The 54231-nt window shown below is 71.1% G+C and carries 59 protein-coding genes (1 of these 59 only partly in view); 31 read left to right on the top strand and 28 right to left on the bottom strand.

The window, feature by feature from the left end; genetic code table 11:
• Nucleotides 1-606, top strand: the 3' portion of a protein-coding gene (locus tag ACFYZS_RS33930; protein ID WP_389021240.1) for a zinc-binding dehydrogenase. The gene continues 375 nt to the left of window position 1, outside the view; only the last 606 of its 981 coding nucleotides appear in the window; its start codon lies off the left edge, out of view; it ends in the stop codon at nt 604-606.
• A 67-nt stretch (nt 607-673) separates the two neighbouring features.
• Here ACFYZS_RS33930 and ACFYZS_RS33925 read toward each other — a convergent pair whose 3' ends face one another.
• The gene (locus ACFYZS_RS33925; protein WP_389021237.1) at nt 674-883 is read right to left on the bottom strand and encodes a heavy-metal-associated domain-containing protein; all 210 of its coding nucleotides are present in this window, start codon (nt 881-883) and stop codon (nt 674-676) included.
• Between the two features lie 257 nt (nt 884-1140).
• Between ACFYZS_RS33925 and ACFYZS_RS33920 the strand changes: the two genes are divergently transcribed.
• On the top strand, nt 1141-1356 hold the full coding sequence (locus ACFYZS_RS33920) for a hypothetical protein (RefSeq protein WP_389021234.1): 216 nt from the start codon (nt 1141-1143) through the stop codon (nt 1354-1356).
• Nucleotides 1357-1384: 28 nt separating this feature from the next.
• Here the strand turns inward: ACFYZS_RS33920 and ACFYZS_RS33915 are convergent, their stop codons facing one another.
• The 7 genes from ACFYZS_RS33915 to ACFYZS_RS33885 all read right to left on the bottom strand — a co-directional run bounded on the left by ACFYZS_RS33915 (nt 1385) and on the right by ACFYZS_RS33885 (nt 8293).
• Complete coding sequence (locus ACFYZS_RS33915) at nt 1385-1912, bottom strand: copper chaperone PCu(A)C (protein ID WP_389021231.1); 528 nt, start codon at nt 1910-1912, stop codon at nt 1385-1387.
• Nucleotides 1909-4140, bottom strand: a complete 2232-nt coding sequence (locus ACFYZS_RS33910; RefSeq protein WP_389021499.1) for a heavy metal translocating P-type ATPase — start codon at nt 4138-4140, stop codon at nt 1909-1911. The genes ACFYZS_RS33915 and ACFYZS_RS33910 overlap by 4 nt, the downstream gene beginning before the upstream one ends.
• Nucleotides 4141-4193: 53 nt before the next feature.
• Complete coding sequence (locus tag ACFYZS_RS33905) at nt 4194-4451, bottom strand: hypothetical protein (protein WP_389021228.1); 258 nt, start codon at nt 4449-4451, stop codon at nt 4194-4196.
• A 214-nt stretch (nt 4452-4665) separates the two neighbouring features.
• The gene (locus ACFYZS_RS33900) at nt 4666-4881 is read right to left on the bottom strand and encodes a DUF6243 family protein (protein ID WP_389021225.1); all 216 of its coding nucleotides are present in this window, start codon (nt 4879-4881) and stop codon (nt 4666-4668) included.
• 207 nt (nt 4882-5088) lie between these two features.
• A complete protein-coding gene (locus tag ACFYZS_RS33895; RefSeq protein ID WP_389021496.1) occupies nt 5089-5925 on the bottom strand; it encodes a hypothetical protein in 837 nt (278 codons plus the stop codon).
• 5 nt (nt 5926-5930) lie between these two features.
• On the bottom strand, nt 5931-7856 hold the full coding sequence (locus tag ACFYZS_RS33890; protein ID WP_389021222.1) for a GMC family oxidoreductase: 1926 nt from the start codon (nt 7854-7856) through the stop codon (nt 5931-5933).
• Nucleotides 7853-8293 carry a hypothetical protein gene (locus tag ACFYZS_RS33885; RefSeq protein ID WP_389021219.1) on the bottom strand — a complete coding sequence of 147 codons (441 nt, stop codon included), beginning with the start codon at nt 8291-8293 and terminating at the stop codon, nt 7853-7855. Before ACFYZS_RS33885 ends, ACFYZS_RS33890 begins: the two co-directional genes overlap by 4 nt.
• A gap of 919 nt (nt 8294-9212) precedes the next feature.
• Between ACFYZS_RS33885 and ACFYZS_RS33880 the strand changes: the two genes are divergently transcribed.
• The gene (locus ACFYZS_RS33880) at nt 9213-9614 is read left to right on the top strand and encodes a hypothetical protein (RefSeq protein ID WP_389021217.1); all 402 of its coding nucleotides are present in this window, start codon (nt 9213-9215) and stop codon (nt 9612-9614) included.
• A 47-nt stretch (nt 9615-9661) separates the two neighbouring features.
• Here the strand turns inward: ACFYZS_RS33880 and ACFYZS_RS33875 are convergent, their stop codons facing one another.
• On the bottom strand, nt 9662-10117 hold the full coding sequence (locus ACFYZS_RS33875; protein WP_389021214.1) for a VOC family protein: 456 nt from the start codon (nt 10115-10117) through the stop codon (nt 9662-9664).
• 559 nt (nt 10118-10676) lie between these two features.
• Between ACFYZS_RS33875 and ACFYZS_RS33870 the strand changes: the two genes are divergently transcribed.
• Nucleotides 10677-10907 carry a hypothetical protein gene (locus tag ACFYZS_RS33870; protein ID WP_389021211.1) on the top strand — a complete coding sequence of 77 codons (231 nt, stop codon included), beginning with the start codon at nt 10677-10679 and terminating at the stop codon, nt 10905-10907.
• Between the two features lie 399 nt (nt 10908-11306).
• Here ACFYZS_RS33870 and ACFYZS_RS33865 read toward each other — a convergent pair whose 3' ends face one another.
• Nucleotides 11307-11744, bottom strand: coding sequence for a VOC family protein (locus ACFYZS_RS33865; protein WP_389021208.1), 438 nt, complete (start codon nt 11742-11744; stop codon nt 11307-11309).
• Between the two features lie 333 nt (nt 11745-12077).
• Between ACFYZS_RS33865 and ACFYZS_RS33860 the strand changes: the two genes are divergently transcribed.
• A complete protein-coding gene (locus ACFYZS_RS33860) occupies nt 12078-12455 on the top strand; it encodes a hypothetical protein (protein ID WP_389021205.1) in 378 nt (125 codons plus the stop codon).
• Complete coding sequence (locus ACFYZS_RS33855; protein ID WP_389021203.1) at nt 12452-12805, top strand: PRC-barrel domain-containing protein; 354 nt, start codon at nt 12452-12454, stop codon at nt 12803-12805. Before ACFYZS_RS33860 ends, ACFYZS_RS33855 begins: the two co-directional genes overlap by 4 nt.
• Before the next feature lie 105 nt (nt 12806-12910).
• Here ACFYZS_RS33855 and ACFYZS_RS33850 read toward each other — a convergent pair whose 3' ends face one another.
• From ACFYZS_RS33850 to ACFYZS_RS33835, 4 genes are all read right to left on the bottom strand, one after another.
• Nucleotides 12911-13207, bottom strand: coding sequence for a DUF2188 domain-containing protein (locus ACFYZS_RS33850; protein WP_389021200.1), 297 nt, complete (start codon nt 13205-13207; stop codon nt 12911-12913).
• 223 nt (nt 13208-13430) lie between these two features.
• Nucleotides 13431-13808, bottom strand: a complete 378-nt coding sequence (locus ACFYZS_RS33845) for a ribosomal protein L7/L12 (RefSeq protein WP_389021493.1) — start codon at nt 13806-13808, stop codon at nt 13431-13433.
• Nucleotides 13809-13942: 134 nt separating this feature from the next.
• Complete coding sequence (locus ACFYZS_RS33840; RefSeq protein WP_389021198.1) at nt 13943-14200, bottom strand: ferritin-like domain-containing protein; 258 nt, start codon at nt 14198-14200, stop codon at nt 13943-13945.
• A gap of 134 nt (nt 14201-14334) precedes the next feature.
• Nucleotides 14335-15465 (bottom strand): NADH:flavin oxidoreductase, encoded by a 1131-nt coding sequence (locus ACFYZS_RS33835; RefSeq protein WP_389021491.1) that lies wholly within the window; start codon nt 15463-15465, stop codon nt 14335-14337.
• A gap of 221 nt (nt 15466-15686) precedes the next feature.
• Here ACFYZS_RS33835 and ACFYZS_RS33830 point away from each other — a divergent pair, with 221 nt between their 5' ends.
• The 4 genes from ACFYZS_RS33830 (at nt 15687) to ACFYZS_RS33815 (ending at nt 17737) form a co-directional block, all read left to right on the top strand.
• A complete protein-coding gene (locus tag ACFYZS_RS33830; RefSeq protein WP_389021488.1) occupies nt 15687-16160 on the top strand; it encodes a MarR family winged helix-turn-helix transcriptional regulator in 474 nt (157 codons plus the stop codon).
• Nucleotides 16161-16370: 210 nt separating this feature from the next.
• Nucleotides 16371-16826, top strand: coding sequence for an NUDIX domain-containing protein (locus ACFYZS_RS33825; protein ID WP_389021195.1), 456 nt, complete (start codon nt 16371-16373; stop codon nt 16824-16826).
• Nucleotides 16827-16912: 86 nt separating this feature from the next.
• Complete coding sequence (locus ACFYZS_RS33820; protein WP_389021193.1) at nt 16913-17146, top strand: hypothetical protein; 234 nt, start codon at nt 16913-16915, stop codon at nt 17144-17146.
• Nucleotides 17147-17173: 27 nt separating this feature from the next.
• A complete protein-coding gene (locus tag ACFYZS_RS33815) occupies nt 17174-17737 on the top strand; it encodes a hypothetical protein (protein WP_389021190.1) in 564 nt (187 codons plus the stop codon).
• 91 nt (nt 17738-17828) lie between these two features.
• Here the strand turns inward: ACFYZS_RS33815 and ACFYZS_RS33810 are convergent, their stop codons facing one another.
• A complete protein-coding gene (locus tag ACFYZS_RS33810; protein ID WP_389021188.1) occupies nt 17829-19022 on the bottom strand; it encodes a PP2C family protein-serine/threonine phosphatase in 1194 nt (397 codons plus the stop codon).
• Nucleotides 19019-20626, bottom strand: coding sequence for an ATP-binding protein (locus ACFYZS_RS33805; RefSeq protein ID WP_389021185.1), 1608 nt, complete (start codon nt 20624-20626; stop codon nt 19019-19021). Before ACFYZS_RS33805 ends, ACFYZS_RS33810 begins: the two co-directional genes overlap by 4 nt.
• A 115-nt stretch (nt 20627-20741) precedes the next feature.
• Here ACFYZS_RS33805 and ACFYZS_RS33800 point away from each other — a divergent pair, with 115 nt between their 5' ends.
• From ACFYZS_RS33800 to ACFYZS_RS33770, 7 genes are all read left to right on the top strand, one after another.
• Complete coding sequence (locus ACFYZS_RS33800) at nt 20742-21578, top strand: response regulator (RefSeq protein ID WP_389021182.1); 837 nt, start codon at nt 20742-20744, stop codon at nt 21576-21578.
• A 90-nt stretch (nt 21579-21668) separates the two neighbouring features.
• A complete protein-coding gene (locus ACFYZS_RS33795) occupies nt 21669-21899 on the top strand; it encodes a DUF5133 domain-containing protein (protein ID WP_389021179.1) in 231 nt (76 codons plus the stop codon).
• A 93-nt stretch (nt 21900-21992) separates the two neighbouring features.
• Nucleotides 21993-22790 carry a hypothetical protein gene (locus tag ACFYZS_RS33790; protein ID WP_389021176.1) on the top strand — a complete coding sequence of 266 codons (798 nt, stop codon included), beginning with the start codon at nt 21993-21995 and terminating at the stop codon, nt 22788-22790.
• Between the two features lie 158 nt (nt 22791-22948).
• Complete coding sequence (locus tag ACFYZS_RS33785; RefSeq protein ID WP_389021173.1) at nt 22949-23263, top strand: hypothetical protein; 315 nt, start codon at nt 22949-22951, stop codon at nt 23261-23263.
• Between the two features lie 247 nt (nt 23264-23510).
• A complete protein-coding gene (locus ACFYZS_RS33780; RefSeq protein ID WP_389021171.1) occupies nt 23511-24182 on the top strand; it encodes a 2Fe-2S iron-sulfur cluster-binding protein in 672 nt (223 codons plus the stop codon).
• Entirely contained in the window at nt 24179-25189 is a 1011-nt protein-coding gene (locus ACFYZS_RS33775) for an FAD binding domain-containing protein (RefSeq protein ID WP_389021168.1), read from the top strand. The genes ACFYZS_RS33780 and ACFYZS_RS33775 overlap by 4 nt, the downstream gene beginning before the upstream one ends.
• Before the next feature lie 37 nt (nt 25190-25226).
• Nucleotides 25227-27380: a xanthine dehydrogenase family protein molybdopterin-binding subunit gene (locus ACFYZS_RS33770; RefSeq protein ID WP_389021165.1), complete on the top strand. Its 2154-nt coding sequence runs from the start codon at nt 25227-25229 to the stop codon at nt 27378-27380.
• 117 nt (nt 27381-27497) lie between these two features.
• On the opposite strand, the gene ACFYZS_RS33765 is transcribed toward ACFYZS_RS33770, so the two are convergent.
• Nucleotides 27498-28577: a LacI family DNA-binding transcriptional regulator gene (locus tag ACFYZS_RS33765; protein WP_389021162.1), complete on the bottom strand. Its 1080-nt coding sequence runs from the start codon at nt 28575-28577 to the stop codon at nt 27498-27500.
• 403 nt (nt 28578-28980) lie between these two features.
• Between ACFYZS_RS33765 and ACFYZS_RS33760 the strand changes: the two genes are divergently transcribed.
• The 4 genes from ACFYZS_RS33760 (at nt 28981) to ACFYZS_RS33745 (ending at nt 33988) form a co-directional block, all read left to right on the top strand.
• Nucleotides 28981-30330, top strand: coding sequence for an ABC transporter substrate-binding protein (locus ACFYZS_RS33760; protein WP_389021159.1), 1350 nt, complete (start codon nt 28981-28983; stop codon nt 30328-30330).
• Nucleotides 30331-30473: 143 nt separating this feature from the next.
• Nucleotides 30474-31493: a carbohydrate ABC transporter permease gene (locus tag ACFYZS_RS33755; RefSeq protein ID WP_389021156.1), complete on the top strand. Its 1020-nt coding sequence runs from the start codon at nt 30474-30476 to the stop codon at nt 31491-31493.
• A 4-nt stretch (nt 31494-31497) separates the two neighbouring features.
• The gene (locus ACFYZS_RS33750) at nt 31498-32391 is read left to right on the top strand and encodes a carbohydrate ABC transporter permease (protein WP_389021154.1); all 894 of its coding nucleotides are present in this window, start codon (nt 31498-31500) and stop codon (nt 32389-32391) included.
• A 139-nt stretch (nt 32392-32530) separates the two neighbouring features.
• The gene (locus tag ACFYZS_RS33745) at nt 32531-33988 is read left to right on the top strand and encodes a GH1 family beta-glucosidase (protein WP_389021151.1); all 1458 of its coding nucleotides are present in this window, start codon (nt 32531-32533) and stop codon (nt 33986-33988) included.
• A gap of 61 nt (nt 33989-34049) precedes the next feature.
• Here ACFYZS_RS33745 and ACFYZS_RS33740 read toward each other — a convergent pair whose 3' ends face one another.
• A complete protein-coding gene (locus tag ACFYZS_RS33740; protein ID WP_389021486.1) occupies nt 34050-34568 on the bottom strand; it encodes a cupin domain-containing protein in 519 nt (172 codons plus the stop codon).
• 124 nt (nt 34569-34692) lie between these two features.
• Here ACFYZS_RS33740 and ACFYZS_RS33735 point away from each other — a divergent pair, with 124 nt between their 5' ends.
• Nucleotides 34693-35259: a TetR/AcrR family transcriptional regulator gene (locus tag ACFYZS_RS33735; protein WP_389021148.1), complete on the top strand. Its 567-nt coding sequence runs from the start codon at nt 34693-34695 to the stop codon at nt 35257-35259.
• 63 nt (nt 35260-35322) lie between these two features.
• Here the strand turns inward: ACFYZS_RS33735 and ACFYZS_RS33730 are convergent, their stop codons facing one another.
• Nucleotides 35323-36183 carry an MBL fold metallo-hydrolase gene (locus ACFYZS_RS33730; protein WP_389021145.1) on the bottom strand — a complete coding sequence of 287 codons (861 nt, stop codon included), beginning with the start codon at nt 36181-36183 and terminating at the stop codon, nt 35323-35325.
• A gap of 335 nt (nt 36184-36518) precedes the next feature.
• On the opposite strand from ACFYZS_RS33730, the gene ACFYZS_RS33725 reads away from it, so the two are divergent.
• Nucleotides 36519-37556, top strand: coding sequence for an alcohol dehydrogenase catalytic domain-containing protein (locus tag ACFYZS_RS33725; RefSeq protein ID WP_389021142.1), 1038 nt, complete (start codon nt 36519-36521; stop codon nt 37554-37556).
• Between the two features lie 598 nt (nt 37557-38154).
• Here the strand turns inward: ACFYZS_RS33725 and ACFYZS_RS33720 are convergent.
• The gene (locus ACFYZS_RS33720) at nt 38155-38991 is read right to left on the bottom strand and encodes a hypothetical protein (protein ID WP_389021140.1); all 837 of its coding nucleotides are present in this window, start codon (nt 38989-38991) and stop codon (nt 38155-38157) included.
• 231 nt (nt 38992-39222) lie between these two features.
• Entirely contained in the window at nt 39223-41706 is a 2484-nt protein-coding gene (locus ACFYZS_RS33715; protein ID WP_389021137.1) for a helix-turn-helix domain-containing protein, read from the bottom strand.
• A gap of 162 nt (nt 41707-41868) precedes the next feature.
• On the opposite strand from ACFYZS_RS33715, the gene ACFYZS_RS33710 reads away from it, so the two are divergent.
• The 3 genes from ACFYZS_RS33710 to ACFYZS_RS33700 all read left to right on the top strand — a co-directional run bounded on the left by ACFYZS_RS33710 (nt 41869) and on the right by ACFYZS_RS33700 (nt 43517).
• Nucleotides 41869-42096 carry a hypothetical protein gene (locus ACFYZS_RS33710; RefSeq protein ID WP_389021134.1) on the top strand — a complete coding sequence of 76 codons (228 nt, stop codon included), beginning with the start codon at nt 41869-41871 and terminating at the stop codon, nt 42094-42096.
• A gap of 193 nt (nt 42097-42289) precedes the next feature.
• Nucleotides 42290-42628 (top strand): hypothetical protein, encoded by a 339-nt coding sequence (locus ACFYZS_RS33705; protein ID WP_389021131.1) that lies wholly within the window; start codon nt 42290-42292, stop codon nt 42626-42628.
• A 124-nt stretch (nt 42629-42752) separates the two neighbouring features.
• Nucleotides 42753-43517 (top strand): SAM-dependent methyltransferase, encoded by a 765-nt coding sequence (locus ACFYZS_RS33700; protein ID WP_389021128.1) that lies wholly within the window; start codon nt 42753-42755, stop codon nt 43515-43517.
• Nucleotides 43518-43620: 103 nt separating this feature from the next.
• Here the strand turns inward: ACFYZS_RS33700 and ACFYZS_RS33695 are convergent, their stop codons facing one another.
• A complete protein-coding gene (locus ACFYZS_RS33695) occupies nt 43621-43971 on the bottom strand; it encodes a VOC family protein (protein ID WP_389021125.1) in 351 nt (116 codons plus the stop codon).
• Nucleotides 43972-44155: 184 nt separating this feature from the next.
• Between ACFYZS_RS33695 and ACFYZS_RS33690 the strand changes: the two genes are divergently transcribed.
• A complete protein-coding gene (locus tag ACFYZS_RS33690) occupies nt 44156-44551 on the top strand; it encodes an Imm1 family immunity protein (RefSeq protein WP_389021122.1) in 396 nt (131 codons plus the stop codon).
• A gap of 49 nt (nt 44552-44600) precedes the next feature.
• On the opposite strand, the gene ACFYZS_RS33685 is transcribed toward ACFYZS_RS33690, so the two are convergent.
• Both ACFYZS_RS33685 and ACFYZS_RS33680 read right to left on the bottom strand, forming a co-directional pair.
• Nucleotides 44601-45050: a hypothetical protein gene (locus ACFYZS_RS33685; RefSeq protein WP_389021518.1), complete on the bottom strand. Its 450-nt coding sequence runs from the start codon at nt 45048-45050 to the stop codon at nt 44601-44603.
• Between the two features lie 92 nt (nt 45051-45142).
• Nucleotides 45143-45673, bottom strand: a complete 531-nt coding sequence (locus ACFYZS_RS33680; protein WP_389021515.1) for a hypothetical protein — start codon at nt 45671-45673, stop codon at nt 45143-45145.
• On the opposite strand from ACFYZS_RS33680, the gene ACFYZS_RS33675 reads away from it, so the two are divergent.
• Nucleotides 45623-45925 (top strand): winged helix-turn-helix transcriptional regulator, encoded by a 303-nt coding sequence (locus tag ACFYZS_RS33675; RefSeq protein WP_389021119.1) that lies wholly within the window; start codon nt 45623-45625, stop codon nt 45923-45925. The two genes, ACFYZS_RS33680 and ACFYZS_RS33675, sit on opposite strands and share 51 nt — an antisense overlap.
• Nucleotides 45926-46211: 286 nt before the next feature.
• On the opposite strand, the gene ACFYZS_RS33670 is transcribed toward ACFYZS_RS33675, so the two are convergent.
• On the bottom strand, nt 46212-47048 hold the full coding sequence (locus ACFYZS_RS33670) for an undecaprenyl-diphosphate phosphatase (protein WP_229334112.1): 837 nt from the start codon (nt 47046-47048) through the stop codon (nt 46212-46214).
• A gap of 614 nt (nt 47049-47662) precedes the next feature.
• Between ACFYZS_RS33670 and ACFYZS_RS33665 the strand changes: the two genes are divergently transcribed.
• Complete coding sequence (locus ACFYZS_RS33665; RefSeq protein ID WP_389021116.1) at nt 47663-48277, top strand: hypothetical protein; 615 nt, start codon at nt 47663-47665, stop codon at nt 48275-48277.
• Between the two features lie 26 nt (nt 48278-48303).
• On the opposite strand, the gene ACFYZS_RS33660 is transcribed toward ACFYZS_RS33665, so the two are convergent.
• The 3 genes from ACFYZS_RS33660 to ACFYZS_RS33650 all read right to left on the bottom strand — a co-directional run bounded on the left by ACFYZS_RS33660 (nt 48304) and on the right by ACFYZS_RS33650 (nt 49611).
• Entirely contained in the window at nt 48304-48654 is a 351-nt protein-coding gene (locus tag ACFYZS_RS33660; RefSeq protein WP_389021113.1) for a hypothetical protein, read from the bottom strand.
• Nucleotides 48655-48718: 64 nt separating this feature from the next.
• Nucleotides 48719-49138 (bottom strand): SRPBCC family protein, encoded by a 420-nt coding sequence (locus ACFYZS_RS33655; RefSeq protein ID WP_389021110.1) that lies wholly within the window; start codon nt 49136-49138, stop codon nt 48719-48721.
• A gap of 11 nt (nt 49139-49149) precedes the next feature.
• The gene (locus ACFYZS_RS33650; RefSeq protein ID WP_389021107.1) at nt 49150-49611 is read right to left on the bottom strand and encodes a MarR family winged helix-turn-helix transcriptional regulator; all 462 of its coding nucleotides are present in this window, start codon (nt 49609-49611) and stop codon (nt 49150-49152) included.
• A gap of 526 nt (nt 49612-50137) precedes the next feature.
• Between ACFYZS_RS33650 and ACFYZS_RS33645 the strand changes: the two genes are divergently transcribed.
• Together ACFYZS_RS33645 and ACFYZS_RS33640 are read left to right on the top strand one after the other, a co-directional pair.
• Nucleotides 50138-51805, top strand: coding sequence for a M4 family metallopeptidase (locus ACFYZS_RS33645; protein WP_389021104.1), 1668 nt, complete (start codon nt 50138-50140; stop codon nt 51803-51805).
• Nucleotides 51806-52018: 213 nt separating this feature from the next.
• Nucleotides 52019-54097 (top strand): SpoIIE family protein phosphatase, encoded by a 2079-nt coding sequence (locus tag ACFYZS_RS33640; RefSeq protein WP_389021101.1) that lies wholly within the window; start codon nt 52019-52021, stop codon nt 54095-54097.
• Nucleotides 54098-54231: the final 134 nt, after the last annotated feature.

The following is a 54231-nucleotide window of genomic DNA, read 5'->3' as shown; positions in this document are numbered from 1 at the left end:
GCGACGGCGTGGAGCGGCCTGTTCGGCAATCTGGAGCTGCGGTCGGGCGAGACCGTCCTGGTGAGGGGAGCGACCTCCTCGCTCGGCCAGGCCGCCGTCAACCTGGCGGTGGACCACGGCGCGACCGTCCTCGCCACGACGAGGGACCCGCTGCGGGCGCCCTTGTTGAAGGAGCTCGGCGCCGCCGACGTGCTCATCGACGACGGCGCGCTCGCCACGCAGGTCGCGGAGCGGGAGATCGGCGTCGACGCAGTGTTCGACGTCGTCGGCAACAGCGTCCTGCGCGACTCGCTGGCCCTGGTCCGGCCGCGCGGCCGGGTCTGCCAGCTCGGCTTCCTGGGCGGATTCGAGCCCGTACGCGACTTCGACCCGATCGCCGACCTCCCCAGCGGAGTCCGGCTCAGCTTCTTCGGCAGCGCCTTCGTCCTGGGCACCCCCGCGTTCCCGCTCACCGGCGTACCGCTGGAGGAGATGTACGCAAAGGTCCAGGCCGGTGTCCTGCGGGCCCGTCCCTCCCGGGTCTTCCGGTTCGAGGAGATCGTCGAAGCCCATCGGGCCATGGAGGCCGGAGAAGCCCTCGGGAAGATGGTCGTCACCGTCGGCTGAACCCCGGATGCGGTGTGCGAAGTGCGGGTCCGACGTCTGCCGGGTGACGACCTCTTCTCCGCTGAGGTCAGGGAGCGTCGGTCAGGCCGTAGCCCGCCTCGACGATCGCCTCACGGATCAGACCGTCGTCGAGCGATGCGCCGCCGACCGTGACGGCGTTCGCCCCGAGATCCACGACGACGCGACTCACCCCCGGCACCGCGGACACCCCCTTCGTGATGTGGTCGGCACAGTGGCCACACGACATGCCGGTCACCTGGTACTTCTGCTCCGTCATTGCGTCACTTCCTGGTGCGGATGGCGATGGGCCGGACACCATGGTCCGGCGAGCTCTCTCACGTAGTCGGACGGAAACCCCTTCTGGTTTCCGTCACTTCATGACCAGTGGAAGCAGCGGAAGCACGAGCGACTCGCCCCGTGCTTCCGCCGCGCTTCGAGCGGGAGCTTGCAGCCGACACCGAACGGGCATTCCCCTGTTGTCCGGGACGCAGAAGCCGTTCTGCGGGCGGACGCGTACGGAGAGAGGCGCGCGCAATGACCGACATCAGTTCCCTGCAGCCCGTGGCGACGTTCTGCGGCAAGTGCGACTGCGGATGCCCGCAGCTGTTCATCGACGAAGCGGCCCCTGCCGACCGCCGGGTCGTGATCACCGACGACTTCGGCCGGCAGGTCCGGATGAGCGCCGATCAGTTCGGCTCCCTCATCGCGGACGCCAAGGCCGGCAAGCTGGACTCCGTCGCGGCCGCGTGAGCCGCGGGTGCCGGCCGGGCAGCCCCGTTCAGCTGCCGGGCCGCACCACGAACGCCACCGCGTCCACGGGTCCGCTGCGCCGGAAGTGCAGGACGAAGGGGACGGCGTCCCCCTCCTTCCATCGGGTCTTCACCGTCGCCATCACGTCCACGGAGCTCGGCGTCATGGTCAGGCGGCCGCCCGCCGGGATGTCCAGGGACGTGACCATGCCCATCGCGTCGGCGCCCTCGCCCACCCGCTGGTGCCGACCGAGCATCACCTCCTCGAGAGCCGGCGAGGTCACGGCCACCAGTTGGTCGTCCGCTCCGCCCGTGTTGGCGATCGTGAAGAAGGCGGCCGTGCGCTCCTTGTCGGCGTAGGGCAGGAAGACCAGCCCTACGCCGACCTCGATGCGGGCCGGACTGCCGGCCGCACCCGCCTTGGTCCACGCCGTCAGGCCGACGAGCGCCGTCAGGCAGGCCACGACGGGAACGAGCGCGGCGAGCAGCCCGTCGCGCAGGCGTCGGCGGTCGGGCCGCCGGCCTTCGGAGGTCGTCCGGCCGGGGGAGGCGGTCATCGGCGGGAGCCCTTTCGGATGGAGGTTGCGGAGCGCTTGGGTGAGGGCTGCCAGGTACGCAGGCGCAGGCTGTTGGCCACGACAAGGAGCGAGCTCGCGGACATCGCCGCCGCCGCGACCATCGGGTTCAGCCACCCCACGGCCGCCAGTGGAACGGTCACCAGGTTGTAGCCGAACGCCCAGACCAGGTTGAGCCGGATCGTCGCCAGCGTGCGCCGGGCCAGGCGGACGGCGTCGGCGACCGCCTCGATGTCGCCCCGTACCAGCGTCACGTCAGCGGCGCCGATGGCCACATCCGTCCCGCTTCCCATCGCAATGCCGAGGTCGGCCTCCGCCAGCGCCGCCGCATCGTTGACACCGTCCCCGATCACCGCCACACGACGGCCCTGCCCCTTCAACTCCCGCACCAGCGCGGCCTTCTCCTGCGGTGTGCAGCGGGCGTGAACCGCGGTGATGCCGAGCTCCGCGGCGACGGCCCGAGCCGTGGCCTCGCGGTCGCCGGTGGCCAGGACCGGTTCCAGGCCCAGCCGCCGCAGTCGGTCGACGGCCCGGAAACTGCCGGGCCGCAGGACGTCGCCCAGCGCGATGAGGGCTTCGTCGGCCCCGTCCACCCGGACCAGGACCGGCGTGAGCGCGGCGGCCTCCGCCTCGGCGAGCGCCCGCGCCAGCGGGTCGGGCAGGTCGTCGCCAGGGACACGTACTTCCACCCGGTGGCCTTCCACCTCACCCGCGACGCCGCGTCCGGGGGTCGCCAGGAAGCCGACCACCTCGGGCAGCGGGCCCTCGCGGACCAGTCGCCGCGCGTACGAGACGAGCGTGCGGCCCAGCGGGTGCTCGGATCCCTGCTCCACCGCCCCGGCCAGCCGGACCGCCGCGTCCCGGCCGACGCCACCCTCGACCGCCGTGACCCGTACGACCGACATGTGTCCGGTGGTGAGGGTGCCGGTCTTGTCCAGAACGATCACGTCGACGTGGCGGAGGGCCTCCAGCGCCTGCGGCCCGCTGACCAGGACGCCGAGTTGGGTACCCCGGCCGGTCGCGGCCAGGAGAGCCGTGGGGGTCGCCAGACCCAGGGCGCAGGGGCAGGCGACGACGAGGATCGCCACGCACGCGGTGACGGCCGCCTGCGGGTCGGCCCCGGCGCCGAGCCAGAAGCCGAGGACCGTGACCCCGAGGGTGAGCACGACCGGTACGAACACGCCCGCCACCCTGTCCGCCAGGCGCTGGGCGCGGGCCTTCCCCGCCTGGGCCTCGGTGACCATACGGGTGATCCTGGCGAGCTGGGTGTCCGCGCCCACCGCGGTGGCGCGTACGAGCAGCAGCCCGCCCGCGTTGACGGCGGCGCCGACCACCGCTCGGCCCGGGCCCACCTCGACCGGATCGCTCTCCCCGGTCACCAGAGAGAGGTCCAGGGCCGAACTCCCCGAGACCACCACGCCGTCGGCGGCGACCCGTTCGCCGGGCCGCACGACGAACTCCTGCCCCAGCCGCAGCTGTTCGATCGGCACCCGGCGTTCCCCGCCGGCTTCCCGCACGGTCACGTCCTTGGCGGCCAGGCCCGCCAGAGCGCGCAGGGCCTCACCGGTGCCGCGTCGGGCGCGTGCCTCCAGGAAGCGGCCGGTCAGGACGAAGAGCGGGACGCCGACCGCCGCCTCCAGATAGACGTGTGCGACGTCGCCTCCCGCCGAGGGGAGCAGGGTGAACGGCATCCGCATGCCCGGATCGCCGGCCCCGCCGAGGAACAGGGCGTACAGGGACCAGAGGAACGAGGCGAGGACGCCGAGGGAGACGAGGGTGTCCATCGTGGCCGCCGAGTGCCGCAGACCGCGGGCCGCCCTCAGGTGGAACGGCCAGGCGCTCCAGACCACCACCGGGGCGGAGAGCACGAGGCACAGCCACTGCCAGTTGCGGAACTGGAGCGCGGGCACCATCGACAGGACGAGGACCGGCAGGCAGAGCAGCGCGGTGATCAGCAGCCGCTCGCGGTCCTCGCGGGCGTGGTCGTCCTCCGCGGGCCCGGTCGGAGGGGCTGTGGGCGGTGCTTCGGGCGGGGATGCGGGTTCGGCCTGGTAGCCGGCGCGCACGACCGCTGCCAGGAGCTCGTCGATGGTGACCTCCGGCGGGTGGCTCACTCTGGCCCTGCCGGTGGCCAGGTTCACCGAGGCCGTCACCCCGTTGAGTCCGGCCAGACGCTTCTCCACCCGGTTCACGCAGGCCGCACAGGTCATGCCGCTGACGAGGAGGTCCGTGGTCAGCGGGGTGACGCCCGCCACCTCGGCCGTCACCGCCCACTCCCTGAGTGCACGCCGCCCGTGCCGCCGGGATCGCCATTCCCGTGCGGGCCGGGATTGCCCGGATGGCCCGGATCGGTCCGGGAGGAGTGCATGCCGGGCGCGACGGGACCGGCCGCCGCCCCGACTCCGTACGCGAGGGCGAACATCGCCAGGAGCAGCACGACGAACGCGGCCAATGCCGGGGGAGGCGCCCACCGCCCCACCGCCGCCGGCACCCGAACTGCAGAGGGCTCTTCTTCGGTCATCGACTTTCCCTGATCCGAGGTCTCGCTCACGAATTGCGGCTCCATGAGCTCAGGGAAGGCAGTCGTGTGGGGCCGGCGCGGAGTTCCCGAGGTCCGGAAGAGGGCCTGGACGGGCCTGGGCGTGTCCGTGACCCCGGTACGGCAGCAGGGCCCGGACCGTGTGTCGCGGTCCGGGCCCTGCTCCTGCGCGGTGCCGCCTTGCGGCGGCGGTGCCTCAGCTCTGGGCGGAGTCGTCGCCCGTCTGCCCGGCGCCCTCGGCGGCGCCTGCCTTCTCGCGCATCTTGCGCACCAGCTCCGCCTTCTGGTCGGCCGCACCCCGGCGGTCGAGGTTGCGGTGGGGACCGTTGTTCTGGCGTTCGGCGCGGGACAGCCTCTTGCGCTGGCCGCCCCCCTGGCCCACGGGGTTGTTGATGTTCTTGCTCACGGTCACGGGATCTCCCGGTAATGATGTGAAGTGATCTACGGATTCATCGGTGGGGGACGGGCGGCGACGTCGAAGGACGTCAGCAGGGGCCCATCACGCCCTCACTCGTAGATCGGCCTCTGGAAGAACATGACAAAGACGTTACCCGCTTCCGTGGCCCCCGCAGACCAACCCTCTCGCCGCCCCGGCTGCGAGGAGTGGGTCGCACCCGGATCAGTGCCGCAGGTAGTAGGGGCGGTTGTGGGCGGCGACCGGGGGCGACTGGTAGGTCCAGACTCCCGTCGGGGCCGCGCCGGCGAGCAGCAGCGTCAGGTCCTGGCCGACATCGGTGGTGGGATCGAGGACGGCCAGGTCGGCCCGGTCCGCCGTGATGCCGGCGGGGGCGTACCAGAGGTAGGGCTGGTAGACGTTCATGGGGCCGGCCAGCGGGCGGCCGGCGTCGTCGGTGCCGTAGCCCGTGATCGGGGTGTTGTTCACGGGGGTACCCGTGAGGCCCGTGAGATCGGCGGTGAGGGTGAAGAGGCTGGTGGGGTGGCGTTCGATGTCGCCCTCGGGTGTGATGCCGGCGGCCTTGCAGGCCACGTGCCAGCTGTTCCCGGCGGGTCCGTTGAGCGAGGGCATGGCTGCCTCGAACCATCCGGGGTGCTTGGGTTCGGCGTAGAGCCTGCGGCCGGCGTCGATGGCGAGCGGGTTGTCGCACAGCACGTGGATGCGGGCGATGCCGAGGAGTTTGGTCTGGTCGTAGCCCTGGGCGTACTGCTCGTACGACAGGTCGGGCAGGCGGTCGGCGGCGTCCGCGGGGAACGCGATGATGTTCACCTCGACCTCCTGCGTGATCCCCGCGCCGAACTGGTATTGGGCGAAGTACAGCTGGAAGTTCACCGACAGCAGCGCCCGTCCGCCGAACTCCGCGACCCTCAGGGCGGGATGGTGCTTGGCGAGGACGTCCCGGGCAGGGGCGGGATCGACCAGGAAGTCCACGCCGAGGTTGTGGAGGGCGCCGTAGTGGAAGGGGAGTTGGTACGGGGCCGGTACGGGCGGCAGGGGCATCGGGCTCACGCGGCGTCTCCGGTGGTGGTCGTGGCGGGTGCGGTGCGGCGGTGCAGGGCGACGGGACGGTCTCGCTCGGCCAGTTCGCCCTCGACGCGTTCGGCGCTGCGCAGGACGAGCGCGGCCATCGTCAGCGTGGGGTTGGAGGTGGCGACCGAGGGCAGGCTGCCGCAGCCGATCGCGTACAGCCCCGGGTGGTCCCAGCAGTGCTGCCACGCGTCGACGACCGAGTTCGTGGGCGAGTCGCCCATGATGTGCGTTCCGGCGCCGTGCCCCGCCCCGCGGAAGGCGTAGGAGCGGCCGTGGTGGACGAAATGGCCCGGCTGTCCGGGGCCGGGTGCGTAGTCGCTGTGGTCCTCCGCGCCCAGCAGCGCGAAGATCTGGTCGGATACCTCTTTCGCCGCCGCGATGCCGTCCCTGACGTGCGGGGAGAGGTTGTAGGTGGCGACGGGGCGCGGCAGGCCGAGCGCGTCGCGGTGACGGGGATCGAGGGTGATGCGGTTGGCCGGATCCGCACCCTGTTCCATCTCGAACTGCAGGGCGAACTGCCTGCCGACCCGTTCCCTTACGGATGCTCGCAGCGCGGCGCCGCGCAAGCCGTGCCCCCGTCGCCCGGCGGACCCCAGGAGCGCTGCGAGGTCCGCCTCCGGGCCTCCCGTGGCCCAGACCCAGCCCCAGTTGCCGATCTCGACGCGGAACGGCGCCCGTCGACGGCGGGCCCGGCCGAAGCGGAAGCCCTCGAGGCCCGAGGTGGAGCCGGGGCCCCGGTACGGGCCCGCCTGCTCCGGCATGAGTCCCCAGGCGAGCAGCACGGGGTGGTCCATCAGGTTCCGGCCGACCTGTCCACTGCGGTTCGCGAGCCCGGAGAGCAGCAGCAGCTTGGCGTTCTCCACGGCGTGGGCGGCCAGGACGACGACGTCCGCGCAGACGCGGTGCCGGGTGACCCCGTCCACGTTGCCGTTGCCGTCACTGTCCCGGTCCCGGTCCTGGTACGAGAGGTACTCGACACCCGTGGCGCGGCCGGTGCCGTCCACGAGCACCCGGCTCACGACCGCCCGGTCGACGAGCCTCACCGTGGGACTCCAGCGCGCCTGGGTCTTCAGCGGTGTGTACTTGGCCTGGGAGGGGCAGACCGGGATGCAACTGGCATGGCCGGCACAGCGGTTGTGCGGGTCGGACCGCCCTTCGGCGCCCACGGGGACGTACCCGGCACCGCCGTCGTACGAAGGGTTCGGAACCCCGTTGCGGGCATGCGGAGTGCCTACGACCCGCAGCTCCACCGGCTCCTCGGCGCCCGGGTCCTTCACGTACCGGCCGTCCAGCCGCCCCGCCATCAGCCGGTCCAAGTGGCTGGGCGGCAGCGCGCGCATGGGGAAGACGTAGCCGTCGGGCAGGGGCAGCCCGACGTGGGCGCGCTGCTCGTCGGCGTCGGCCGCGACGCCGATCTCCCGCTCGGCGGCCCGGTAGTACGGCTCCAGGTCGGAGTAGCCGATCGGCCAGGCGCGGCCGTAGTCGAAGAGGTCGGTACGGAAGTCCTCCGGGTGCATCCGCGGAGTCAGCCCGGTCCACACGTTGCCGGTGCCGCCGTTCGTGCGCACGTACCCGCTGGCGTAGGGGAGTTCGCCCCGCTGGATCAGATAGCCGTCGGACCGGTACCCCCCGCCCGCCGTGCCGGTCAGGTCGGTGACCTCGGGCCGGGGCGCGGCCGGAGGCGCGGGGTAGGGAGATCCCGGGACCTTGGCCGAGGCGGCGAGGTAGGTGTCCAGCGCGCGCCGATGGCCCTGCGCGGCGTTGACCGCCCCTACCCCCGCCTCCAGGACCAGCACGCGCCGACCGCGCTCACCGAGGCGGTGCGCCATCAGCGTCCCGGCGAAGCCGCCCCCCACGACGATCACGTCGTACTCCCGCTCCTGCGGGGGCCCCGGGCTCACTGTGCGGCTCCGGCCCCTGCGGGGACGTCGCCGGGAGCCTCGGCCCAGCTGCCGAAGCCGCTGGACCCCGCGCCCGGAGGCTTCCCGCCGAAGGCGCGCCAGACGAGCCCCGCCGCGTAGGCGCGGGCGGACACGGTGAAGGGTGCCGTGCCGTCGAGACCGGGCCAACTGCCCGTATACCAGAGGCGGATGACGGCGTCGTCGAGCTCTGCGCGGCCCTCTGCCGACCCACGACCCCCAGCTGCTTGGTCTGGGAGACCTTCCCCTTCGAGGAAGAACCTGTAGCGATCGGCCCCGACCTGTTCCCGTACGACGGCCCGGTACTCCTCCGACATTCCCGTGCCTCGCAGCTCCTCCTCGCTGAAGCCGGTCAGAGCCGCGGACCTCGCGATGAATTCATCGCCCCCGTCCACGGTCTCCGTGGCGTGCGACACCATGACGTTCCCCCCTGTGCGTGGTTCCGAGCGCCGGTTGCCGGACGAGTACAGGTGCGCGGCAACGACGATCACGATCCGTTCCCCACCGCCGGTCCCCCCATGCCCTGGCATCGGCGCAGGCGGGGACGGTCGGCGTGATCCGGCCACGCGCGTGGGCGGACCACCCGCGGGCGGAGTCGTTCAGGAACCACGCCCACGGCGCGGCGGACGGCGGTACGGTGACGGGAGGCCTATGGTGGGCACGGCGGCGAGGTCGACACCGGGGATGGGGGCGCAGAAGGCTGTCTGTCGCTCACGCGGCAGGATCCTCCGCTCTCGGGGTCGGTACTCCGAGAACCGATGAGTGAGCGTGGGAACAAACGTGAACCGTTGCCCGTTCAACTGAATGTGGGTGCGGGAAGGGATGAAGTCCCCGGGCCCAACCATCCGCCTGTGGGGAAGATCGTTCGGCTGAAGCCCCGCAGTGCCCACCGCCGTGAGGCGACCACCCTTCCCGCACCTCACCCCTGATCGCCCTGGCCGGCCTTCCCCCCCCGGCCTGCTGGGGCCGCCCCGACCTGTTCCCACCCCCCCCGGGACAGGTCGGGGCCCTTTCGTATGCGGCGCAGCGGCGCCGGCGCGAGCCCGAAGGCGGCGGGCATGGAGCCCGCCCCGCAAGCGCCGGTCGCGGCCACGCGGGTGACCTCCGCCCGGCCCGCGGCCCTGCAGCGCCGCGGGGCATGCGCGCCGGGCGAAAATGCGTGGGCCGGTTCCCCTGTTCTTCGTGGCTGTCGGGCGCCCGTGCTCCTGTCATCGACCGGCGGTCACCAGCGATCGGGCAGCGTATGAACGCGTCCGTTCGTCCGCCAGGAGCATGGTGCCGGCACGCTCGCTTGCCACCGGACTGCCCGGTCCCTGACCGCATCGTGAGGAGACCCCTGTGACCGGCCCGACCGCCTTTTCGGAGAGCTCGCTTGATGCCCTGCACCGTCTGAGGGAGAGGCGAGAGATCAACACCGTGAGCCTGCGCCACGCGGACGTGCCGGGTGTCCTGGTGCCCGATGTCGAGGGAAACCTGACCCACGAGGAGCTGGTGGGGGCCCTGCCCGCGGACGACCCGCGGTTGATCGTCCACGAGCTGGCCTTCGCCAGTCCCGAGGGCACGCGCCGGAACGTGCAGCTGTTGATCTTCTGGATGCCGCCGGACGCCGGTGAGCAGGAGGAGACGTACACGGCGGCGTATGCGGCCCTGAAGGAGCTCCTCGCCGATGTTCATGTCCACGTCACGGCCAGGCAGGCGGACCATCTGGAGTACCGACGACTCGTCGCCCTGGCCGGCTGAAGACGCTCAGGTGCCCCCCGGACGCCGGCGCTGCCTCGCAACGACCCTCAGACGACGTCGAATTCGTTGCCCTCGGGGTCCTGCATGGCGGTGGCGTAGAACCCCGTGTCCGGCTCGTCCTTGATCCGCAGCACGGTGGCACCGGCTTTGACCAGCCGTTCCACCGTGGCCTTGACCCGCTGTGTGCGGACGTCCAGTGGGACGTCACGGCCCCCGCCGGCCTTCAGGTCGAAGTGCCAGCGGTTCTTGGCGACCTTCGGCTCCGGAACCTGCTGGAACCACACCCTCGGTCCGCGACCTGCGGGATCGATGATCGACTCCGGGACATCCCCGGCACCGGCCGGCAGCTCTGCCTCGGGCACCCCCATCGCCGTCCAGTAAGCACGCCACGTGGCGTAGCCGCCCGGCGCAGGCTCAGGCACGTAGCCCAGGGCCTCCGCCCAGAAAGCCACCATTCTCTGCGGATCGGAGCAGTCGATCGTCAGCTGCACTGTCATTTCCATGCCCGGAGCATCCCAGGCAGGTCTGACAGCCGATCCGCTGTGGCGACAGGCCCTCGCGGCCGTGGGCCCCGGGGGGGCTGCGGCGGTTGCCGCCGGCTGCCGTGTCGCGCGGCGGGGCGACGAGGGTGCGTGCCGGGCTGCTGCCGTCGGGTCCGTTGCCCGGGGGCGGCGGTATGAGCGCCGTCGTCGGGGGTTCGCCGGGCGGTCTCGGGTTCCCGGCGGCGAGGGGCCGGGAACCCGGGGCGTCCGGGTTCCGTACGGATCCGGGCGGCAGTCCGTCGTGCGAGCGGGCCTGCCGTATGACGCCGGGGGGAATGGCGGCATGCGGCGGGGCCCGCTCCGGAAGCGCCCCCGCCGCCGGGGGCAGCTTCCTGTATCCACGCGTCTAACCGGACTGCCTCCTCCCAAACGCCTTCCCTTGCAGGAGTTCTGAGAAGACGTCAAGGGTGACGGCGGCCGCCCTGCTCTCGCGACACGCGACCGGCGCCACTCCGTCGCCGTTCGGCGCACCGGAGCAGCCCCGGATGCCGTACCGCACGGCCCGCCGCACTCTGGTTGCATGACGGACCAGACGGAGATCGTTGTCCACCCCGTGTCGCCGCAAGGCGGTCGCAAGGTGACCGTGCACGCGCTCGGCGTGGACGCGGACCTTGGCCGGGCCTTCACTCCCGCAGACGTGTCGGAATTCCTGCGCCGGGCGGGTCTGGAGGATGTGGACCTGTCCGAGGACGGGCCGGTCCGGTGGGAGGGGGGCGGCCCCGAGGTGTGGGGCCAACGCCACACGGCCTGACCCGGCCGGAGGATTTCCATGGCGGTCGTGCGGGAGGCCGTCCTCGCCCGCGTCCGTGCTGGATGTCGGCGGCGGCCCGGGAGTGCATGCGCGCTGGCTCACCGACCGCGGCTACCGGGTTCTTGTCGTCGACTAGGTGGAGCGGCACGTACGACAGGCCCGCGAACAGGGTCTGGCGGCGGTCGTGGGGGACGCGCGGCATCTCGACCACGCGGACGGTTCGATCGACGCTGGACTCACCCACTGCCGCTCTGGACATCGCGACGACCGGGCTGCGCGTCCGCCGGAACGGCCCCGCCACGTACCGCCGCGCGCCGCCCAAGGGCTTTGCCTCGGCGGCGTCGGAGACCCTCGTCCCGGTCGTGAACCGTCCGTCTGCTCATTGACCCCGATCAGCCGTCAGTTCTTCTTCAGTTCCTCGGCGAGCATCACGAGGATGCCGCTGGGGCCGCGGAGGTACGTGAGCTTGTACACGTCCTCGTAGGTCGCCACGCCACGCAGGGGATGGCATCCGTGCTTCGCGGCCGTCTCAAGGGCTTTGTCGATGTCGTCGACCGAAAAGGCGACGCGATGCATGCCGATCTCGTTGGGGCGAGTGGGCTCCGACTCGATCGCTTCGGGGTGGATGTACTCGAAGAGCTCAAGGCGGCCGTGGCCGTCCGGCGTCTGGAGCATCGCAATCTTGGCGTGATTGCCATCAAGGCCGACGGCGGTGTCGGTCCACTCGCCACTGACCGTGTCACGGCCGACGACCGTGAGGCCGAGATCGGTGAAAAAGGAGATCGCCGCTTCGATGTCGCGGACGGCGATGCCGACGTTCTCGAGTTTGATGGCCATGCGTCGCATGCTACCGAGCCCGGCAGATCGCGTGCGGGGGTGCGGCCTCCGTCGCAGCCCTGATGGCCAAGGCCGCACCCCTTGCCACTGTCTACCCCAATGGCGCGGCCCCATGTGTGTTCCGCGTGCGTTTTAGCACGTCAGGTGCTGTGGTCACCTGGGAGCGGCCGAGCCGTCCGCGCGGCGGCACCCGCCCGAGGCCCAGCCGGCGGCAGGGAGACCTGCGCCGTGCGGGTGCCGTCCCCCCTCGGCTCCAGGGGGTGCGCGGCGGGTTCCGGCCGGCCGGGCCCCGCAGGCGCGGACCTCTCGTCGTACCCGGGTGAGGTATCCCTCGTGGGTTCACTCGGTACATACGCGCTGATTTTCGTGTATTTCTTGACGCGCGTCGGCCAGGCGCCGGACGATGTTGGTGGAGAGCAGTGGCAGCCCCAGAACGTGTGGGGAGCAGTGATGACCATGACCATGAACACCGACCGGCCGAGCGCCCGGGTGAAGATGACCGGCACGCGTGAGGACCCGCGCCCGAAGCTGCTCCTTGATCAGGGCGCCGAGGTGGACGAACACGGCCGCCGGCCAGGAGTCCCGTCCCGGACCGGCACGGGCAGTGGCCCGCCCGCCGACCCGGACCGCGTCGACCGCGCCCGTAGGGAGGGCAAAGACCGGAAGGCGGCGGGTGAGGAGCCTGCTCTTGAGGAAAGGGGTCTGTTGTGACCGAGTTCGACATCTGGGTATACCGTCCGGGCACGGGCCATGAGCCCGGCACCGACATCGTCGGCTACAAGGTCGAGGCCACGGACGGCAGCATCGGCAAGATCAGCAAGCACTCCGAGGACGTCGGGGCCTCCCACGTCGTCGTGGACACCGGGGTGTGGATCTTCGGCAAGCACGTATTGCTGCCCGCCGGGACGATCAAGATGATCGACACGGTGGAGGAGAAGGTCTACGTCGACCGGACCAAGGACCAGATCAAGGACGCCCCCGAGTTCGACGAGTCCAAGTACGACGGCGAGCCGACCTACCTGGAGCAGTTCGGCCGCTACTACGGCCAGCCCCACATGTAGCCGGGCAATGCGTGGCGCGGTCCCGCGCCACGTGGCGCGGCCACGCGGCGGCGCCGCCACGAAACAGCGCCCGGGCCGCACGCCACCCGTGCGGGGCCCGTTCGACTAGAAGACGCCTCCGGGTTCTCCTGCCCTGCGGCCGCGCTCGGCGGGGGGTACCGCGAGGATGTCTCCGTAGGTGTATGCGGTGCGGATGTGCCCGTCGCGCGCGTGGACCATGATCTGCGCGGGCGTGTGCTCCTTGGCGTGGCGGCGCGCGGAGTCGATGGCCTCCTGCTGAGTGCGGTGCGGCTCGTGGAGCCGCCGACGTCCTTCCCTGCCCTCGACCTGCCACTTCACTCCCGCGGCCGCCGCCCGCTCGCCGGAGGGTGAGACGTGGTAGACGGTCCGTTTCGCTGCCATGATCCTTCTCCTCGCCTGTCGGGCTTCCACCCGCACGGCTTCTGCCCGCCCCGGCGGCCCCAAACCCGCCCCGTCCGGCAGCGTCCGGCGCGCGCCGGGCCGGCTCGGGGCCGCGGCGCGGGGAAGGGCCTGCGCGGCGTCGGTGAGCATCACGCATCAAGGGATGATCCGGCGGGCTGAAGGAAGCACCCAGCCCTGTCTCTCAGACCGAGCTGGGCCCAGCTCAGATTGCAGCGGGTGAGCCACTCGCCCAGCAGACCTCAAGGGGCCATGGTTCGGTGCACTGCGCTGAGTTGACGGGGAAGGCCCCCCGTCTGATGGGGCGGCCGCAGCAATCGCAGAGCAGCATGGTGCGGGCACCCGCGTCGTCAAGGATCCCCGCCGCCTCATCCGGGGCATCGAGCCGGGCGGCCGCCGTGATCTCTACGGGTGCGCCGGCGATGAGAAGTCTGCTGTTCCAGAGACTGAGGCCGGTGATCGTCCGTATCGCATGGACTGCCTCCATTTTCCGGTCTCCTGCTTCTGTCAGCAGCACACGGAATCCTGGCTCTTCCACGTACCCCTCCCGGCCGTCCCACGAGCTGTCCGGCAAGTGAACCATCACCACAACTGCTGAGCGTCGTGGGCGGGCGGACGATTCGTGCAGCACGCCGTCGCCGGTCCCGCATCGCATCAGTGGTCACCAATCGGACAGGCATGTGCGATCAATCGATCAGCCTGCCGAAGAGGCGCGCGCTAGCAGTTCTCGCTGATCACGTCCTCCAGCTCCGACAGCGACGCGCGCTCCTCCTCGATCTTCTTCCTGAGCACTTCCAGCGTCTGCTTCAAGGCGCTGATCTGGCTCTGGTCCGGATTCGCCTGCGCTTCCAGCTCGGTGATCCTGTTCGCGACCTCGGACGCGTGCTCCTGGGTCTTGGCGATGCTCGCCTTGAGCTCCTTCGCCAGGCGCTTCATCAGCTGGCAGCCACTCTCCCCGGCCATCGGTGGGTTCACGTCGCCACTCCTTCGTCGCCGCGCCCCGCCGCCGGGGCGTCCAGGCGGCCAGTATCGAAGCCCCTGTCCGCCCGCACCCGGCGGAGTAGGCCGTACGGACGCCGGACGCCCTGTGGCGGGGGCGCCGCCGCCCGCTACCGGCTGAGCGACTTGAGCGCCGCCGCGTCGTACGGCTGCAGCTCGTCGAAGCGGTTGCCGAGGACCTTCGCCGCCCACTGCGGGTCCTGGAGCAGTGCCCGGCCGACGGCGACCATGTCGAACTCGTCGCGTTCCATGCGGTCCAGGAGGTTGTCGATGTCCCCGAGGGCCGCACCCTCGCCGGCGAAGGCGCGGATGAAGTCGCCGTCGAGGCCGACCGAGCCGACGGTGATGGTCGGGCGGCCGGTGAGCTTCTTGGTCCAGCCCGCAAGGTTCAGGTCCGAGCCCTCGAACTCCGGGAGCCAGTAGCGCCGGGTGGAGGCGTGGAAGGCGTCGACGCCCGCCGCCGCCAGCGGGGCCAGGATCGCCTCCAGCTCCTCCGGGGTCTGCGCGAGCCGGGCGTCGTAGGCCTCCTGCTTCCACTGCGAGTAGCGGAAGATCACCGGGAAGTCGGCCGCGACGCGCTCGCGGACCGCGGCCACGACCTCCGCCGCGAACTTCGTACGGGCCACGGCGTCGCCGCCGTAGCCGTCGGTGCGGCGGTTGGTCCGCTCCCACAGGAACTGGTCGAGCAGGTAGCCGTGGGCGCCGTGCAGTTCGACGCCGTCGAAGCCGATCCGCTCCGCCTCCGCGGCGGCGTCGGCGAAGGCGCCGATGACGTCGTCGAGGTCGGCGCGGGTCATGGCCTTGCCGGTCCCCTCGGTGCCGTCGACGCGGATGCCGGAGGGGCCGACGGCGGGGGCGTCGGCGTACGGTGCCTCGCCCTGCTTGCGCACCATGCCTATGTGCCACAGCTGGGGAACGATCGTGCCGCCCGCCTCGTGCACGGCCGCGGCGACCTTCGCCCAGCCCGCCAGCTGGTCCTCGCCGTGGAACCGCGGCACCCGGTCGCTCTGCCCGGCGGAGTCGTGGCCGACGTAGGTGCCCTCGGTGACGATCAGGCCCACACCCGCGGCGGCGCGGCTGGCGTAGTAAGCCTGCACGTCCTCGCCGGGTACGCCGCCGGGGGAGAACATCCGCGTCATCGGCGCCATCGCGATGCGGTTGGGGACGGTCAGTCCGTTCAGCTCGACGGGCCGGGACAGGATCTCGGCCGCGCGGGAGGCGGTGGACGTGGTGACGGTCATGTGCGGGTCCTCCGGGTTGAGGCTGTGGCTCGTCGGGGTGACGACGAGAAGTGCATAGTACACATGCTGTGTATCATGCACATTACTGCCCGGTCGTGGTGCGGTGCCGTCCGCAGCCCGAGCCGTGCGGGGGTCCGGCGGCCCCGGGGTCACCGGTCCGCGATAATGGAGCGTCGGAAGGAGCGGGAGGCGCAGTGCTGGAGAAACTGGAGCGGGAGCTGATGCTGCTCTCGCGGCACCAGGTGCTGGCCCGGCGCGAGCGCGACCCCGAACGCCTGGAGCGTTCGGCGTACCTGCTGCTCTGCCGGATCGACACACAAGGCCCCATGTCCATCGGGCAGTTGGCGGAGGCCTTCGGGCTCGATACCTCGACCGTGAACCGTCAGACGGCCGCGCTGCTGCGCTGCGGTCTGGCCGAGCGCGTCGCGGACCCGGACGGCGGCATGGCCCGCAAGCTGCGCATCACCGACGAGGGCGGGCGCCGGCTCGCCGAAGACCGTGAGGTCAACCGTTCCTGCCTGGCCCGGGTGGTGGCCGGCTGGTCCCCCGAGGAAGTGCGGGAGCTGGAGGACGTACTGGTCCGGCTCAACCGCAGTGCCGAGGCCCTCGAAGGACGGTACTGGCCGCGCGCGGAGGAGGGCGACACCCGCTCCGCGTGCCTGCCGCCGGTCCCGCGCGAGTCCCCGGCCTCGTAGAGGCCGTAGAGCTCGTGGAACCCGTGGGAACGGCCACGGCTCGCCCTGTGGCTCCTTCCCGGACTACGGCCCGTGCCGGGGCGGCCGTGTGTACGTGCGTACGTGCCGGATCATGGACGTGTGCTTGCGCGTTCGGGCTGCGGTCCGTGAGGCGGGCATCCCGGCAGAGATCTCTTCTGCCGGAGAGGTTTCTTCTCCGAGGAGTCATTCATGACCGCATCCGTCGGCCGCGCGAGTGTCACTGCGTCCGCCGCCGCCATCGTCCGGGACGAACAGGGCAGGGTGCTCATCGTCAACCCGGTCTACAAGGAGCGGTGGAACCTGCCGGGCGGCCACATCGAGGAGGGCGAACTCCCCGCCGCCGCCGCGCGCCGTGAGGTCCGTGAGGAAATCGGCCTGGACGTCGAGATCGGGGACCTCCTCGTGACCGCCTGGGTGACCAGGGCGGAAGGCTCGCACGTCTTCTACGTCTTCGACGGCCCCGAGTTGAGCCCGGAGCAGCGACAGGCCATCACGCTCCAGGAGTCGGAGATCGGTGAGATCCGTTTCTGCATGCCCGAGGACATCTCGCCCAGCATGATTCCGCCCTTCGCCCTCGCCATATGGCGCAAGGCCCTCGCGGCCCGTGAGGACGAGCGCGCCTCCTACCTCGAACTCGCCCTGTAGGCGGTGCCCCCACGCATGGTCCGTTCTGCGCCTCGGCCTTGATGGCCGCGCGCTCCAAGCACGAAGGTCTCGAAGAGGAAGGGAAGATGGCCGCAATCGTCTATTTTCGGAAGGTGGCGGAGACCGAAGAGGTCGTGGAGTACGCGTTCGGTGACGCCCCCGACGACTTCGACCGGCGCCTGACCGTGGACAAGGCGTCCTGCACTTCGACCGTCCAGGACGCGCGGATTGACCACACGTTCCTGAAAGCATCACGGAAGCTCTACGCCCTGCACGAGGAGCGGGGCGGGTGGCCGGAGCGGGGGATGAGCGTGAGCTGATCGGGGGATTCCGGTAGCGTCCGTTCCATGATCGTCCTTGATGCCCTCGCCCGGCTCTGCCCGCCGCCTGCCGATGCGCCTCCCGCGGTGGACTGGGCGAAGGCCGAGCGAGTCCTGGGTACGGCCCTGCCCGCCGACTACAAGGAGCTCGTCGAGACGTACGGCGACGGCGTCTTCGACGAAACGGTCTGGCTGCTCGTCCCCGACTCCGCCTACAGCGACTGCGACCTGCACGCGCAGACCGCGGAGAGGGACGAGATCCTGGCCGACCTGTGGGAGTTCGAAGCGAAGCCCGCAGCCTTGCTGGAGACCGGGGCGCGGGTCCTGCCGTGGGCCTTCGAGGAGGGGACGGGGGCGTTCCTGTACTGGCTGGTGCGGCCCGGGCAGCATCCCGACGAGTGGACCGTGCTCTACAACGAGGGGCGCGGCCCGCTCTGGGAGCACCACGACACGGGATGCTCCGCGTTCCTGCTGGCAGTGCTCACGCGAACGGCGGAAACGGACTACTTCGGCCACCTCTACGAAGTGCTGAAGCCGACGGAGCACCGCTTCGAGACGGCCGACCAGACCCTCGGAGCGTCTACTCCGTGATCAACCTGTCTCCTCCACGCGGTTCATGTCCGTGTTCGATGTCAAGCGCCTCGAACACCTCGAATGCCTCGATCGCCCGGCAGCACCGCACCTACCGGTAACCCCAGCCGAGACGGAGTACCGCGAGGTCGTCTGTGTGTCTTCCGGCGTTGAGCGCTCTGGTCTGGCGGATGAGGCTGTCCAGGTGCGCCGCGGGGTCGTGGGACGGCGTGGTGTTGATCAGCGGCAGAAGCCCCTCGATGCCGAGCCGGCCGCCGGCGTCACCGTTGTGCCCTTCCGTGAGCCCGTCGGTGTAGAGGGTGAGCGCTCCGGCGTCCGGGAGGGGGACGACCGTGGCGGGCCAGTCGCCGTGGCCGGGGACTATGCCGAGCGCGATGCCGTGCTCGGCGGGCACCTCCAGGGTCTCCTCCGAGGTGGTGAGAAGGGGTTCGTGGTGGCCCGCCAGGTAGAGGGTGGCCGTGGAGGCCTTCTGGTCGAGGGTGAGCAGGGTGCAGGTGGCGAAGAGGGGCTGGGTGCCGCGCTCCGCCACCAGCAGTCGTTCCATGAGGTGCAGCAGTTCGGTGCCGTGGTGGCCGGCCAGGACGAGCGAGCGCCAGGCGATGCGCAGGCAGACGCCGAGGGCGGCGGCGTCGGGACCGTGTCCGCTGACGTCACCGACGACGGCGTGCAGCAGGCCTTCGTCGCCCTCGACGACGTCCAGGAAGTCGCCTCCGAGCAGGGCTCGTTCCGCGCCGGGAAGGTAGCGGGTGGTCACCGTGACGGTGGAGGTCTCGAGGAGGGGACGGGGCAGCAGTCCGCGTTCCAGACGGGCGTTCTCCTCCGCACGCTGCCGGGCCGATCGGGCTTCGGCCGCCGCGCGTTCGGCGTGGCTCCGGTAGACGGCGTAGCGGACCGTGCGGCGCAGCAGGTCGGCCTCGACCTTGCCCTTGACCAGGTAGTCCTGGGCGCCGGCGGCCATCGCCTCGGAGCCGGCCTGCTTCTCCGACAGGCCGGTCAGCACGATCACCGCGGTGTGCGGGGCCATGGTGCGGACGGTGGTGACCGCATCGGTGCCCGACACGTCGGGCAGGTGGAGGTCGAGGAGGATGCAGTCGACGGCACGGGCCGCGAGTTCCGAGCGGGCTTCGGCCAGCGAGGTGCTCGTGGTGAGCTCGAAGCGCAGCTCGGTGTCGTAAAGGAGTTCCTCGACGAGCAGGGCGTCGGCTGCGTCGTCCTCTATGAGGAGGATGCGGTAGACCGGTTCGTTCGTGGCGATGTCGCCGATGTGGGGAATGGTCGCGGTCATGGCGCCTGCTCCGGGGTGGCCCGGGTCGCTTCCGCGATGGTCGAAGACGACGGGACCGGGGGAGGGTCGGAGGCGAGGGTGAAGCTGATGCGTGTCCCGTCCCGGTATTCCGGGTCGACGGCGATGGTGCCGCCGTGGAACTCGACGATCTTCTTGCACATCGCCAGGCCGATTCCGCTTCCGGGATAGACGTCCTTGGTGTGGAGCCGCTGGAAGATCACGAATACCTTCTCGGCGTACTCGGGAGCGATGCCGATCCCGTTGTCGGTCACCGTGAACCGCCACAGCTCCCCGTCCCGGACAGCGGTGACACGGATCTCCGGTGCCCGGTCGGGGCGGCGGAACTTGACCGCGTTGCCGATCAGGTTCTGCCAGAGCATGCCCATCTGTGTGGGATCGGCGACGATGGCCGGCAGCGGATCGTGCGTGATCGACGCGCCCGCCTCCTCGATGCCGACGCTCAGTGCGGCCAGGGTCCGCTCCAACACCGTGTCGAGGTCGATCTTTTCGGGATCGTGGTGGACACGGCCCACCCGGGAGAAGTCGAGAAGGTCGTTGATGAGGGTCTGCATACGGTTGGCGCCGTCGACCGCGATGCCGATGTACTGGTCCGCCTTCGCGTCGAGCTGGCCTCCGTAGCGCCGCTGGAGAAGCTGCGTGAAGCTGGAGACCTTGCGCAGCGGCTCCTGCAGGTCGTGGGAGGCGACGTAGGCGAACTGCTCCAGCTCGGCGTTGGACCGCTGCAGGTCGGCGGTCTGCACGTCCAGGCGCCGCCGGGCTTCCTCGCTGAAGGCCAGCTCACGCACCAGCTGACGGCGCATGAAGTCGATCTCGCCGCTGAGGCGCCGCAGGTCCGCCGGACCGGCCGAGGTGATGGGATGGCCGAAGTCGCCGCCGGCGACGGTGCGGGCGTCCGCCCCGAGCTGCTCCAGCGGCCGGGTGATGCCGCGGCGCAGTCCTTCGAACACCAGGCCGGTCATGAGGGCGATCACGGCCGCGATCGCCGCGAACAGCCCGTTCCGCAGCCTCATGGTGGCGGCGAGGTCGGCCCGGGTCCGGGCCCGCTCCGCGCGCAACCGCTCCTGCTGGCCGGCCATGGCCTGGCGCAGGGTGTCGAACGCGGCCTTGGCCTCGGCCGCGCGTTCGGTGGCCAGGGGCGAAGGCGCCCCGGGCGGTGAGGCGGCGACGGGGCGGGCGATCCTCTCCTGCCACCGGGAGAGCGCGTCCTGGACGGTCTTCAGGTCGCCGAGCGCGCGGGCGTCGCCGTCCAGGAGTTGGGCGAGCTGTGCGGCGTACGTGTCCTGATCCTTGAGGCCCCGCTGGTAGGGCTCCAGGAACTCCGGGGTCCCGGTGAGGCCGTAGCCGCGGATGCCCGTCTCCTGGTTGAGGAGGGCCGATTCCAGGCGGAACGCGGTGGACAGTGCGGGAGACCGTACGTCCACGAGCTCGTCGCTGATCGTCGCCGTACGCGCCAGCACCCACGCCCCGGTCACACCGAGCACGGCCAGAACCGCCAGCGACACGGCGACCCCGACACGGAGCCACCGCCGGGTCGTCCACGCGGAGACCCTCCGCGCACGCGCAGGCCTCGTCTTGCCGGTCATGTTCCGAATCCCCTCCCGAGACGGCCGTCTTGAACAGAAGGCGCAGCGCACACTGTAGAGGGCATCGGACAACAGTTGTTGTCGCTCGTCGGGTCGGGGGCCTAGGGTGCGGGGTATGCCCGGCAAGAACTTCCACCTCCGGACCACCCCGAAGGAGACGGCCGCCGTCGCCGATGCGGCTGTCGCCGACCTCGCCCGGCGCCTGGCGCTCCGGCTGCAGAAGGACCTGTCCAACCCGACGGCGGAAGAGCGCGCGCAGGCCCTGGCCCTCCTGCATGTACTGGACCACCTTCACGAGGCCGCTGAACGGCTGCAGCGCGTGGCGGCCGCGGATGCAGCGCGCGCCGGAGCCGGATACCCCCAGATCGGCCGCGCATGCGGCATGACCCGACAGGGCGCCCGCCGCCGCTGGCCGGGGCTCTTCGACCACACGAGCCACGCCGGCCATGCCGGCCATGCCGGCCATGCCGACGACACCAGCCACACCAACCGCACCGACGAAGCAACCACGGAGCAATTGACGATGAACGCCCCCGCCCGCCCGTTCGACGTCCTGCTCGTGGAAGACGACATCGCCGACGCCATGCTCATCGAGGAGGCACTCTCCGAGCGCGGGGCCCGCAACCTCGTCCAGGCCACCGACGGTGTCGCCGCCCTCGAGCACCTGCGCAACCCCGACAGTCCGCGCCCCGACCTCATCGTGCTCGACCTGAACATGCCCCGCATGAACGGCCGCGAACTGCTCCGCATCCTGAAGAGCGACGCCGACTTGCAGACCATCCCCGTCGTCGTCCTCACCACGTCCTCCGCCCCCGACGACGTCGCAGGCGCCTACACCAGCCACGCCAACGCCTACGTGACGAAGCCGGTCAATCTGGACGAGTTCGAGCAGGCCGTCCAGAGCATCGACTCCTTCTACCTGGACACCGCGACGCGCCCGCCCCGCGCCTGAGACAACCGGGGGAAGGGCGGCCGGGGTTGGACGGTGATCGACGGGGTATGCGACGGCCACCTGATCGAACCCCGGCGAAAGGCGACCCCCATGTTGATGGCTCACCCGGCCGTGCTGCCCGGCCTCGTCGACCGCTACTGGGCGCTGTCCGTACTCGATGCCGCTGAAGGCGACTCCCCGGTCCGCAAGGAGATCGCGGACGTCGAGCGGGCCCTGTGCGTGTCCACCGGCACGACGGACGTGCACGCCGCATTGATAGCCGCCCGACACCACCTGCCGGGCACGGGCCCGCTGGACGACTCCGTACTCGCCGCCGGCTGACCGGTTCAGCCGCAAGCCGCGCACGCGGGAACGTACTCACGCCGCGGACGGGCCCCTTGCGGTGTCGGTGGTCGCGGCAGGGATCATGGACGGGTGCGCGAAGAATCGAACCCGGTGTCAGGGCTGTGGCCACTCGTTTCGTCCGATGCCACCGACTGGCTGCTGGAACTGTGCGGCGACGGTGTCACGGGGTTCATGCCGCCGGCGATGCCCGACTCGGTCTGGGTGCTCAACGCCATGTACGAGCACGAGCGGGGCCCGACCGGAGTGTCGTACCACGAGTACCGCCAGGCCCGTCTGGCGGACGGGAGCGTCCGCCCCGACGCCTTCGCGGGTATCGACCTCGAAGTGGGCATCGCCACGGGAGGGGGCCTGGGCCGCGCGCAGCACCCCGGCCGCGGCTGGAGGCGGTTGCGCTGGGCGGAACTCGCCCGACGCACCGGCGATCCCGTCGTGCCCGATGGGCTGTTGCCCTCTCTCCGCTGTTTTCCCTCTGCCAAAAGGGAGGGCAGCTGGCCACTGGGCATCGTCCCGCCCACCGAGGGCAGCCTGGACCGTGACACCTGGAACAGGCTGATCTCGGTCCTCACCGAACACGGCCCCGCCGGCCCGGACACGCCCTGCCTGGCCTACTACAACCCGCTGATGCTCGCGGCCGTCGACTTCGACAACCTCCATGTGCGGGCCGGCCGCCTCGGGGACGCCGGGCTCCTCTACGACAATCCCGAAGCCGGCTTCAGCCCCTCCAACCTCTGGGCGCAGGACCGCTCATGGGTCCTGTGCACCGACTACGACCTCTGGGGCACGAAGCTCGCCGGCCCGCCGGCCCTCGTCGAAGCGCTGCTGAACGACCCCGAGATCGAGGCCGTACGACTGCCCTGGGCGCCCTGAACCGCAGGTGGAGCAGGGAGCTGTCCCGGCCGCAGTCCGGTCCGCGTACAGCTCCTGGTCGTGGGGGCGGGTGTCGAGGCGATGGCGGGGTATGCGCGCCATGGCGACCCCGGACCGCGTCGACATCCAGGCCCAAACCCAAGGAGAAGACCGCCGCCATGAAACAGCAGACCACTGAAAAGGCCTCCCTGATCGCCGACCGGATCCGCGAGAAGGCGGGACAGGCCGCTCAGCTCGTGAGGGACAAGACCCCCGACCCCGTCCTGGACAAGACCGCCCACGCCGCGGCGCAGGTGTGGGACAGCGCCGCCCGCGTCGGCCACTACGCGGCGGGCAAGGCCCCCGACCCGCTGCTGGAGAAGGCCGGCCGGGCCGCGACGGTCGCAGGCAGGAACCGCACGCCGCTCCTGCTCGCCGGCGCCGTGGTCATCGCGCTCGCGCTGGTGCGCCGCAGCCGCGGACATCGCCGATGAAGACCTCCGAGGCCGCCTACAAGGGCGCAGGCTGAACCGTCTCTGCCCGCTGGCCGTCCGACCCGGACGCGACCGGCACGAACGTCGAAAGCGTGCGGGTGCCGCGCGAGGACCGACAGCGGCGACGACACCGTAGGCCGTACGGGGGAGGTCGGCGGGGGCGTGCGGCGCGCTCGGGCGTGCGAGGGGCCAGGCTGGGCAGCCGAAGGGACATTCCCTCCCCGAACGGACGTCAAGGGAGCTCGTCGTGGCCCACGCAACCGACCCGCCCGCCCGCCGGCCCGCTCCCGACGGCAGCCCCGGACCGGCGCCGCTCACGCCGGACGACGCGCTCGCCGGGGCCGCCGCCCGCTCCCACGTGAGCCTCCGCGTCAACGGGGTCCACCACGACCTCGACCTGGACCACCGGGTCACGCTGCTCGACGCCCTGCGCGAGCACCTGGACCTGACCGGCGCCAAGAAGGGCTGCGACCACGGGCAGTGCGGTGCCTGCACCGTCCTGGTGGACGGCCGGCGCGCCAACAGCTGCCTGCTCCTCACCGTGGCCCTCGACGGCTGCGACGTCACCACCGTCGAGGGCCTGGCGGGCCCCGACGGCGCCCTGCACCCGCTCCAGCGCGCCTTCATGGAGCACGACGCCTTCCAGTGCGGCTACTGCACCCCCGGCCAGCTCTGCTCCGCGGTCGGCGCGCTCCGCGAAGCCGCCGCAGGCCACCCCTCGCACGCCACCGCCACCGCCACCGCCACCGCCGCGGCCCCGCCCGCGGTCGGCCCCGCCGTGCTGACCGCCGAGGAGATCAGGGAACGGCTCAGCGGGAACCTCTGCCGCTGCGGCGCCTACACGGCGATCGTCCGAGCCGTCGCCGACGCGGGAGCCGATGCCGCGGCCACCGCGACCGGCGCGGAGGTGACCGCGTGAAGCCCTTCGCCTACGTACGCGCCACCAGCCTCCAGGCGGCGGCCGACGCCTACGCCGCCCACCCCGGCTCCCGCTACCTCGCCGGCGGCACCAACCTCGTGGACCTGATGAAACTCGGCGTCGAGACCCCCGGCACCCTCATCGACGTCTCCCGCCTGCCGCTGGACGAGATCCGCGAGCTCCCCGACGGCGGCCTGCGCGTCGGCGCCACGGTCCGCAACAGCGAACTCGCCGCCGCCCCCGTGGTGCGCACCCGCTACCCGCTCCTCAGCCGGGCGCTGCTCTCCGGTGCCTCCGGCCAGCTGCGCAATGTCGCCACCACCGGTGGCAACCTGCTCCAGCGCACCCGCTGCGGCCATTTCCAGGACCTCTCCAAACCCTGCAACAAGCGCGAACCAGGCAGCGGCTGCGGGGCCCGCGACGGCCTCCACCGCGACCACGCCGTACTCGGACACTCCGAGCACTGCATCGCCACCCACCCCTCGGACATGGCCGTGGCCCTCGCCGCGCTGGACGCCGAAGTCGAGCTGTACGGCGCGACGGGCACCACCCGTACCGTCGCGGCCGCCGAGTTCCACCGGCTCCCCGCGGACCGGCCCGAGCAGGACACCGTCATCCGCCCCGGCGAGATCATCACGGCGGTGATCCTGCCCGCCCCCGCGCCGGGCGCCCTCTCCCTCTACCGCAAAGCCCGCGAACGCGCCTCGTACGCCTTCGCCCTCGCTTCGGTCGCCGTCGTCCTCGACCTCGACGACGGCCGGGTGCGCCGGGTCGCCCTCGCCTTCGGCGGCCTCGCCCACCGGCCCTGGCGCGCGACCACCGCCGAGGCCCGGCTGACCGGCGCCGTACCGCACCCCGACACCGTCCGCGCGGCCGTCGACGCCGAACTCGCGCAGGCGAGGCCCTTGCGCGACAACGCGTACAAGATCCCGCTCGCCCGCAACCTCGCCTGCGACGCCATCGCCGAGCTGGCCGGCACGCACCCCGGTTCCCCCGCCACGCCGTAGCGGCGCCGCCGACGCGCCGACCAGGAACAGGACCACGATGAGCCCGACCTCCGCCACCCTCGCACCCACCGCCTCCGCCCCCACCGCTCTCGGCGCCTCCGTCCCGCGGCGCGAAGGCCGCGAGAAGGTGACCGGCGCCGCCCGCTACGCCGCCGAACAGCACCTGCCCCTGCGGGCCTACGCCTGGCCGGTGCCCGCGACCGTCGCCCGCGGCCGGATCACCGCCGTCGACACCACCGACGCCCTCGCCCTGCCCGGCGTACTGGGCGTCCTCACCCCCTACGACGCGCCCCGCCTGGGCCCCTCCGACGACCCCACCCTGCAACTCCTGCAGGACACGCGGGTGCCGCACCGCGGCTGGTACGTGGCACTGGCCATCGCCGACACCCTGGAGGGGGCGCGGGCCGCCGCCGACGCCGTGCGCGTCACGTACGAGAGCGAGCCGCACGACGTCACGCTGTACGAAGGGCACCCGGGCCTGTACACCCCCGAGCAGGTCAACGGCGGCTACCCCGCGCACCGCGAACAGGGCGACCCCGACGCGGCGTTCGCCGACGCGCCCGTACGCGTCGACGTCCGCTACGCGGTGCCGCCGCTGCACAACCACGCCATGGAGCCGCACGCCGCCACCGCCGACTGGGACGCCGAAAGCGGCCACCTCACCGTGTACGACTCCTGCCAGGGCACCACGGTGGTGCGCAATGTACTGGCCGGACTGTTCGGGCTGGCGCAGGACCAGATCACCGTCGTGGCCGAGCACGTGGGCGGCGGTTTCGGCTCCAAGGGCACACCGCGCCCCCACGTCGTCCTCGCCGTGATGGCCACCCGCCACTGCGGACGCCCGGTCACGGTGTCCCTGCCCCGACAGCACATGGCCGCCACGGTCGGGCACCGCGCGCCCACCCTGCACCACCTCCGGCTCGGCGCCCGCCCCGACGGCACTCTCACCGCCCTCGTCCACGAGGTCACCACGCACACCTCGCAGATCCGCGAGTTCGTCGAACAGGCCGCCGTGCCGGCCCGGGTGATGTACGCCGTCCAGGACAGCCGCACCACCCACCGCGTCACCGCGCTCGACGTGCCCACACCCTCCTGGATGCGTGCCCCCGGCGAAACCCCCGGCATGTACGCCCTGGAGTCGGCCATGGACGAGCTGGCCGACGCCCTCGGCATGGACCCCGTCGAGCTGCGCGTGCGCAACGACGCGTCCACCGAGCCCGACAGCGGCCGCCCGTTCAGCACGCGCCACCTCGTGGAGTGCCTGCGCGACGGCGCACGCCGGTTCGGCTGGGCCGGGCGCCGGCCGCCCCGCCGCGAGGGGCCGCTCCTCATCGGCACCGGGGTGGCGGCCGCCACCTACCCCGTGTACATCGCCCCCTCGGGCGCCCGGGCCCACGCCCGCCCCGACGGGAGCTACCTGGTCGAGGTCAACGCCACCGACATCGGCACCGGCGCCCGTACGGTCCTGGCCCAGATCGCCGCCGACGCCCTGCACGTCCCGCTCGACGAGGTCTCGCTGGCCATCGGCAACAGCGCGCTGCCGCCCGGCCCCGTCGCGGGCGGCTCCACGGGAACGGCGTCCTGGGGCTGGGCGGTCCACGACGCGTGCACCGCGCTGAGCGACCGGCTCGCCCGGCACCACGGGCCTCTGCCCGCCGCGGGGCTCTCCGCGTCCGCCGACACCACCCAGTCCGCGAAGCAGAAGTCCCCTTACGCGCGCCACGCGTTCGGCGCACACTTCGCCGAGGTCCAGGCCGACACCGTCACCGGCGAGGTACGCGTCCGCAGGCTGCTCGGCGTCTACGCGGCCGGCCGCATCCTCAACCCGCGCACCGCCCGCTCCCAGTTCATCGGGGGGATGGTGATGGGGCTGGGCATGGCGCTCACCGAGCACAGCGCGCTCGACCCCGCGTTCGGCGACTTCGCCGAACGGGACCTGGCCTCCTACCACGTACCGGCCAACGCCGACGTCCCCGTCATCGAGGCCCACTGGATCGAGGAGCACGACAAGCACCTCAACCCGATGGGCAGCAAGGGCATCGGGGAGATCGGCATCGTCGGCACGGCCGCGGCGATCGGCAATGCCGTGTGCAACGCCACCGGCCGGCGGCTGCGGGAACTGCCCCTGACCCCCGACCGGGTCCTGGCCGCCCTCGAAGCAGGGCCGGAGGCGGCGGGCCGCGCCGGATGACGGCAGGGGCAGCGCAGTCGCGGATCTCCGGGCAGGCGCGCCGCCCGCGGGTGACACCTCGCAGGTGGGAACTCCGGTGCGGTACGGAATCGAGGTTCCGTACCGCTCCGGAGGCGGTCAGGTGGAATCCCGTACCACCAGTTCGACCGGGAGGATCCGGCGCGGCTCCTCGCCCCTGCCCCGCCTCGGGGTAGCGCCGGCCACGGACTCGTCGACGATCTTCCCGAGCAGCAGCCGCGTCATCGTGCGGCCCATCTCCTCGATCGGCTGGCGCACGCTCGTCAGGGGCGGATCCATCAGCCGCGCCACCACCGAGTCGTCGACCCCGACGAGGGCGACGTCCTCGGGGACCCGTCGCCCGGCCTCGCGCAGCACCCCGCGCGCGCCGGCCGCCATCACGTCGGAGGCGACGAAGACCGAGTCCAGATCGGGGCTGCGCTCCAGGAGCTCGCGCATCGCGCGTGCGCCGCCCTCCTCGGTGAAGTCCCCGGTCGCCACGAGCGACTCGTCGGGCGTGATCCCCGCCTCGGTGAGCCCCGCGCGGTAGCCGCCCAGGCGCGCGCGGGCCACGTACATGTCGAGCGGCCCGCTGATCGTCGCGATCCGGCTGCGGCCCCGTCCCGCGAGGTGGGCGACGGCGGCCAGGCCGGCGCCGATGTTGTCGGAGTCCACGTAGTCGACGCGTTCGGCCTCGGAGCGCCGCCCGTTCATCACGACCGGCAGCCCCAGCCGCGCGATCCGGTCGGGCAGCGGGTCGTCGCCGTGTACGGATGCCAGCAGCACGCCGTCGACCCGCTGGGCGGCCAGGTACTGTTCGAAGCGCTGGCGCTCGGCCTCGGTCCGGACCAGGGTGAGCAGCAACTGCTTGTCCGCCTGGGCGAGTTCGGCGCTGACCCCGCGGATGAGGTCGAGGAAGTACGGCTCCGAGAAGATCCTTGCCTCGGTCTCCGGGATGACGAGGGCCACGGCGTCGGTCCGGCTGCCGGCCAGCGCCCTGGCCGCCTGGTTGGGCACGTACCCGAGCTCGGCGACGGCTCGGGCGACCGCTTCCTTGGCCTGCCGGCTCACCCGAGGCGAGCCGTTGATGGCCCGGGAGACCGTGCCGCGGCCGACGCCTGCCAGGGCCGCGACCTCTTCCAGGGTGGGCCTGCCGTTCTGCCGTCCGTTCACGACCCTCGAACTCCCCTCGTGCGCCATCGCACTCTCGCCGGGCGCGGGCCCGGCCGGCTGGTCAGGTACATCACGTACGTCGGGCAAGGAGACGGAGTCCACCCGTCGTGGCGGCCCATGTTACGTCGACGGGATGTGGGAGCGCTCCCAGATCATCCTCGATTCCCTCGCACATGTCACCCGCCGTTCTCAATTCGGCCGGGACGAGGGGGAGATGGGTCCGGATCGGCGCCCGCACATGAATACGTGCACACCTCTTGACACCCGTACCCGCCGGCCAGCAACCTTCCGGCAACGGAGTGGGAGCGCTCCCATGCAGGGATGCGACAACGCCCTTCACATCCGGTCCGGGCGGGCCCCTCGCCGAGCCGCGAACGACCCCCGGATCCCCTGGCGCACAACGAGCACCACCTTGGACGAGGAGAGTGGAATGCGCACTTCCAGCAGCAGACGCGGACGCCGCACCGCAATGACCGCGATCGCCGCGGCCGCCGCCGTCGCAACCGGCGCAACCCTGCTCACCGGTTGCGGCGGCGACGACGGCAAGGGCGACGGCGCGGCCGGCGGCGGCCGGATCACGCTGCGCATCGGGACCTTCGGGTCCTTCGGCTACGACGACACCACGGGGGCCAAGCTCTACGCGGAGTACGAGAAGGCCCACCCCGACATCAAGATCGAAGAGTCGAACGTCGCCGACGGCCAGAAGTACTGGGACACCCTCAAGCTGCGCCTCTCCCGCAACAGCGGTCTCGCGGACATCCAGGCCCTGGAGGTGGGATACATCGCGGAGGCGACCGGGCCCGCCATGGCGGACAAGTGGACCGACCTCGGCAAGACGGGCGGCGCGGACCTCGGCGCGTTCCTCGACTGGAAGGTCAAGCAGGCCACCACCGGGGACGGCAAGGTCATCGGCCTCGGCACGGACATCGGCCCGATGGCCATCTGCTACAACAAGGACCTCTTCGCCCAGGCCAAGCTGCCGACCGACCGCACGGAGGTCGCCAAGCTGTGGGCGGGGGACTGGGCGAAGTTCCTCCAGGTCGGGGAGGCGTACAAGAAGAACGCCCCCGCCGGGACCGCCTTCCACGACTCCGCGAGCGGCCTGTTCAACGCCGTGGTTTCCAGCGAGCCGGTGCAGTACGCCAATGCCAAGGGCGAGCTGGACTACGAGAAGAGCCCGGGCGTGAAGCGGGCGTGGGACACCGCCGTGGCGGCGGTCCAGGCCGAACTGACGGCAAAGCTGCGCCAGTTCGACGAGAAGGGCACCTGGAACGCGGCCTTCAAGAACTCGAAGTTCGCCACCGTGGCCTGCCCGAGCTGGATGACGGGGATCATCAAGGAGCAGGCGGGCCCGGAGAACCAGGGGAAGTGGGACGTCGCGGCGCCGCCCGTGGCGGGGAACTGGGGCGGCTCGTTCCTCGCCGTGCCCAAGTCGGGCAAGCACGCCAAGGAGGCGGCCGAGCTGGCCGCCTGGCTCACCGCTCCGGCGCAGCACGCGAAGGTCTTCGGCGTGAACGGCAACATCCCGTCCACCAAGGACACGCTCACCTCCCCGACGGTCCAGGAAGCCAAACTGCCGTACTTCGGTGACACGCCGATCGGCAGGATCTACTCCGAGGCCGCCGTCGGCATCACGCCCGCGCCCATCAGCCGGTGGGACGGCCAGGTGAAGACCTTCCTCACCGACAACGGCATCCTCGACATCGAGCAGCGCGGCACCGACCCGGCGAAGGCCTGGGAGAACGTCAAGAAGCTCGTCGACGACAAGATCGACAAGTAGCGGGCGCGCGCGACGGCCCACCGGCACCCGCCGCCGTCCCGCAGGCGGCGGCGGGGCGTCGCCTCAAGCCACCACACCCGTACCGACCCAGCAGACATAGGCCCCCCGCACCACTGCACGCATCGACCTGGAAGGACGCCCCCGTGGCCACCTCCGTACGGGCGACCAGTGGCGAATCCCCGCCGCTCGCCGCACAGCCCCCAGGGCCCAGCGCCGGCTCGCGCGAGCACCGGCCCTCCGGCCGGAGCGGCGTGCGCAGCACGCTCCACCGCCTCGATCTGAAGGCGGTCCCGTACGTCTTCGTCGCCCCCTTCTTCCTCACCTTCGTGGCCTTCGGCCTCTTCCCGCTGATCTACACGGGCTGGCTCTCCCTCCACCGGGTCGAGCTCGGGGGCAGCGCGCAGTGGAAGGGGCTGGAGAACTACAGCTCCCTGGCCGGTAGCGAGTTCTTCTGGAACGCACTCGCCAACACCTTCACCATCGGCGTGCTGTCGACCGTTCCCCAGCTGCTGATGGCCCTCGGCCTGGCGCATCTGCTCAACCACCGCATCCGCGGAAGGGGGTTCTTCCGCGTCGCCGTCCTGGCCCCGTACGCCACCTCCATCGCGGCGGCGACGCTCGTCTTCGCCCAGCTCTTCAACACGGACTACGGCCTGATCAACACGGCCCTGGGCCTGTTCGGCTTCGACCCGGTCGCCTGGGAGTCCTCCAAGTGGGCCGCGCAGATCGCGATTTCGGTGATCGTGACCTGGCGCTGGACGGGCTACAACGCGCTCATCTACCTGGCGGCGATGCAGTCCGTGCCGCAAGAGCTGTACGAGGCCGCGGCGCTGGACGGAGCCTCGCGCCGGCGCCAGTTCCTCAGCGTCACCATCCCCTCCATCCGGCCGACGATCCTGTTCACCGTCATCGTCTCGACGATCGGTGCCACCCAGCTCTTCGGCGAACCGATGCTCTTCGGTGGCAGCGTCGGCATCAGCGGCGGCAGCGGGAACCAGTTCCAGACGCTGAGCCTGCTCATGTACGAGAAGGGGTGGGTGACCGGCGCCCTGGGCCAGGCCTCCGCCATCGCCTGGGTGATGCTGCTGCTCCTCCTGCTCGTGGGGGGCGGCCATGCCCTGATCTCCCGCTCGAAGAACAAGCGCAGGAAGGCGGGGAACTGACCCCATGGCCCACGCATTCGACACGACGACAGCCAAGGTGCCGCGCCCCGGTCGTCTGCGGCCGTCGGCCGGCCGCCGGCACCACGCAGGACCGCTGACCTACCTCCTGCTGGGGCTGGCGGCCCTCCTCTCCCTCTTCCCCCTCTACTGGAACGTGGTCGCCGCCTCCCACTCCGGCGAGCGCGTGGTGAAGGCACCGGCCCCGCTCCTGCCCGGCCCCCGGCTCTTCGACAACCTCGCCTTCGCCTGGAACCAGGTCGACATGGGCGAGGCGCTGGTGAACACGACGATAGTGGCCGGGCTCGTGGCCCTGTCCACCGTCCTGTTCTCCACCCTGGCCGGATTCGCCTTCGCCAAGCTGCCCTTCAGGGGCCGGGGCGCCCTGCTGGCGCTCGTGGTGGCGACCATGACGATCCCGCCGCAGCTCAGCGTGATCCCCCTCTACCAGATCATCACCGACCTAGGCTGGGTCGACCGGCTGCAGTCGGTCGTCCTGCCCTCGCTCGTCGCCGCCTTCGGTGTCTTCTTCATGCGCCAGTTCCTCATCGAGGCCCTTCCGGTGGAGCTGGTGGAGGCGGCCCGCATGGACGGCGCCCACAGCCTGCGCATCATCTGGCACGTGGTCTTCCCGGTGGCCCGGCCCGCGATGGCGGTCCTCGGGATGCTCGTGTTCGTCCAGGCCTGGAACGACTTCTTCTGGCCCTTCATCGCGCTGACCCCGGACGGGAACCCGACCCTCCAGGTGGCCCTGGCCGGCCTCGGCACGGGCAACCACACCATCAACCAGGCCGTCGTGCTGACCGGTGCGCTCATCTCCACCCTGCCGCTCCTCCTGGTCTTCGCCGTGCTCGGCAAGCACATCGTGGGCGGCATCACCGCCGGCGCCGTCAAGAACTGACGGCTCGACGGCGGGTGCGCCGGGGAACGGACCGCGCGTCCGGCACCCGATACCCACCCCCTCGCCCAAGCATCACGTCTTCCCGCAGCACCTTCATCCGGCACCACGAAATCGACACTTCCGTTGGGAGCGCTCTCCTATGACCGCGTCCGAAACGACCGCACCCGAGACCCGGCCGCTCATGGCCGCCCGCACCTTCCCGCCCGACTTCCTGTGGGGCACCGCCACCGCCGCGTACCAGATCGAAGGCGCGGCCCGCGAGGGCGGCCGGACACCGTCCATCTGGGACACCTTCTCCCACACCCCGGGCAAGGTCTTCGAAGGCCACACCGGTGACGTGGCCGTCGACCACTACCACCGCTACCCGGAGGACATCCGTCTGATGTCCGAACTGGGCCTGGGCGCCTACCGGTTCTCCGTCTCGTGGTCGCGCGTACAGCCGACCGGCCGGGGACCGGCCGTCCAGAAGGGCCTGGACTTCTATCGACGGCTCGTCGACGAGCTGCTCGCCGCGGGCATCGAGCCCGCCCTCACCCTCTACCACTGGGACCTGCCCCAGGAACTCGAGGACGCCGGCGGCTGGCCCGAGCGCGCGACCGCCGGGCGGTTCGCCGAGTACGCGGGCTTCGTCGCGGACGCCCTCGGAGACCGGGTGAAGCTCTGGACCACCCTCAACGAGCCCTGGTGCAGCGCGTTCCTCGGCTATGGATCGGGTGTCCACGCCCCGGGCCGCACCGACCCGGTCGCCGCACTGCGCGCGGCCCACCACCTCAACCTCGCTCACGGCCTCGCCGTCCAGGCCCTGCGCGCCGCGCTGCCCGGGGACGCTCTGGTCGCCGTCTCCCTCAACCTCCACGAGGTCCGCCCCCTGACCCCCTCCGCCGAAGACCGTGACGCGGCCCGGCGCATCGACGCCGTCGGCAACCGGATCTGGCTCGGTCCCATGCTCGAAGGCGCCTACCCCCAGGACCTGTTCGCGGACACCGCCCATCTGACCGACTGGTCCTTCGTCCACGATGGCGACGCCGCCGCGATCCATCGGCCACTGGACCGGCTCGCCCTCAACTACTACACCCCGACGGTGGTCTCGCACGTTCCGAACGGGGGGCAGAAGCCGCAGGACGACGGGCACGGCAACAGCGAGCACTCTCCCTGGCCCGGGGCGGACGAGGTCGCCTTCCACCGGGCGCCGGGCGAGCGCACCGCGATGGGCTGGCCGGTCGACCCGAACGCCCTGTACGACTTGCTGACCCGAACCGCCGCCCGCCATCCGGCCCTGCCGCTGATCGTCAGTGAGAACGGGGCGGCGTACGAGGACGAGACCGGCCCCGACGGCACGGTCCACGATCCGGAGCGCGCCGCCTACGTCCACGCACACCTCGACGCCGTACACCGGGCGATCGTCGACGGGGTGGACGTACGCGGCTACTTCCTCTGGTCGCTGCTCGACAACTTCGAGTGGGCGTACGGATACGCCAAGCGATTCGGGGTCATCCACGTCGACCACGACACCCTGGAGCGCACTCCCAAGTCGAGCGCGCGCTGGTACGGGGCCGTGGCCCGGACGGGCGAGCTGCGTGCTCCGGGCGCCGCGTAGCCGGTGCGGACCGACTCGTTTCGAGGGGCGACGAGGGTGGCGCCGGGGGTGCCCGCCCCGGTCAGAAGCCGGGCGGGGGCGTCAGATGGAACCGGGAGATGACGTCGGGCAGCCAGGGGGGCCGGCCGATCTCGAGCCCGTACTTGGTGGCGAGCACCGGTATCGCGTCCTCCGCGGGCGGCTGCCCGTCGGCGAGCAGCTCGGCCAGCTCGCGGAAGAAGTGCTCGAATCCGGCCGGGCTGATGATCTCGATCATCCGGGCCGGTACGGGGCCCGCGTTCCACATGGTGTGCAGTTCCCCCCGCGGCTTGGTGATGTAGCCGCCGGAGCCCAGAACGGTTTCGCGGTCGCCGGAACGGAAACCGATCTCGCCCTCGGTGACGATCGAGTACTCGTCCTCACGGGTGTGCAGGTGCGGCGGCACCAATGCGCCGACCGGGAAGGGGTGCTCCACGACGGAGACCGCACCACCGGTGTCCTCCCCCCACAGCTTGAAGACGACCCCGATCGAGCCGAGGAAGCCTTCGTCCCCTTCGCCGGGGCGAACGATGGTGAGCGGCGGGGCCAGCGGCTCTGTCATGGCGATCACTCCCGACAGTATTTGGAGATACACTGGCGTTTATCCAAATAGTCTCCACCGTGGAAGCTCGGGGCGTCAAGTTTTGAGTGAACAGCAGCGTTCTGTGAAATCGCGTGGCTACGAGATGCGAAAACGCGCCGACGACGTCAACCGGACGCGGCAGCGCATCATCGAAGCCGCCGTGCATCTGCACGGGACGGCGGGCCCGGCATCGACGAGCATCGCGGCGATCGCCGAACACGCCGGGGTTACGCGGCTGACCGTGTACCGGCACTTCCCGGACGAGACGGCACTGTTCGAGGCGTGCTCGGGGCACTGGCTGTCGCGGCAGAGGCTGCCCCGGCCCGAGGTATGGGTCGCGTTCGAGAACCCCTTCGAGCGGCTCACGGCCGGACTCACCGACATCTACGGTTTCTACCGCTCGGGCGAGCAGATGCTGACGCTCGTCATCCGCGACCAGCACGCCGTACCCGAGTCGATACGCGAGGCCCGGGAGGAGATGGCCCGGAAGTACGTCGAAGCCCTGGCCGGCGCATGGCCCGAGGCCGGATCCCCGCTCCGGCGGGCGGTGATCGGCCATGCCGCGGCGTTCACGACCTGGCGCTCCCTGTGCCGGGAGCAGGGGCTCACGGACCGCGTGGCGGTCGAGGTGATGGTCGCGCTGGTGGAAGCGGTCGGCACGAAGCCTTGAGGAGGCCGGAGGGGCTGCCGGGCCGCCCGACCGGGTGGTGGGAGGGCGCGGCCGGCCCGGAGGTCAGTCGCGGTACACGATGATGAAGGCGCCGCGGGGATGGGAGCCCGACTGTCCGGCCGTCTCCGCGAGGGCGCGGCGCAGGTCGTGCAGGTGGGTGGTGGCGAGCTGGAGCGCGGGCTCCTCCGGCTGGTAGGTGGTGCCCCGCGGGTAGTCGGTGTCCGGTTGCGTGGTCATCTCGATGTGGCAGCCGAGGACGTGGGTGATCGGGCGGGTCGCGCAGAAGTCCACGAGCCGGTCCACCGTGTCGGCGTAGGCGGCCCGGTCCTCCACGTAGAGCCGTCCGGGGTAGAGCGAGTCGCCGGTCAGCAGCAGACCCGTGTGCCGGTCGTGGAAGACCAGGGCGGCGCCCTGGTGGCCGGGCCCGGGGATGAGGTCGAGGACACGTCCGCCGAGGTCGAGCTCGGCGGTGCGGTGCGGCCAGTCCTCGAGTCCGAAGTGGGCCGTGACCTCGTCCAGCCCCGGGCCGACGATCGTGGTGTCCGGTCGGTCGGCGAACTGCCCGTCGCCCGCGATGTGGTCGCCGTGCCCGTGGGTGTGGGCGACCGTCAGCCCGTACCGTACGCGGGGATTGCGCGTCAGCCAGTCCTCGATCAGGGCGTCGACGGTCGCGCGCAGGGGGAAGTGGCCCGGGTCGGCGGTGGCGCCGGTGTCGAGCAGGAGCGCCCGCTCGTTCCCGAAGAGGAGGAAGAGGAACGGCGCTTCGTAGTGCACCGACTTGTTCTGGCGCAGGACCACCGTGTTCCCGGTGTAGGCATGCACCTGGATCTCCGGGGCGGGGTCGTGCTTGGGGGACGGCCAGCCCGCGTGCCACACGGCGTCCAAGCTGCCGGGGACCGGGGCGTCGGCGAGGAAATCGATCACGCCCCCAACCTATAGCCGCCGCTCTCCGATGGCGTGCGTCGCGCGGACGGGAAACGGTGGAGGTGGTGAGCGCCGACACGGCGGGTCGGAGCACCTGGCACCTGGCCGTGCAGACGGGAAGGGAACGGCGATGACGGACTGGAACGGCACGGCTCCGAAGAAGAACGCCGCGGCCGAGGAGCCGGACCGTGCATCCGAACGGCCCAACGGCACCCTGCGCCTCGGTCCCGGCTGACAGCTCGCACTCCGCCCCCGCCGGAGCCCCCTCCGGCTTGCACGGCACACCGCACCCGGCTCACACGGCAGACCGCACCTGTACGAAAGGCGAGATCCCCATGCGTGCCACCTTCCTGTACGGCCCCGGCGACGTGCGCGTCGAGAACGTCCCCGACCCCGAGATCGTCGAGCCCACGGACGCGATCGTCCGGATCACGCTGGCCTGTGTCTGCGGCTCCGACCTGCACCCCTACCACTCCATGGACAAGACCGAGGAGGGCGTGCCGATGGGGCACGAGTTCCTCGGCATCGTCGAGGAGACCGGCTCCGACGTGCAGCGCTTGAAGCGGGGCGATTTCGTGGTCTCCCCGTTCGCGTACGCCGACAACACCTGTCCGATCTGCCGGGACGGCTTCCACACGGCCTGTCCGCACGGCGGCTGGTACGGCGCCCGCGGTGTCGGGGGAGCGCAGGCCGAGGCCGTCAGGGTGCCGCAGGCCGAGGGCACCCTGGTGAAGATCCCCGCGGACGTGGACACCGCCCTCCTGCCCTCACTGCTCACCCTGAGCGACGTCTACCTGACCGGCTACCACGCCGCCCACATGGGCAGGGTCGAAGCCGGCAAGACCGTCACCGTCATCGGCGACGGCGCGGTCGGCCTGTCTGCCGTGCTGGCCTCTCGCCGCATGGGGGCGGAGAAGATCATCCTCATGGGCCGCCACACCTCCCGCACCGACCTCGGCCGGGAGTGGGGCGCGACCGACGTGATCGCGGAGCGCGGCGAGGAGGGCGTCGCCAGGGTGATGGACCTGACCGGCGGCGAGGGCTCGCACGTGGTGCTGGAGGCGGTCGGGCTGATGCCGGCGTACGAGCAGGCGTACGGCATCGTCCGCCCCGGCGGGATCATCTCCCGCGTCGGCGTCCCGCAGTACGAGGAAGCGCCCGTCGGGTTCGGGTCGCTGTTCGGGAAGAACGCCGGCCTGACCGGCGGCCCCGCCCCCGTACGCGCCTACATCGAGCAGGCCATCCCCGACGTGCTGGAAGGCCGAATCGACCCGGGCCGGGTGTTCGACGCCGAGGTCGGCCTGGACCGGGTCGCCGACGCCTACAAGGCGATGGACGACCGCAGCCGGCTGAAGGTGCTGGTGCGCCCCTGACCGCCGGAGCGCCCACTCCCGTACACCCGAACGACGTCACCCACGCCCAGCCAACTCGGCAGCACAGGCGCCCAGAACGCGGTCGCGCCCAGCCCGCCGAGGGTGGCCGGGACGATCGCCGCGAACGGCAACCGCCACAAGCACGGGGGCAGGAGCAGCAGGGGGATCGCATGAGCGACGATGGAAGCCCACGGCGGCACCGGCCGTTCGGTGGCGTGTGCAGTCGTGGGCGGGTTGAGTTCGCTGAGCGCCGTCATGGCATCAGCCTGCTCCGTCCTCGGCAGACGGTCGTCACCGCTGAGGCGGTACCGCCGTCAGCGCGGGGGAGCCCTGTGCCAGACCCTGGGATGACGCGTCGACTCTCCATGACTTCGGACAAGGGGGCCGGATGGCGTTCGAAGGCGTCAGGGACGATGGGCTCGTGCATGTCCTTCCATCTGTGGAGGATGCGGCGGCCGGGTGTTTTTCGTGTTGGCGGATCACCTCCTGACCATGATCTAGGTCCGCTGGGTGCCTTGGAGCTGTCGTCGTGCGCCCTGGCGCACGGCAGCCCTGGACCGACCTCGAACGCTCCGCTCGTCGCCTTGCCCACCGTGTGTCAAGCCTTCTGGCGGGCCGCCTTGTAGAGCTTGACGGTCAGCGCGGCGACTTCCTCCTGCGACGGACCGCTGCCGCCGGTCATCGGCTGTGCCAAGTCGATGACGTTGACGCCACCGAGGGTGGAGCGGTCGGCCCAGGCGCAGACCGGGAACTGGAAGTCCGCGGCTCCGCTCTTCGGGGCATCGACACCCTTGTCGTGCGTGACCTTCACGTCCTGGCACTTCATGAGCGCACCCTCGAAGCCGGCGGGCTTCACCGCCCTGGGGCTGCCGACGCGCTGCATCACGAGCCCTCGTGGCTTCCCGTCGCCTTTGAGGCCTTTCTTGGCCACGTTGGCGAAGTAGTCGTCGAGCGCTCTGGCGGGGTCGGCGATCTCGCCGTAGAGGCCGTCGAAGGTCAGTCGCCTGCCGCCCACCTTCGCCGGGTCGTCGGCGTCAGTACTCTCAGCGTTGTAAATTCCGGACGCCGCGCGGGCGTTACTCACCCCGCGGCTCTCGGCCTCCTTCCTCTGTTCGGCGCTCAGCGCGCCCGGGGTGTTGCCCGGACCCGACTTCTTGTAGGCCTCGACCGACGCCGGGGCGACGAGTGTGTAGCCCTTGGTGCCGTCGCTGATTTCGCTGTTGCTCGCGCTGTCACCGATGCCGCCGCCGTCGTCGTCGGCGTCGCCGCCGAACGCGAAGTACGCGCCGCCCGCGATCACCGCGAGGGCGACGACCACGCCGCTGACGATCAGACCCGCCTTCCTCCTCGGAGCCGGCTGATATGGCTGGAAGCCGCCGGGGGCGGCGCCGTACTCGGGCTGCCGGCCGTACGGCCCGGACTGGTTGTGGCTCATGCGCGCTGTCCCCTTTGCCTACGGTTCCGTGATCGGTGTCCGACTCCCGAAGCGGCTGCTGCCGCGAGCCGGACGTCCCGATGTTGGTGCCCCGTACCGTCCGGCCGACAGGCCAAGTGACCGGCCATCGGTGACCGGCCGCCGGGTGACCGGTCCTCGGCGTTGCCCGCGGTCCGTGCCGGTACCGCGGCCGGGGCCTCGGCCTCGGCCGTGGACGTCATGCTCCCGCGGTCACGGGGCGCCGGTCGTGGGAGGTGCGAACGTGGCCGGTGCGAAGTCCCGGTGCCGGCCACGGAAGGCGTGTCCGAGGTGGTGCTGGAGACGGACGTGGCGGAATTGGTACACGGCTCCGGTCTGGCGCAGCACCCCCCGGTCGTAGGCGTCGTCCAGGAACGCGGCGGGGTCCCAGGGGAGCCGCCCGGCCAAGGGCAGCCAGACACGCGCGAGCACGATCCATTGGCCCCAAGCGGTGAAGGTGAGGACATAGGAGGCCGCGCCGCCCAGGCCGCCGACCGCGCCGATGAACAGGCTGTCCTGGACTCCCCAGTTGAGTGGACCCACCGCCCCTTGGAGCAGGTGGACGATCAGGTACCCGCCGAAGGCGATGGCCAGCGTGAACGCCGGAGCAAGGATGAGGAACTGCCGGGCTGCCGTCGTACGGTTCGAGGACAGCAGGCTGACGGGGGTGGCCGCCGTCGTGACGTCCACCGGTGCTTCGAGTGCGGCCATGAGCCCGAAGACGACACCGGCGGCCGAGCCGAAGACGAGCCCGAGGACCAGCATGTTGATCAAGGTGCCTTCGACGATGCGCGGGTCGGTGACGGATGTGCCCGCGGCCAGCGCGCGTCCGACGGTGAGGGCACAGGCGCATCCGACGCCCAGGACGGCGCCGCCGATCAGGCCGCGTCCGAACCGGCCGAGGAACGTATGCAGGGGGCGGCGCCCGAGGCTGTCGTGCGCGGGGCGCAGGGTCAGGCGGATACGGGCCGGTTCGAAAGCCGCTCCACCGCCGGACCTGTCCGCCATGGCGTAGACGGCCCCGAAGGCGAGGCCTGCGGCGGGCCCCATGAGGACGCCCTGCAAAAGGAGTTCGCCGACGGAGAGCGGGGTGAGCAGGAGGCCTACCAGCCAGTCGGCCAGGGTGATGCTCAGCGCGGTGGCCAGGACGAAGGCCAGCGTCCGTATCGGCCGTGACAGTGAATCGCCGAGCTGCCACCACGCCAGGTCCTGGCGCTCGCGGTCGAGGCGGACCAGGTGGTGGGCGAGGTGGCCGAGCCAGCGCTCGGCCCGACCCGGGTCCGCGTACGGTGCTCTCGGCTGTCGGCCGGCCGCATCGCGTTCAGGTGCGCGCCGTCGGTAGACCGCAGGCACGAAACCCGCCAGCAGGTGTTCCTCGAGGTTCTTCGCCGAGGGGAACCGGGTGGCGTCCAGGAGTTCGGCAGGATCCCGGTCGGGCGTCTCGCTGTAGAGGGTACGGGCGAGGATGACCATGAGCGGGGTGGTCAGCACCGCGGCGAGGTTCGTGTGCGCAGGACCCTGGCACGTGCGCAATTCCGTGAGGACCGCGTCCCACGTCGAGCCGGGCGCCCCAGCGCCGGAGGAGGCGCTCCCCTCGGACGGGACGGTACGTGCGGTACATGCGGTGCGTGCAGTGCGTGCGGTGCGGGGCAGGTAGTCGGCGAGGTCCTCGAGGGTGAGGTCGGTGAGCTCGATGCCCCCGGCCCAGACGAGCGGCGCGTGGGCCTCCAGGACCGCTTCGGCGTACTCGTCGCGCCGGCTGGTGAGGACGAGCGGTGAGGAGGTCGCGTTGAGGGCGTCCAAGGCGTCGTGCCGCAGGCCTTCGGCGATCTCGTCGAACCCGTCCAGGACGGGCAGGATGAGGTCGGCGTCGACCAGCACGGCGGCGAGAGTCGCCCCGCCGGAGCTGCGGCGGGCCAGATGGGGGTGGTCACGCAGCAGCCGGTCGATCAGCCAGTCCCGCAGCGCGGTGGTCGACGGGTCCCAGGAACCGATGCTGAAGAGGACCGGCACACGGCCGTGCGGGGCAGTGGCTTCCAGCAGGTCCAGGACGAGCCTGATCGTGAGGACGGACTTGCCCGAGCCGGCCCGGCCGAGGATCACCATTCGTCCGGACGGGATGCGCAGGTAGACCTCGGCCATGCTGCGCAGGTCGCCGCCCAGATCCACCTCACGCGGGGTCTCGCCCGGTCCCAGGCGCTGGATGTTCTCGGCTCGGTCGGTCAGAACGGCGGGCGCCGGCTCCCACCGTACGGGCAGGGGGAACGGGTCGTGGACGCGGCGTTGCGCCTCCTCGCGGCGCCAACGGCGCCGGACCTCCGTCGCCAGCTCCTGCGCGGCGTCCGCGAGTACGTGGTGCACGGGTGGCCGGGAGGGTGGTGCGGGTGCGGGTGCGGGTGCGGGTGCGGGTGCGGGTGCGGGTGCCGGCTGTCCGGGGCCGCTTCGGTCGGCACCGGTGCCCCGGGTCGCCGTGGACGAGCCGGCAAGGGCAGCGGCCAGGCGCAGACGGTCCGCTTCTCCCAGGCCGAGCGCGTCCGCGAGCAGATTCACCGTCCCCATCCGGTGGTTCGTGGACGTGCCGCTCTCCAGTCGGCGAATGGTGCGCTCGCTGACCCCGGACCGTTCGGCCACCTGCTCCTGCGTCAGGTCCGCTTCATCGCGCAGCTTGCGTAACAACGTGCCGAGGTCCTCTGTCATGCAGCACCCCCTCTGATTCACCAGTACGAACGGCGGTGAGCCTACCCGTGGCCGCCGGTCACAAATGGCCGGGCGTCTGACCTGTTCAGCGGCCATGGCCGAGGCCACTGTCGGGGTCGGCGCCCCTGTACGCATACGGAGGACGGAAAGCGAGGAGCCGAGGTGGCCAACCGCTTCTGGTGCGGAGAGTGCAACTTCAAAACGCCCTGGGTCGACGCGTCCGAGGGTCGGCGCCGGCAGATCGAGCACTACGCCCGCAAGCATCCCGGCACTTGCCCGGCCGGCCAGATCGAGACCCGAAGGCGCGGCCCGGGGAGGCGCACTGGATGCCTGCTGCTGGCGGCCGGCGCCCTCGTCCTGCTCGGCATGGTGGCCGCGTGGCGCCACTGAACGCCTGATGCACAGCACATGCCCGACATCTTCAGGAGGTTGATTCATGTCACACCAGCCCGCAACCCCGCGTCACGACGGCCCTTCCCGCCCTTCCGGTCCTCCAGTGCGGCGCCGTCCCGGCACCGCCACAGCCGCGGGCGGACTCGGTATCGCGTACGGATTGGTGGTGGCGTGTGCCGGAGGGGTCGGAATGGTCTGGGGACTGAGCTCATTCGGTGAGGTGGGATGGTTGGTCTTCCTCTGCGCCTTCGTCATCCCGTTCGGCATCGCCCTGATCCGCAACGGGGCCAAGGTGCTGTCGGGGCAGCCCCAGGCGGGTCCTCGGCTGAGCCAACTGCTCGTGGCACCGGCGGGCCTGTCCGCTATTGCCATCGGGAGCATGGTGGCTCAGGCGGACTTGGCCGCCGGTGAAGCGCAGCAGCAGCTGGCGGGCTTCATCACGGCCTTCGTGGTCTCGGTCGTGGCGATCGTGCTGACCGAGGCGCGGTCCACGAAGGCATATCTCGGCCTGGGCTCTGACGTGGCGTGATCCGTTCGGTCCTCACTGATGCCAGGTCGCCGCGCAGGTGGGCAGAGGTCGACTGTCGGTTCCGTCGACCTGCGCAGACAGGAAAGGAGTTGCGCCGGGGGCGGGCGGGGGTTTGAGTTCGTCCGTGACTGCTTTGGACGATCTTGTGCGGCCCGACCGCTACCCGCGTTCCTCCCGCTACGATCCGGCCTGGCTCGTCGGCCTCGACATGGGCCCGAATCCGTTGTGGCTCTTGGAGGACTTGGTTCGGGACCTGGATCTGCGGCCCGGGATGCGGGTCCTGGACCTCGGCTCCGGCAAGGGTGCCACGTCCGTCTTCCTGGCCCGGGAGTTCGGCGTGGACGTCGTCGCCGCCGACTGGTGGATATCCGCGGAGCATGCGGCCGCCGTTTTCGCCGAGGCGGGGGTCGCCGACCGAGTGACGGCGGTACGGGCGGAAGCCCACGCCCTGCCGTTCGAGGCGGAGAGCTTCGACGCGATCGTGAGCATCGACGCCTTCGAATACTTCGGCACCGCCGACGGCTACCTGCCCTACCTGGCCCGCTTCCTCCGCCCCGGCGGTCAGCTCGGCGTGGCCACTCCCGGCATGACCCGCGAGGTACGCGATCTCGGCACGATCCCGCCCCACATCAAGCGCGTGGTCGGCTGGGAGGCGATCGCGTGGCACACGGCGCAGTGGTGGCGGTTCCAGTGGGAGATCACCGAACTGGTGGACGTCACCTCCGCGCGACTCCAGGAGGACGCCTGGAAGGACTGGCTCTTGTGGGCGCGTGCGTGCGCCGAGCACCAGCCGGACGGTGAGAAGGCCAACCGGCCGGTGATCGACATGCTCACCGAGGACGGCGGGGAACACCTCTCCTTCGCCCTCTTGACCGCCCGCAAGCGGTAGGCGGACGACAGCCTCCCTTTGCCGGGCGACCACCCCGCACGGCTCGGCCCGTACGGCCATCGGCAGATCACGAAGCGGGACTGCGGTCTCGTCGGCTGTGGGGTCACACGTCGTGGGCGAGGGGGTGCAACGGTTCGTACAGCGGAAGTTCGGCGCCGCTGGGCATCCGGACCGCGGTCAGTTTGCCCCAGCGCTGTTCGCTGACCGGGCGGGTGATCTCGACTCCCTTGGCGCGGAACTCGCGGAGCTGGGAGTCGAGGTCGTCGCACATCAGGTAGAACTCGTGCCGGGGCGGGCCATCGGCCGGGTGTACGGCCACTTCGGCCGGGGGCAACTTGAAGATGAGCCAGCCGCCGCCCGCGTCGACGCCGGGGAAGTCGAGGACGTCACGGATGAAAGCGCGGTCCGCCTCGGCGTCCTGGCTGTAGAGGATGACATGCGCACCGCTGATCATGGCCGGCCCCTGTCCATCGACGTGCTGACGGTAGTGTCCCCGGCATCCTGGCACGCCAAGGCCAAGATGGTCCTCGGCTGGGTTCGGTGACACGGCGACCGAATCGAATGCTCTACGGCCGCTCTCGACGGTAGCCACGGATGTGAGAATGGGGACCCCTTCCGGCGCTCGAGACAGGAGCATCTTGACCACGGCCAACCGCTGGCACCTGCGAGGCTCTGTCGGTCACTCCTACTCCGGTGAGGAAGCTCGGCAACTGCTTCGACACCGGTGGGACTGGGCGAGCCAGGAGACGTGGTTCGAGAATGGAGCGGGGCGGCTCCTGGCCGTGGTGAGCAACGGCGAACGCGCGATGGTCGTGTTGCTGGACGGGGAGGGCGACCCGGGTGAGCATCTCGTCGATCCACGCGGAGAAGGCTCCTCTGGTGGCTATCTGCTGTCCAACGGACAGGTCGACAGCTACGCCGACCGGGACACTGTCGCCTTCGACGTGGCCGGCCGAGCCGTGGCCCACTTCATCGAGCACGGCACCTGGCCCGCCGAGGTGACCGTTGAAGACGACCGGCCCGCAGACGAATGACGGCCCGCCCCCGACAAGGGGACCGGAGGGGGGCCGCCGTTCCGCGGTGCTAGATGCCGAACATGACCACCACCAGGAACGCCCCGACAGCGGAGCCGACGATCAGCGGTTCTCGCACACTCGGGTAACGAAAGGTTGATGCCGCGCGCGATCGAGTGAGAGCCGTGTCGAATCCCACCCTGAGCGACCCGTGATCGAACGGTTCCGCCAGGACATCCACCGCGTTCGAACCGCCCCATCTCCCGTTTCGACGTCGGGACGGGCCGTCGGTGCGGAGCCGATGGCCGGCCCCATGCGGGGCAGGGCAGAGGCTGACCGCGCAGGTCATCGATCCGATCAGCGACGCGCACTCGGCCATGCAGCCGAGCATGCCGCCGTGGATGTTGCCGATGCCGCCGAAGACGGCTGCGGTGAAGGCCTTGAGGCTCATCAGGAAGCCCATGTTGCGGAAGATCCCGCCGTGCGCGAAGCCGATGAACTGGACGATGCCGTACGCCATCGTGGAGTCAATGGCGATCGGCCATCCAGTCGAGGGGCAGCCGTTGGCCGCCCCGCCCGCCGCGCGGACCGCCGACGGACCCGGCTCGCTTCTCAGGCGGCGCCGGCTTGTGAGGCATCCGCGGCCTCCGCGGAGTCGGTCGTGTTGGCGGCGGCGACGGCGATGGTGCCCGGTCGTGGCTTGCGGACGAGCGGGAGCGTCGCGCACGCGGCGAGCAGGGCGGCCGCGGCCACCGCGTACCAGCCGTGCCGGAACGCGGCGACGGCGTGTCCGGGGGCCGGGGTGCCGAGGATGCCGACCAGGACCGCGACGCCGAGGACCGCGCCGATCTGGCGGCCCATCGAGGTGATGGCCGATCCGGTGGCGAAGCGGGCCGGCGGCAGAGCGGCCGCCGACACCCCCGTCAGGACCGGGAACGTCATGCCGACGCCGAGGCCGGTCAGCAACATGCCGGGCAGGAGCGAGGCCGCGTAGGCCGATCCGGTGTCCAGCGTCGCGGCCCACGCGTCCGCAACACCGGCGCCCCCCGCGATCGCCTCGCCGCCAGACTGCGCGCACTGGCCGAGGCGGGCGTGGTCGAGCGCCGTGCCTACAGCGAGCGCCCCTTGCGATTCGAATACCACCTCACGGAAGCCGGCCGCGATCTCGCACCGGTGATGCACGCGCTGCTGGCCTGGGGCGATCGCTGGGCGGTGGACACTCCACCGGTCGCCTTCCGGCATCGCGCCGGGCATGGAGAGGGGTCCGAGCACGAGCACGACCTCGAGCTGAAGTCGACGTGCCGGACCTGTGGCGAGGAGGTCGAGTCGGGGAGTCTCACGATCGACGTACGGGCGCCCGGATGGGATCGGGCCGGGCCGGTCGAAGGCTCCTGAACTCGGCGGCGATCAAGAAGTGAAGGGGCCGCCGCTCCATCGGCCGACGGAACCGGCTGGGCATGTCCTGCGGCCGGGTTGAAAGGTGGCCGCGCAGGCGAGCGGGGGATGCGCCGTCCGTTTCGGCTCCACCGCCTGACGGCGAGATTCTCACCGCCCCGCCTGCGGTTTCGTCACCCCGGGGCCGGAGGGCGGGCGGGCCGATCGCCCCCGCTGATGCCCGGCGCAGCGACCGCGTGGGCGCACGGCGGGGGCGTACGGCGGAGGCTCGGCCCGTACGTGCTGGTCAGGCGGCGAGGACGCCGGTACCGAGGAGTCCGAAGAGCAGGATTCCGACCGCGATGCGGTAGATGACGAAGGCGTTGAAGGAGTGCTTGGCGACGTACTTGAGGAGCCAGGCGATGGAGGCGTACGCGACGGCGAAGGAGACGGCGGTGCCGACGACCAGGGGCAGCGTGTCGACGCCGGCGCCGACGGCGTCCTTGAGTTCGTAGAGGCCGGCGCCGGTGAGGGCGGGGATGCCGAGGAAGAAGGAGAGGCGCGTGGCGGCGACGCGTTCGAGGTCGAGGATGAGGCCGGTGGACATGGTGGCGCCGGAACGGGAGAAGCCGGGGAAGAGCAGGGCGAGGATCTGCGAACAGCCCACCAGCATTGCGTCCTTGAGGCCGGTGTCGTCCTCGCCGCGCTTGTGGCGTCCCATCTGGTCTGCGGCCCACATGAGGCCGCTGCCGAGGATGAGGGAGCCGGCGACCACCCACAGGGAAGCCAGGGTGCTCTCGATGAGGGGTTTGGCGGCGAGTCCGACGACCACGATGGGGATGGTGGCGTAGATGACCCACCAGGCGAACTTGTAGTCGTGGTGGTAGCGCTCTTCGCGGTTGGCGAGGCCGCGCCCCCATGCGGTCATGATCCGCACGATGTCCTTGAAGAAGTAGACCAGGACCGCGGCGATCGCTCCGACCTGGATGACCGCGGTGAAGGCGACGACGGCCTTGTCGTCCACGGGGATGCCCATCAGCCCCTCGGTGATCTTCAGGTGGCCCGTCGAGGAGACCGGCAGGAACTCGGTGACCCCCTCGACGATGCCGAGGACCGCTGCCTGCCCGATGCCGATGGTGCTCAATTCGTCCGTCCCTGGGGTTGGTTCGATCTGCTGCTGGTCAAGCGGAGGCTCACCGCCGCGCGGGCCGGGGCTGCGGACTCGGCGGGGCGCTGCGGGAGGCCGCCCGGCATCGCGGGCGCGCCCGGAACCCTTTCCCCGTGGTGCAGTTGAACACCGGGGGTGCACGCCACGAGCCGACTATAGCGTCTACTGCGATGTAGACGAACGTAAGGGTGACCGCGCTTCGGGCAGCCGGGTGCCCCGCTTCGGCGGGCGTGTGAACGCGGAGCGTGTCGGCGGCGAGCCGTATTCACCCCGGTCTACGGTGGATTCGAGGTCCGGCGCCGCGCCCGCCGTTCCGGGCGAGGGTCCCAGGCGTGGTGGCCGACGCCGTCGGGGCAGCCGCCCCGTACGCCTTCACCTGCGAGGAGCGGCACATGAACCCGACAACAAGGGGGACCGGCACCCTCCGCAACGCCCGACGCCATACGACCTTGACGGCACATGCGATCTGAGCTGCCACGGGGCGCGGGGAGTAGCCGGTCGTGAGTGGAGAGAACCCGTCCGACACGGACCGTATGAGCCCGCGGGGTCCGCGGGCGAGATCTGCCGTCCACACCGAGAGCCGCTGGCCGATGGCCGCGGCAGTCATCGCTTCCGCGGTGCTCACCCTGCTCCTGCCGGACGACCTGCGTCTTGGACCCCGATTGGCGCTGCCCATCGCCGAAGCGCTCCTGCTGCTGGTGCTGATCTCGGGAGACCCCGGTCGGATCAGCCGCCGCTCGACCGTCTTGCGCTCAGTGGCGATCGCCCTGGTCGTCGTGCTCGCGGGCAGCTCCATCTGGTCGACGGTCCAGCTGATCGACGACCTCATCCACGGCGGGCACGAGACCAGCTCCGCCAATGCCCTCCTGCTGGCCGGCGGGAGCGTCTGGGCCTCCACCGTTCTCGCCTTCTCCCTCCTGTACTTCGAACTCGACAGCGGCGGGCCGGCCGCCCGGGCCCACCACATGCCCCCCACTCCGGCACTCGCTTTTCCCCAACACCTCAGCCCCGAGCTGAACGCCGCGCACTGGCGCCCCCACTACATCGACTACCTCTACCTCGGGTTCACCAATTCCACCGCGCTGAGCCCCACCGACGTCATGCCGCTCGCTCCCTGGGCCAAGAGCGTCATGACCCTCCAGTCGATCCTCTCCCTCATGATCCTCGGCCTCGTCGTCGCCAGGGCAGTGAACGTCCTGGCCTGACATGGCCCGGCGGCGAGTGGTCGTGCTTAGACGACCACCCCGCCCGGCGGGGGTGGATCCGTCCGGGTGACGCACCGGACGTGCCCCGCCCACGAGTCCGGTGCGAGGGAGGACCATGCGACGTCGATCTCGACGCCGTGGAAGGTACGGGTGAGCTCCGCAAGCTGTGTGAAGAGCGTCCTCTGCACATCCTCGACGGCTGCATCGGCGGGCGACGCGACCTTGCCGCATCCGCCACGCGAGTCGTCGGCGGTGAACGTGTAGGGCCACACGCCGTCGCCCGCCAGCAGGATGATCACTCTCGGGATGCCGAAGGGGGATCCCTTTTTCCTCGGCTTGGTTCGTCTCGCCACGGCATCATCCAACCCGATGGACATCGAGCCCGGGCAGCCGGGCAGCCGGGCAGCCGGGCGGCCGCGCGCAGCGCTGGCGCGGGCAGGCTCAAGCGCCGGCTTCCAGGTTGCGCTTGAGGGTGGCGAGCTCGGTGTCGACCAGGGCGATCTGCTCGTCGAAGAAGGCGTCCGTGAAGGCCGGCGGCTGGAAGAAGGTGATCATGAACTCGGAGCCGGCGCCGTTGGCCACGACGCGGGCGGGGACCTGCCACGAGGCCTTTTCCTCGACGTAGTCGTGATCGAGGATGCCGAGTTCGGCATTGCCGCGGATGCGGAGCTTGGCGGGGCCGTGCGGGGTGGTCATCAACCACCACTCCGGATCGTCGGTGGGCTCGATCGCCTTGACGTTGACGATCGCCCAGGCGGGCCAGTTGGCCGCGTCGGCGATGAAGGCGAAGACTTCGGCGGCGGGACGCTCGATGGTGACGGTCTTGGTGACCGAGCGGGCCGTGGTGGGGGTGGTGCTCACGGTGGTGCCTTTCACGTGATGGGCGGTGGGGTGGGTTGGGGGTGGGCTTCCCCCAGAAGGTGACGGATCCACTCCTCCAGCTGGTGGCGCTGGTCCGGGTCGAGGCCGGCGAAGAAGTGGGCGTCGTTGCGGTCGGCGATCTCGGCCAGTCGTGGGGCCAGATCGCGTCCGGTGTCGGTGAGTGCCAGCCGCAGGGTGCGGCGGGATGCGGGGTCCGGTTCGCGGGTCATCAGGCCCTTGGCGGCCAGTCGGTCGACCAGGCGGGAGACCGCGCCGGCGTCGATGTCCAGATATCGGGCCGCTTCCCGTGTGGTGGTCGCGTCGCCGCGGTGAACGGTGATCAGTACCGCCCACTGGGAGACGGTCACGCCGTATTCGGCGAGTTCTCGTTCGAACCGCCCGTGGACTTCGTCGGAGAGCCGACGGAGCCAGTAGCCGAGATGGTCGCGCAGGCCGCTGCTGGAAGCTGTCACCCCTCCAGATTGAATGTCGCGACAAGTGTTGTCAAGACAACACTCGGCGCTTACCGCGAGTGAGGGCGCGGGCCGTGAGGGTGATGGCGGCCGGGTGGTGGTGGTTCCGGAGAGCTGGGCGACTCGCCGCTGCGTCTCGATGGACTTCGCGGCCTGGTGGGCGATCGTGCGGTGGTCCGCCCCGCGGAGCCGGCTGCCGAGTCCTGCGCGTCGGACTGTCTGCGGCTGCAGGTCATCAGTCGGGCTGCTGAAGGAGAGTGAGTACCAGTCAGATCCGCGTCATGCTGCGGCACTTCTTTTCGTGCATGTTGCGGATTCCTGTGTGATCCGTGTCGGCGCGTATCGGGATCTTGTCCTTTCCGTGAAGAGGCGGGCGGCGAATCCGACATGACTGGCCGAACCATCATTTACGCCCCGTGACATGTCCACGGTCGTCCTGAGAGTCTCCCTGGTCATCAAGGCATTCCTCCTTGCAGAGGTGGGCGGCGATCCCGCCCAACTCCCCACGACTCTCTGGAGAAACCGCATGATCACGCCTTCCCCCACCGGCGGCAGGGCACGCCGTCTCGCCCTCGTGTCCGGCGCCGCCGTCCTCACCGGCACCCTGCTCGCTGCCGGCGCCTCCGCCGCGTCGGCGGGTGCCGTCCAGGAGCGCGTCGACGGCAACTCGCCGGCAGCCACCGCCGTTTCGATCGGCCTCGGTGCCGAGGAGCAGCTGGTCGTCAAGGACGTCATCAAGGACGCGGACGGCACCGTCCACACCCGTTACGAGCGCACCTACGCCGGTCTTCCGGTGCTCGGCGGTGACCTTGTCGTCCACCGCGCCGTCGACGGCGCCGTCAAGGCCGTCACCAAGGCCACTGAGGCCGACATCAAGGTGGCTTCACTCACCCCGAAGGTGAAGCCGACCGCCGCCCAGTCCGCCGCGGTCCAGGCCGCCGAGGCGGCGAACACCACGGGTGCCGCCACCGGCGACGTCCCGCGCAAGGTCATCTGGGCCGCCGACGGCAAGCCCGTCCTCGCCTACGAGACCGTCGTCACCGGCACCCAGCGCGACGGTGTCACCCCGAGCCGCGTGCGCGTCGTCACCGACGCCAACACCGGCCAGAAGCTGCACGAGGCCCAGCTCATCATCGACATAGCCGACGGCATCACGGCCAAGGCCGGGTCCGGGGCCGCCGGTCAGAGCGGCGCCGCGGTCGCAGCGGCGGGCACCGGCGCCAGCCAGTACAGCGGCACCGTCAGCCTCAACACCACCAAGTCGTCGAAGGGGTACAACCTCGTCGACAGCGTGCGCGGCGGATCCAGCACCGTCGACCTCAAGCACCGTACGAGCGGCTCGGGCACCGTCTTCTCGGACGCGGACAACGCGTGGGGCAACGGCAGCCCGGTCAACAACCAGACCGCCGCCGTGGACGCCGCCTACGGTGCCGCCCAGACCTGGGACTTCTACAAGAACGTCCTGCACCGCAACGGCATCAAGAACGACGGGCGGGCTCCGGTCTCTCGTGTCCACTACGGAAACGCCTACCAGAACGCCTTCTGGGACGACCAGTCCTTCACCATCACCTACGGCGACGGGGCGAGCAACCAGCACCCCCTGACCCAGCTCGACGTGGCCGGCCACGAGTTCAGCCACGGCGTCACCTCCGCCACGGCGAACCTGCAGTACTCCGGCGAGTCCGGCGGCCTGAACGAGGCCACCTCGGACATCTTCGGCACCGCGGTGGAGTGGAACGCGAACAACGCCCAGGACCAGGGCGACTACCTGCTCGGCGAGAAGATCGACATCTTCGGCAACGGCAAGCCGCTGCGCTACCAGGACAAGCCGAGCAAGGACGGCCGCGGTTCGGCCGACTACTGGAGCGCCGGCGTCGGCAACCTCGACGTGCACTACTCCTCCGGCGTGGCCAACCACTTCTTCTACCTGCTGGCCGAGGGCAGCGGCGCGAAGGACATCAACGGCGTGCACTACGACAGCCCGACCGTGGACGGCTCCACGGTCACCGGCATCGGCCGCGACAAGGCGGTTCAGATCTGGTACAAGGCGCTGACCGCGTACTTCACGTCCACCACCGACTACCACGGTGCCCGCGAGGGCACGTTGAAGGCGGCCACCGACCTCTACGGCGCGAACAGTGCCGAGGTCACGGCAGTGAGCGCCGCCTGGGCCGGGGTGAACGTCAAGCCCTGACCTCCGATCCTGAACGACGCGGCGCCGCACCGGTTGCACACCGGTGCGGCGCCGCCGCGATTGCGCGGGGCGGCCATGCGACGAGCCGCGGCTACTCACCGCAGACCGGCCATGACCGGTCAGTAGCCGCCGGCGCCGCCGGGCGAGGGTGCGCTGCGGGTGCCGCGTTTCCCGCCGGGGACGATACTGAAGGCCACGGTGCGTGGAGGCGACATGCGTGAACCGGAGCGTCGTGGCCCGAAGCCCGCCTCGGTGCCCGTCATCGAAACGGCAGCGGTCGTACTGGACGACGCAGGCGTGGTCATGGCCCGCTCGGAGCTCGCCGCGACCCTGCTGGAGTGTTCACCGGGTCAGATCTGTGCTCCTTTGCTGGGACTCCTGCCCCGCGCCGGTACGGAAGGGGGACCGGCCCGTCGCCTGGTCACCGTTCCGGGTGGCGATCAAGCGGGCCGAGAGGTCCCTACGACCTCTCTGGTCTGCACGGTCGTCCGGCTTGCGGTCAACACTCCCAGCACCTCCGATGCCGCCGCGCAGTGGCTCGTCCTGGTCACCCCGGCGGAAACCGCCGTGGAGATGGCGGAGCGAGACGCGCGGCGACGCCGCACGGGGCTGTCCCACGCCGCCGCCGAGGGCATCGGTGCGTCCCTGGACGTGATCGAGATGGCCGAGACCCTCGTGAACCTGCTCGTTCCCGATTTCGCCGACCTGGCGACCGTGGACATCGCCGAGCAGGTGCTGGTGGGCGACGAGCCCCCGCACCTCGACACCAGCGGCGACGTCCGCCTGCGGCGGACCGCCGCCGCGCAGAGCCCGGAGATATCCGCCGAGAACCTCCTGGCGGTCGGAGAGGCGCTGCCGCCGGTGACGGACGGTACGCTGATGCGCCCCCTCATGAAGGGGCTGCCCGTGCTGGTACCGGACGTCGCCGTCCTGCACGCGAAACTGGGCGTGGATCCGGAGAACCTGCGGTTGCTCGTCCCGAGCCGGGCGCACTCCTCCGTGGCGGTGCCGCTCTACGCCCGGGGCCTGATCCTCGGCTGCGTCACGGTCTGGCGCAGTCAGTTGCCCTCCGCGTTCAGCGAGGAGGACGCGACCCTGCTGCAGGACGTCGTCTCCAGAGCCGCGCTCGGCGTGGACAACGCACGCCGCTACACGAAGGAACACCAGTCGGTTGTGGCCCTTCAACGAAGTCTGCTGCCGCGCTCGGCCTTGGAATCCGTGGCTGCGGAGACGGTGGGCGTCTACCAGCCGGCGGGTGGCGGGGTCGGGGTCGGTGGGGACTGGTTCGACGTGATCCCCCTGCCCTCGCTGCGCGTCGGGTTCGTCGTCGGGGACGTCGTCGGCCATGGCCTCGACGCCACCGCGGCCATGGCGCGACTGAGGACCGCGGTGCAGGCCCTGGCCGACCTCGACCTGGATCCGGGTGAGCTGCTCACGCACCTGGACGACCTGGTGCTGGGTCTCTCCAGCGAGGAGATGGCCGGCGATTCCCGCTCCGAGACGGCGATGCTCGGAGCGACGTGCCTGTACGCCGTCTACGACCCTGCGACGGGAAGGTGCACCGCCGCCACCGCGGGACATCCGCCGCCCGCCCTGCTGTCGCCCGGTGACGAGCCGGCCTTCGTCGGCATGGCGCCGGGACCGCCGCTCGGAGTCGGCGGAATGCCGTTCGAGGTAACGGAGTTCGCGGTTCAGCCGGGCAGCATCCTCGCGCTCTTCACGGATGGGCTGGTCGGCAGCCGCGACGGCGACATCGAGGAGGGAATGGAGAGGCTGAGAAGCTCGCTCGCCGGCGCGGACCCGAGCCGCATGCTGGGCGAGATCAGTCAGAGCATCTTCGACAGCGTGCTGCCCGCAGAGCCCGCCGACGACGTCGCTCTGCTGCTCGCCCGCACCCGCGCGCTCTCCTCGGACCAGGTCGCCGAGTGGGAACTCGAACCCGACCTGTCGCTCGTCGCGCACGCCCGTGAGCTGGTGGTGGGCCAGTTGGGCGAATGGCAGCTGGATGAACTGGGCTTCGTGACGGAACTCGTCGTCAGCGAACTGGTCACGAACGCGATCCGATACGCGGGCGGACCGGTGAGGCTACGGCTGATCCGCGACCGGGTGCTCGTGTGCGAGGTGTCCGACCCCAGCAGCACCCAGCCGCGCCTGCGTCGCGCACGTGAGTCGGACGAAGGCGGGCGCGGCCTCTTCCTCGTGGCCCAGCTCACCGACCGCTGGGGCTGCCGCTTCACCGGTACCGGGAAGACCATCTGGACGGAGCAGCCCATAGGAGGGCTCCTCGCCTAGGGGGTGTCAAAGTAGCGCCGTGCGCCCGAAGGGCGCTCACGCGGCGTCCGGTGCGTGCTCTCGGTGTGCCGGGCGGAAGCCCGTGTACTGGACGTACTCGGGATTTCGTCCGGTGCGCCGAGAGCGCGTGCCGG

The sequence above is a fragment of the Streptomyces sp. NPDC001903 genome, from assembly GCF_042891345.1.
In the GTDB taxonomy this organism is placed as follows: Bacteria; Actinomycetota; Actinomycetes; order Streptomycetales; family Streptomycetaceae; genus Streptomyces.
The sequence above is the reverse complement of the archived record's forward strand: the minus strand, read 5'-3'. Positions and strand labels throughout refer to the sequence as shown.

Excerpts from the sequence above, each read along its gene's own strand:
- ACFYZS_RS33830 (WP_389021488.1), top strand. The coding sequence starts at position 15,687 with ATGCTGCTCTCGCGGCACCAGGTGCTGGCCCGGCGCGAGCGCGACCCC.
- ACFYZS_RS33770 (WP_389021165.1), top strand. The coding sequence starts at position 25,227 with ATGAGCCCGACCTCCGCCACCCTCGCACCCACCGCCTCCGCCCCCACC.
- ACFYZS_RS33720 (WP_389021140.1), bottom strand. The coding sequence starts at position 38,991 with ATGAGCCACAACCAGTCCGGGCCGTACGGCCGGCAGCCCGAGTACGGC.
- ACFYZS_RS33740 (WP_389021486.1), bottom strand. The coding sequence starts at position 34,568 with ATGACAGAGCCGCTGGCCCCGCCGCTCACCATCGTTCGCCCCGGCGAA.
- ACFYZS_RS33795 (WP_389021179.1), top strand. The coding sequence starts at position 21,669 with ATGTTGATGGCTCACCCGGCCGTGCTGCCCGGCCTCGTCGACCGCTAC.
- ACFYZS_RS33835 (WP_389021491.1), bottom strand. The coding sequence starts at position 15,465 with ATGACCGTCACCACGTCCACCGCCTCCCGCGCGGCCGAGATCCTGTCC.
- ACFYZS_RS33735 (WP_389021148.1), top strand. The coding sequence starts at position 34,693 with ATGCGAAAACGCGCCGACGACGTCAACCGGACGCGGCAGCGCATCATC.
- ACFYZS_RS33800 (WP_389021182.1), top strand. The coding sequence starts at position 20,742 with ATGCCCGGCAAGAACTTCCACCTCCGGACCACCCCGAAGGAGACGGCC.
- ACFYZS_RS33715 (WP_389021137.1), bottom strand. The coding sequence starts at position 41,706 with ATGACAGAGGACCTCGGCACGTTGTTACGCAAGCTGCGCGATGAAGCG.
- ACFYZS_RS33925 (WP_389021237.1), bottom strand. The coding sequence starts at position 883 with ATGACGGAGCAGAAGTACCAGGTGACCGGCATGTCGTGTGGCCACTGT.
- ACFYZS_RS33820 (WP_389021193.1), top strand. The coding sequence starts at position 16,913 with ATGGCCGCAATCGTCTATTTTCGGAAGGTGGCGGAGACCGAAGAGGTC.
- ACFYZS_RS33815 (WP_389021190.1), top strand. The coding sequence starts at position 17,174 with ATGATCGTCCTTGATGCCCTCGCCCGGCTCTGCCCGCCGCCTGCCGAT.
- ACFYZS_RS33875 (WP_389021214.1), bottom strand. The coding sequence starts at position 10,117 with ATGGAAATGACAGTGCAGCTGACGATCGACTGCTCCGATCCGCAGAGA.
- ACFYZS_RS33695 (WP_389021125.1), bottom strand. The coding sequence starts at position 43,971 with ATGATCAGCGGTGCGCATGTCATCCTCTACAGCCAGGACGCCGAGGCG.
- ACFYZS_RS33870 (WP_389021211.1), top strand. The coding sequence starts at position 10,677 with ATGACGGACCAGACGGAGATCGTTGTCCACCCCGTGTCGCCGCAAGGC.
- ACFYZS_RS33910 (WP_389021499.1), bottom strand. The coding sequence starts at position 4,140 with ATGACCTGTGCGGCCTGCGTGAACCGGGTGGAGAAGCGTCTGGCCGGA.
- ACFYZS_RS33765 (WP_389021162.1), bottom strand. The coding sequence starts at position 28,577 with ATGGCGCACGAGGGGAGTTCGAGGGTCGTGAACGGACGGCAGAACGGC.
- ACFYZS_RS33885 (WP_389021219.1), bottom strand. The coding sequence starts at position 8,293 with ATGGTGTCGCACGCCACGGAGACCGTGGACGGGGGCGATGAATTCATC.
- ACFYZS_RS33665 (WP_389021116.1), top strand. The coding sequence starts at position 47,663 with ATGGCCGCGGCAGTCATCGCTTCCGCGGTGCTCACCCTGCTCCTGCCG.
- ACFYZS_RS33905 (WP_389021228.1), bottom strand. The coding sequence starts at position 4,451 with ATGACCGAAGAAGAGCCCTCTGCAGTTCGGGTGCCGGCGGCGGTGGGG.
- ACFYZS_RS33850 (WP_389021200.1), bottom strand. The coding sequence starts at position 13,207 with ATGGCAGCGAAACGGACCGTCTACCACGTCTCACCCTCCGGCGAGCGG.
- ACFYZS_RS33785 (WP_389021173.1), top strand. The coding sequence starts at position 22,949 with ATGAAACAGCAGACCACTGAAAAGGCCTCCCTGATCGCCGACCGGATC.
- ACFYZS_RS33865 (WP_389021208.1), bottom strand. The coding sequence starts at position 11,744 with ATGGCCATCAAACTCGAGAACGTCGGCATCGCCGTCCGCGACATCGAA.
- ACFYZS_RS33760 (WP_389021159.1), top strand. The coding sequence starts at position 28,981 with ATGCGCACTTCCAGCAGCAGACGCGGACGCCGCACCGCAATGACCGCG.
- ACFYZS_RS33845 (WP_389021493.1), bottom strand. The coding sequence starts at position 13,808 with ATGGTTCACTTGCCGGACAGCTCGTGGGACGGCCGGGAGGGGTACGTG.
- ACFYZS_RS33805 (WP_389021185.1), bottom strand. The coding sequence starts at position 20,626 with ATGACCGGCAAGACGAGGCCTGCGCGTGCGCGGAGGGTCTCCGCGTGG.
- ACFYZS_RS33660 (WP_389021113.1), bottom strand. The coding sequence starts at position 48,654 with ATGTCCATCGGGTTGGATGATGCCGTGGCGAGACGAACCAAGCCGAGG.
- ACFYZS_RS33810 (WP_389021188.1), bottom strand. The coding sequence starts at position 19,022 with ATGACCGCGACCATTCCCCACATCGGCGACATCGCCACGAACGAACCG.
- ACFYZS_RS33640 (WP_389021101.1), top strand. The coding sequence starts at position 52,019 with ATGCGTGAACCGGAGCGTCGTGGCCCGAAGCCCGCCTCGGTGCCCGTC.
- ACFYZS_RS33750 (WP_389021154.1), top strand. The coding sequence starts at position 31,498 with ATGGCCCACGCATTCGACACGACGACAGCCAAGGTGCCGCGCCCCGGT.
- ACFYZS_RS33915 (WP_389021231.1), bottom strand. The coding sequence starts at position 1,912 with ATGACCGCCTCCCCCGGCCGGACGACCTCCGAAGGCCGGCGGCCCGAC.
- ACFYZS_RS33645 (WP_389021104.1), top strand. The coding sequence starts at position 50,138 with ATGATCACGCCTTCCCCCACCGGCGGCAGGGCACGCCGTCTCGCCCTC.
- ACFYZS_RS33745 (WP_389021151.1), top strand. The coding sequence starts at position 32,531 with ATGACCGCGTCCGAAACGACCGCACCCGAGACCCGGCCGCTCATGGCC.
- ACFYZS_RS33825 (WP_389021195.1), top strand. The coding sequence starts at position 16,371 with ATGACCGCATCCGTCGGCCGCGCGAGTGTCACTGCGTCCGCCGCCGCC.
- ACFYZS_RS33895 (WP_389021496.1), bottom strand. The coding sequence starts at position 5,925 with ATGCCCCTGCCGCCCGTACCGGCCCCGTACCAACTCCCCTTCCACTAC.
- ACFYZS_RS33920 (WP_389021234.1), top strand. The coding sequence starts at position 1,141 with ATGACCGACATCAGTTCCCTGCAGCCCGTGGCGACGTTCTGCGGCAAG.
- ACFYZS_RS33725 (WP_389021142.1), top strand. The coding sequence starts at position 36,519 with ATGCGTGCCACCTTCCTGTACGGCCCCGGCGACGTGCGCGTCGAGAAC.
- ACFYZS_RS33705 (WP_389021131.1), top strand. The coding sequence starts at position 42,290 with ATGGTCTGGGGACTGAGCTCATTCGGTGAGGTGGGATGGTTGGTCTTC.
- ACFYZS_RS33685 (WP_389021518.1), bottom strand. The coding sequence starts at position 45,050 with ATGGCGTACGGCATCGTCCAGTTCATCGGCTTCGCGCACGGCGGGATC.